The sequence below is a fragment of the Rhodobacter viridis genome, assembly GCF_003217355.1.
GTDB classification, from domain to species: Bacteria; Pseudomonadota; Alphaproteobacteria; order Rhodobacterales; family Rhodobacteraceae; genus Rhodobacter; species Rhodobacter viridis.
In genome coordinates this window covers 1-56,232 of sequence record NZ_QJTK01000007.1, presented here as the reverse complement: position 1 = coordinate 56,232, position 56,232 = coordinate 1, and the positions used below count along the sequence as shown (strand labels likewise).

52 protein-coding genes, 1 tRNA gene and 1 pseudogene (1 of these 54 only partly in view) are annotated in these 56,232 nt (G+C 66.5%); 28 read left to right on the top strand and 26 right to left on the bottom strand.

Annotated elements, in window-relative coordinates; translation table 11 throughout:
* A protein-coding gene (locus tag C8J30_RS10460; protein ID WP_245909762.1) for a TIGR03915 family putative DNA repair protein crosses the window boundary here: on the top strand, positions 1-161 show its 3' end. It extends 661 nt beyond the left edge of the window; the window shows 161 of its 822 coding nt (coding positions 662-822); the start codon falls outside the window, past its left edge; it ends in the stop codon at positions 159-161.
* Positions 162-265: 104 nt separating this feature from the next.
* Here C8J30_RS10460 and amrS read toward each other — a convergent pair whose 3' ends face one another.
* Positions 266-1,342, bottom strand: coding sequence for an AmmeMemoRadiSam system radical SAM enzyme (gene amrS, locus C8J30_RS10455; protein WP_110805801.1), 1,077 nt, complete (start codon positions 1,340-1,342; stop codon positions 266-268).
* Between the two features lie 59 nt (positions 1,343-1,401).
* Here amrS and amrA point away from each other — a divergent pair, with 59 nt between their 5' ends.
* Positions 1,402-2,763 (top strand): AmmeMemoRadiSam system protein A, encoded by a 1,362-nt coding sequence (amrA, locus tag C8J30_RS10450; protein ID WP_110805800.1) that lies wholly within the window; start codon positions 1,402-1,404, stop codon positions 2,761-2,763.
* Positions 2,764-2,770: 7 nt separating this feature from the next.
* Here the strand turns inward: amrA and C8J30_RS10445 are convergent, their stop codons facing one another.
* From C8J30_RS10445 to C8J30_RS10435, 3 genes are read right to left on the bottom strand one after another with little or no spacing between them, the layout of a single operon-like run.
* A complete protein-coding gene (locus C8J30_RS10445) occupies positions 2,771-3,748 on the bottom strand; it encodes an Lnb N-terminal periplasmic domain-containing protein (protein ID WP_110805799.1) in 978 nt (325 codons plus the stop codon).
* A gap of 59 nt (positions 3,749-3,807) precedes the next feature.
* Positions 3,808-4,086, bottom strand: a complete 279-nt coding sequence (locus C8J30_RS10440) for a YiaA/YiaB family inner membrane protein (RefSeq protein WP_110805798.1) — start codon at positions 4,084-4,086, stop codon at positions 3,808-3,810.
* A gap of 42 nt (positions 4,087-4,128) precedes the next feature.
* Entirely contained in the window at positions 4,129-4,806 is a 678-nt protein-coding gene (locus C8J30_RS10435; protein ID WP_110805797.1) for a PspA/IM30 family protein, read from the bottom strand.
* A 107-nt stretch (positions 4,807-4,913) separates the two neighbouring features.
* Here C8J30_RS10435 and C8J30_RS10430 point away from each other — a divergent pair, with 107 nt between their 5' ends.
* Positions 4,914-5,525, top strand: coding sequence for a TetR/AcrR family transcriptional regulator (locus C8J30_RS10430; protein ID WP_110805796.1), 612 nt, complete (start codon positions 4,914-4,916; stop codon positions 5,523-5,525).
* Between the two features lie 37 nt (positions 5,526-5,562).
* Here C8J30_RS10430 and C8J30_RS10425 read toward each other — a convergent pair whose 3' ends face one another.
* The 10 genes from C8J30_RS10425 to thyX all read right to left on the bottom strand — a co-directional run bounded on the left by C8J30_RS10425 (position 5,563) and on the right by thyX (position 14,616).
* Positions 5,563-5,946 (bottom strand): hypothetical protein, encoded by a 384-nt coding sequence (locus tag C8J30_RS10425; RefSeq protein WP_110805795.1) that lies wholly within the window; start codon positions 5,944-5,946, stop codon positions 5,563-5,565.
* A gap of 91 nt (positions 5,947-6,037) precedes the next feature.
* Entirely contained in the window at positions 6,038-6,253 is a 216-nt protein-coding gene (locus tag C8J30_RS10420) for a formate dehydrogenase subunit delta (protein ID WP_110805794.1), read from the bottom strand.
* Positions 6,253-7,038, bottom strand: coding sequence for a formate dehydrogenase accessory sulfurtransferase FdhD (gene fdhD / locus C8J30_RS10415; protein ID WP_110805793.1), 786 nt, complete (start codon positions 7,036-7,038; stop codon positions 6,253-6,255). The genes C8J30_RS10420 and fdhD overlap by 1 nt, the downstream gene beginning before the upstream one ends.
* Positions 7,035-9,911 (bottom strand): formate dehydrogenase subunit alpha, encoded by a 2,877-nt coding sequence (gene fdhF / locus C8J30_RS10410; RefSeq protein ID WP_110805792.1) that lies wholly within the window; start codon positions 9,909-9,911, stop codon positions 7,035-7,037. The genes fdhD and fdhF overlap by 4 nt, the downstream gene beginning before the upstream one ends.
* Complete coding sequence (locus C8J30_RS10405) at positions 9,908-11,410, bottom strand: formate dehydrogenase beta subunit (RefSeq protein WP_110805791.1); 1,503 nt, start codon at positions 11,408-11,410, stop codon at positions 9,908-9,910. The genes fdhF and C8J30_RS10405 overlap by 4 nt, the downstream gene beginning before the upstream one ends.
* On the bottom strand, positions 11,407-11,859 hold the full coding sequence (locus C8J30_RS10400) for a formate dehydrogenase subunit gamma (RefSeq protein ID WP_110805790.1): 453 nt from the start codon (positions 11,857-11,859) through the stop codon (positions 11,407-11,409). The genes C8J30_RS10405 and C8J30_RS10400 overlap by 4 nt, the downstream gene beginning before the upstream one ends.
* Positions 11,860-11,942: 83 nt before the next feature.
* Entirely contained in the window at positions 11,943-12,389 is a 447-nt protein-coding gene (locus C8J30_RS10395; protein WP_110805789.1) for a molybdenum cofactor biosynthesis protein MoaE, read from the bottom strand.
* Between the two features lies 1 nt (position 12,390).
* The gene (gene moaD / locus C8J30_RS10390; RefSeq protein WP_110805788.1) at positions 12,391-12,639 is read right to left on the bottom strand and encodes a molybdopterin converting factor subunit 1; all 249 of its coding nucleotides are present in this window, start codon (positions 12,637-12,639) and stop codon (positions 12,391-12,393) included.
* 181 nt (positions 12,640-12,820) lie between these two features.
* Complete coding sequence (locus C8J30_RS18315; RefSeq protein WP_146227894.1) at positions 12,821-13,705, bottom strand: hypothetical protein; 885 nt, start codon at positions 13,703-13,705, stop codon at positions 12,821-12,823.
* A complete protein-coding gene (gene thyX / locus C8J30_RS10385) occupies positions 13,702-14,616 on the bottom strand; it encodes an FAD-dependent thymidylate synthase (protein WP_110805787.1) in 915 nt (304 codons plus the stop codon). The genes C8J30_RS18315 and thyX overlap by 4 nt, the downstream gene beginning before the upstream one ends.
* A 109-nt stretch (positions 14,617-14,725) precedes the next feature.
* Between thyX and C8J30_RS10380 the strand changes: the two genes are divergently transcribed.
* The 6 genes from C8J30_RS10380 (at position 14,726) to C8J30_RS10355 (ending at position 21,041) form a co-directional block, all read left to right on the top strand.
* Complete coding sequence (locus C8J30_RS10380; RefSeq protein ID WP_146227893.1) at positions 14,726-15,763, top strand: HupA family protein; 1,038 nt, start codon at positions 14,726-14,728, stop codon at positions 15,761-15,763.
* Positions 15,744-17,180 (top strand): hypothetical protein, encoded by a 1,437-nt coding sequence (locus C8J30_RS10375; protein ID WP_220033716.1) that lies wholly within the window; start codon positions 15,744-15,746, stop codon positions 17,178-17,180. The genes C8J30_RS10380 and C8J30_RS10375 overlap by 20 nt, the downstream gene beginning before the upstream one ends.
* A 57-nt stretch (positions 17,181-17,237) precedes the next feature.
* Positions 17,238-17,666 (top strand): VOC family protein, encoded by a 429-nt coding sequence (locus C8J30_RS10370; protein ID WP_110805784.1) that lies wholly within the window; start codon positions 17,238-17,240, stop codon positions 17,664-17,666.
* Between the two features lie 99 nt (positions 17,667-17,765).
* A complete protein-coding gene (locus tag C8J30_RS10365) occupies positions 17,766-19,130 on the top strand; it encodes a hypothetical protein (RefSeq protein WP_110805783.1) in 1,365 nt (454 codons plus the stop codon).
* A 63-nt stretch (positions 19,131-19,193) separates the two neighbouring features.
* Positions 19,194-19,592, top strand: coding sequence for a hypothetical protein (locus C8J30_RS10360; RefSeq protein WP_110805782.1), 399 nt, complete (start codon positions 19,194-19,196; stop codon positions 19,590-19,592).
* Positions 19,593-19,622: 30 nt separating this feature from the next.
* Positions 19,623-21,041: a PepSY-associated TM helix domain-containing protein gene (locus C8J30_RS10355; RefSeq protein WP_110805781.1), complete on the top strand. Its 1,419-nt coding sequence runs from the start codon at positions 19,623-19,625 to the stop codon at positions 21,039-21,041.
* Positions 21,042-21,095: 54 nt separating this feature from the next.
* Here C8J30_RS10355 and ychF read toward each other — a convergent pair whose 3' ends face one another.
* On the bottom strand, positions 21,096-22,193 hold the full coding sequence (ychF, locus tag C8J30_RS10350; protein WP_110805780.1) for a redox-regulated ATPase YchF: 1,098 nt from the start codon (positions 22,191-22,193) through the stop codon (positions 21,096-21,098).
* Between the two features lie 127 nt (positions 22,194-22,320).
* Between ychF and trpA the strand changes: the two genes are divergently transcribed.
* Both trpA and C8J30_RS10340 read left to right on the top strand, forming a co-directional pair.
* Entirely contained in the window at positions 22,321-23,112 is a 792-nt protein-coding gene (gene trpA, locus C8J30_RS10345; RefSeq protein WP_110805779.1) for a tryptophan synthase subunit alpha, read from the top strand.
* A gap of 201 nt (positions 23,113-23,313) precedes the next feature.
* The gene (locus tag C8J30_RS10340; RefSeq protein ID WP_110805778.1) at positions 23,314-24,477 is read left to right on the top strand and encodes an alpha-hydroxy acid oxidase; all 1,164 of its coding nucleotides are present in this window, start codon (positions 23,314-23,316) and stop codon (positions 24,475-24,477) included.
* Between the two features lie 36 nt (positions 24,478-24,513).
* On the opposite strand, the gene C8J30_RS10335 is transcribed toward C8J30_RS10340, so the two are convergent.
* On the bottom strand, positions 24,514-25,665 hold the full coding sequence (locus tag C8J30_RS10335) for an MFS transporter (RefSeq protein ID WP_110805777.1): 1,152 nt from the start codon (positions 25,663-25,665) through the stop codon (positions 24,514-24,516).
* Positions 25,666-25,906: 241 nt separating this feature from the next.
* On the opposite strand from C8J30_RS10335, the gene C8J30_RS10330 reads away from it, so the two are divergent.
* The gene (locus C8J30_RS10330) at positions 25,907-26,506 is read left to right on the top strand and encodes a 50S ribosomal protein L25/general stress protein Ctc (RefSeq protein WP_110805776.1); all 600 of its coding nucleotides are present in this window, start codon (positions 25,907-25,909) and stop codon (positions 26,504-26,506) included.
* A gap of 175 nt (positions 26,507-26,681) precedes the next feature.
* Positions 26,682-27,395, top strand: a complete 714-nt coding sequence (gene pth / locus C8J30_RS10325; protein ID WP_110805775.1) for an aminoacyl-tRNA hydrolase — start codon at positions 26,682-26,684, stop codon at positions 27,393-27,395.
* A gap of 11 nt (positions 27,396-27,406) precedes the next feature.
* On the opposite strand, the gene C8J30_RS10320 is transcribed toward pth, so the two are convergent.
* The 3 genes from C8J30_RS10320 to dnaG form a co-directional block, all read right to left on the bottom strand.
* On the bottom strand, positions 27,407-28,252 hold the full coding sequence (locus tag C8J30_RS10320; RefSeq protein ID WP_110805774.1) for a Hint domain-containing protein: 846 nt from the start codon (positions 28,250-28,252) through the stop codon (positions 27,407-27,409).
* A 177-nt stretch (positions 28,253-28,429) separates the two neighbouring features.
* Complete coding sequence (gene rpoD, locus C8J30_RS10315; protein ID WP_110805773.1) at positions 28,430-30,451, bottom strand: RNA polymerase sigma factor RpoD; 2,022 nt, start codon at positions 30,449-30,451, stop codon at positions 28,430-28,432.
* Positions 30,452-30,575: 124 nt separating this feature from the next.
* Positions 30,576-32,576, bottom strand: a complete 2,001-nt coding sequence (dnaG, locus tag C8J30_RS10310; protein WP_110805772.1) for a DNA primase — start codon at positions 32,574-32,576, stop codon at positions 30,576-30,578.
* A 300-nt stretch (positions 32,577-32,876) separates the two neighbouring features.
* Here dnaG and C8J30_RS10305 point away from each other — a divergent pair, with 300 nt between their 5' ends.
* From C8J30_RS10305 to C8J30_RS10295, 3 genes are read left to right on the top strand one after another with little or no spacing between them, the layout of a single operon-like run.
* Positions 32,877-34,586, top strand: coding sequence for a vWA domain-containing protein (locus C8J30_RS10305; RefSeq protein ID WP_181420845.1), 1,710 nt, complete (start codon positions 32,877-32,879; stop codon positions 34,584-34,586).
* 10 nt (positions 34,587-34,596) lie between these two features.
* On the top strand, positions 34,597-35,133 hold the full coding sequence (locus C8J30_RS10300) for a TadE/TadG family type IV pilus assembly protein (RefSeq protein ID WP_110805770.1): 537 nt from the start codon (positions 34,597-34,599) through the stop codon (positions 35,131-35,133).
* 9 nt (positions 35,134-35,142) lie between these two features.
* Positions 35,143-35,772, top strand: coding sequence for a TadE/TadG family type IV pilus assembly protein (locus tag C8J30_RS10295; protein ID WP_110805769.1), 630 nt, complete (start codon positions 35,143-35,145; stop codon positions 35,770-35,772).
* 2 nt (positions 35,773-35,774) lie between these two features.
* Here the strand turns inward: C8J30_RS10295 and C8J30_RS10290 are convergent, their stop codons facing one another.
* Positions 35,775-36,362, bottom strand: a complete 588-nt coding sequence (locus C8J30_RS10290) for a TetR family transcriptional regulator (RefSeq protein ID WP_110805768.1) — start codon at positions 36,360-36,362, stop codon at positions 35,775-35,777.
* 96 nt (positions 36,363-36,458) lie between these two features.
* On the opposite strand from C8J30_RS10290, the gene C8J30_RS10285 reads away from it, so the two are divergent.
* The 5 genes from C8J30_RS10285 to C8J30_RS10265 all read left to right on the top strand — a co-directional run bounded on the left by C8J30_RS10285 (position 36,459) and on the right by C8J30_RS10265 (position 41,271).
* Positions 36,459-36,656 carry a hypothetical protein gene (locus C8J30_RS10285; protein WP_110805767.1) on the top strand — a complete coding sequence of 66 codons (198 nt, stop codon included), beginning with the start codon at positions 36,459-36,461 and terminating at the stop codon, positions 36,654-36,656.
* 76 nt (positions 36,657-36,732) lie between these two features.
* The gene (locus tag C8J30_RS10280) at positions 36,733-38,031 is read left to right on the top strand and encodes a homoserine dehydrogenase (protein ID WP_110805766.1); all 1,299 of its coding nucleotides are present in this window, start codon (positions 36,733-36,735) and stop codon (positions 38,029-38,031) included.
* A 162-nt stretch (positions 38,032-38,193) separates the two neighbouring features.
* Positions 38,194-39,159: a class II fructose-bisphosphatase gene (gene glpX, locus C8J30_RS10275; protein ID WP_110805765.1), complete on the top strand. Its 966-nt coding sequence runs from the start codon at positions 38,194-38,196 to the stop codon at positions 39,157-39,159.
* A 136-nt stretch (positions 39,160-39,295) separates the two neighbouring features.
* Positions 39,296-41,038, top strand: coding sequence for a single-stranded-DNA-specific exonuclease RecJ (gene recJ / locus C8J30_RS10270; protein WP_110805764.1), 1,743 nt, complete (start codon positions 39,296-39,298; stop codon positions 41,036-41,038).
* A gap of 158 nt (positions 41,039-41,196) precedes the next feature.
* Positions 41,197-41,271: transfer RNA gene (locus C8J30_RS10265), tRNA-Glu, on the top strand.
* A 69-nt stretch (positions 41,272-41,340) separates the two neighbouring features.
* Here the strand turns inward: C8J30_RS10265 and C8J30_RS10260 are convergent.
* Positions 41,341-42,486, bottom strand: a complete 1,146-nt coding sequence (locus C8J30_RS10260) for an HPP family protein (RefSeq protein ID WP_110805763.1) — start codon at positions 42,484-42,486, stop codon at positions 41,341-41,343.
* Between the two features lie 158 nt (positions 42,487-42,644).
* On the opposite strand from C8J30_RS10260, the gene efeU reads away from it, so the two are divergent.
* The 5 genes from efeU to C8J30_RS10235 all read left to right on the top strand — a co-directional run bounded on the left by efeU (position 42,645) and on the right by C8J30_RS10235 (position 48,985).
* Complete coding sequence (efeU, locus tag C8J30_RS10255; protein WP_110805762.1) at positions 42,645-43,475, top strand: iron uptake transporter permease EfeU; 831 nt, start codon at positions 42,645-42,647, stop codon at positions 43,473-43,475.
* A gap of 4 nt (positions 43,476-43,479) precedes the next feature.
* Positions 43,480-44,616 (top strand): cupredoxin domain-containing protein, encoded by a 1,137-nt coding sequence (locus tag C8J30_RS10250; protein ID WP_110805761.1) that lies wholly within the window; start codon positions 43,480-43,482, stop codon positions 44,614-44,616.
* A 1-nt stretch (position 44,617) separates the two neighbouring features.
* Positions 44,618-45,919, top strand: a complete 1,302-nt coding sequence (efeB, locus tag C8J30_RS10245) for an iron uptake transporter deferrochelatase/peroxidase subunit (protein ID WP_110805760.1) — start codon at positions 44,618-44,620, stop codon at positions 45,917-45,919.
* A gap of 15 nt (positions 45,920-45,934) precedes the next feature.
* Positions 45,935-46,738 carry an iron uptake system protein EfeO gene (gene efeO, locus C8J30_RS10240; protein ID WP_110805759.1) on the top strand — a complete coding sequence of 268 codons (804 nt, stop codon included), beginning with the start codon at positions 45,935-45,937 and terminating at the stop codon, positions 46,736-46,738.
* A 144-nt stretch (positions 46,739-46,882) separates the two neighbouring features.
* Positions 46,883-48,985, top strand: coding sequence for a cache domain-containing sensor histidine kinase (locus C8J30_RS10235; protein ID WP_110805758.1), 2,103 nt, complete (start codon positions 46,883-46,885; stop codon positions 48,983-48,985).
* Between the two features lie 108 nt (positions 48,986-49,093).
* Here C8J30_RS10235 and C8J30_RS10230 read toward each other — a convergent pair whose 3' ends face one another.
* Both C8J30_RS10230 and C8J30_RS10225 read right to left on the bottom strand, forming a co-directional pair.
* Positions 49,094-49,612, bottom strand: coding sequence for a DUF2478 domain-containing protein (locus C8J30_RS10230; RefSeq protein WP_110805757.1), 519 nt, complete (start codon positions 49,610-49,612; stop codon positions 49,094-49,096).
* Between the two features lie 82 nt (positions 49,613-49,694).
* Positions 49,695-50,585, bottom strand: a complete 891-nt coding sequence (locus C8J30_RS10225) for a LysR substrate-binding domain-containing protein (RefSeq protein ID WP_110805756.1) — start codon at positions 50,583-50,585, stop codon at positions 49,695-49,697.
* A 91-nt stretch (positions 50,586-50,676) separates the two neighbouring features.
* Here C8J30_RS10225 and C8J30_RS10220 point away from each other — a divergent pair, with 91 nt between their 5' ends.
* Positions 50,677-51,546, top strand: a complete 870-nt coding sequence (locus C8J30_RS10220; RefSeq protein ID WP_110805755.1) for a DMT family transporter — start codon at positions 50,677-50,679, stop codon at positions 51,544-51,546.
* Between the two features lie 263 nt (positions 51,547-51,809).
* Entirely contained in the window at positions 51,810-53,096 is a 1,287-nt protein-coding gene (locus tag C8J30_RS10215) for an RsmB/NOP family class I SAM-dependent RNA methyltransferase (protein WP_245909761.1), read from the top strand.
* A gap of 7 nt (positions 53,097-53,103) precedes the next feature.
* Here C8J30_RS10215 and C8J30_RS10210 read toward each other — a convergent pair whose 3' ends face one another.
* From C8J30_RS10210 to C8J30_RS10200, 3 genes and pseudogenes are all read right to left on the bottom strand, one after another.
* Positions 53,104-55,074 (bottom strand): YgiQ family radical SAM protein, encoded by a 1,971-nt coding sequence (locus tag C8J30_RS10210; RefSeq protein ID WP_245909760.1) that lies wholly within the window; start codon positions 55,072-55,074, stop codon positions 53,104-53,106.
* 618 nt (positions 55,075-55,692) lie between these two features.
* Positions 55,693-55,962: pseudogene (locus C8J30_RS10205) on the bottom strand (integrase core domain-containing protein); the annotation flags it as partial.
* Between the two features lie 156 nt (positions 55,963-56,118).
* The coding region (locus tag C8J30_RS10200; RefSeq protein ID WP_146227878.1) for an integrase core domain-containing protein at positions 56,119-56,232 on the bottom strand (114 nt) is incomplete at its 5' end.

The following is a 56,232-nucleotide window of genomic DNA, read 5'->3' as shown; positions in this document are numbered from 1 at the left end:
AATCGCATATGCCACAGAAATACTGGAAGAACCTGCCCGAGGCGGATCTGATTCCCGATCTGATCCGCTCGGCCGAGACGCGGGTCCGGGCGATGCACGACCCAAGCGCCCCCGCGCCGGAAACGCTGCCCGGGGGGCGGATGCGCAAGAAGCTTCGATAGGGCGTGATTGGCCGAGGCCATTGCCTCGGTCATGCGCGACATCTGCCCCCTGACCGCCGGGGGCCCAAAGGCCCTCGGCCTTTCCTTTTCCGCCCGAACTGCCCTCACACGATCCGCACCGGCTGCCGCTTCGGTCCCCAGTCCCCGGGCGGGCCGTCGATCACCCCGGCGAAAGCCGCACCGCAGCTTTGGCAATGTCCGTCCGCGGTCAGATGCCAGTCCGAAAGCCGATACCAGTCCCGCCCGATCACCAGCGCACCGCAGCCCGCACAATAGCTCGATTGCGCCGGTTTCGCATGGACGTTGCCGACATAGACGTGATGCAGCCCCGCGGCCCTCGCCCTGTCACGCGCCCGAAACAACGTCTCGGGCGGGGTCGGCGGCAGATCGGGCATGCGGAAGGCCGGGTGGAAGGCGGAAAAATGCAGCGGCACGTCGGGGCCGAGCCGGTCGAGCACCCAGTCGGACAGCGACGCGATCTCGGCCTCGGAGTCATTCTGCCCGGGGATCAGCAGCGTCGTCAGCTCCACCCAGCAGCGGGTTTCCTTCACCGCATATTCGATCGTCTCCAGCACCGGGGCCAGATGCGCGCCGGTGAGCTTCCAGTAGAAGTCCTCCGAGAAGGCCTTCAGATCGATATTCGCCGCATCCATCCCGGCAAAGAACTCAGCCCGCGGTTCGGGGCAGATGTAGCCCGCCGTCACCGCGACCGTCTTCACGCCCTTCGCATGGGCGGCCTCGGCCACCTCCAGCGCATATTCGGCAAAGATCACCGGGTCGTTGTAGGTGAAGGCGATCGACGCCGCCCCGGCAGTGCGCGCGGCATTCGCGATGCTCTCGGCCGTCGCCACCTGCGACAGCCGCGCCGTCTCGCGGCTTTTCGAGATGTCGTGGTTTTGGCAAAACTTGCAGGCGAGGTTGCAGCCCGCCGTGCCGAACGACAGGACCGAGGTGCCGGGCAGGAAATGGTTGAGCGGCTTCTTTTCGATCGGATCGAGACAGAAGCCCGACGACCGGTCCCAGGTGTCGAGAACGATCTGGCCGCCCGCGCGCTTGCGCACGAAACACATCCCGCGCTGATCCGGCCCAAGGGCGCAAAAGCGTGGGCACAATTCGCAGATCAGCCGGTCCCGGTCGGGATCGGCGCGCCAATAGCGGGCGGTGGCGGCGGCGCGGCTCATGCCCCATCTGGCCAAATCCGCGCCCGCAAGTCAAACTTCGCGAAAAGGCGGAGGGGAAGATGACGAAGATCAGATCGCTGCGCTTTGCGGGCTCGTTCTTTCCGGCAGACCCTGACGCGCTCGCGGCCGCGGTGGATCAGGGGCTGGCCGCCTGTCCGCCGCTGACCGGGGCCCTGCCGCGCGCGGTGATTTCGGCCCATGCGGGCTATGCCTATTCCGGCCGCTTCACCGGGATGGCGCTTGCGGCGATGCCCGTGCGGCCCGAACTTGTGGTCGTGCTCTCGCCCTCGCACCGGCACGCCTTCGCGGGGGTGGCCTATCCGTCGGATGCGGCTTTCGACACCGGGCTCGGGCTGTTGCCGATCAATCGCGAGCGGCTGGAAAGGCTGGCCGCAGAAGGGCTTGCGCATGAGGACGACGCCGCGCACGACAGTGAACACGGGATCGAGACGCAGCTGCCCTTTCTGGCCCGCCGCTTTCCGGGCGTACCCATCGCGCCGCTGGTGATCGGCGCCGTCGCGACCGAGACTGTGGCGGTGATCCTTGATGCGCTGGCCGGGCCGGGGGTTCTGGTCGTGCTCTCCTCCGATCTCAGCCATTTCCTGACCGATCCCGAGGCGCGTACGAAAGACGCCAGCACCGCCGCGCTGATCGAGCGGGGCGAGGCGGGCGGGCTGACCGGCGCCCATGCCTGCGGGGCGAGAGCCGTCGCGGGCTGGCTGACCGCAGAGGCCGGGCAGGCCAGCCGGGCGCTGCGACTCGGCATGGGCAATTCGGGCGCAGTCAGCGGCGATCTTTCCCGCGTCGTCGGCTACGGCGCCTGGGCCTTTTACGGGCTCGACGACGACATCCTTGCCGCGCCGTACCGCGCGACGCTTCTGCGCAGCGCGCGGCAGGCGCTGGAAATCCGGCTGCGCAGCGGCAAGCCGCCCGCGATTGCGGCGGCCTCTTTCGCGCCCGCGCTGCAGGGGCTGGGCGCATCCTTCGTCACGCTGACGCAGGCGGGGCGGTTGCGCGGCTGCATCGGCTCGCTCCTCGCGCATCGGCCGCTGATGGAGGATGTGATCGAGAATGCGCAAAAGGCCGGGCTGAGTGACCCGCGTTTCGCCCCGGTCACGGCCGCGGACCTGCCCGGGCTGCAGATCAAGATCGCCGTGCTGACCCGCGCCGCGCCGCTGACCTTTGGCAGCGAGGCCGAGGCTTTGGCCGCGATCACCCCCGGCCGTGACGGGCTGATCTTCAGCAGTCGCGGCCAGCGCGGCACCTTTCTGCCGATGGTCTGGGACGCCCTGCCCGATCCGGGCGAGTTCCTGCGCGCGCTCAAGCGCAAGGCGGGCTTTGCCCCGGACTACTGGGCCGAGGATGTGCAGATCAGCCGTTACCGGGCGGAGTCGTTTCGCGAAGAGAAAGGGGCGTTCTGACCGCCCGTCATTTGCCGCGGATCAGATCCGAGAAGGGTTTCGTGCCGTCGTAACGCTGCCCGAGCGGGGTGACCAGCGCGGCGGCATCGCGCTCGGCCGCCGGGGCGGCAGAGATCACGCCCAGATCGGTCAGGTAATCGGGCAGACGGCCCGACAGCACCAGCCGCCGGTCGATCGGCAGATCGGGCTTCAGGCTGCGCGCGAGCTTCCACACCGTCGTCGTGCAATTCGAGGTCAGCGTGTTGTAAAACCGCGGCTCGGCCTCCAGCGACTGCGCCAGCTCGATGTAGGACAGGAACATCACCCGGATCTGCTCGGGCGTCAGATGCACCGGATAAAGCCGCACCTGTTCCTTGCGGTAAGTCGTGCGCAGCTTGACGATGTCGTCTTCGGTCGCGGCGATCAGCACCTGCTCGAACTGCCGGAAGAAGCCGCCGATCTCGTTGAATTCCTCGCCCTTTTCGCGGCGGATCTCGACCGAGAAGACGACATGCTGACCGCTGGAAAAGCCGAAGCTGACCAGCAGATGCGCGATATCGGGGCTCGACCAGATCGAGGTGAACATGTCGAGGCTGTCGAGCTGGCGCAGGTCATACTCTTCGGAAATCCAGCGCGGCGTGGCCTCGGTCTCGGAGGTCCAGGCGAAATCGCGGATGTTCGACAGGCTCACCCGCTCGCCCTCGACCCGCGCCGTCACACCGCGCGAGACGTCGATCGCCCAGTCGCGGTCCTGAAGCGGAACGATCGTGTGATACCAGCCGCCCACCGTCACCGCCGCGAGCGCCGCCAGCGTCATCGCAAGGCCCCGATGGTCGGTGACCCACAGGCCAAGCACGGCGAGCGTCACCACCGTCAGCAGCCCCAGCGCGATCAGACGCACAAGGCCCGAAAGCTGCAGCCAGACCGCCGTCGCCGTCCAGGCCGCGGCGGCAAGGATCAGCACGACCACGGCCAGATGGCCAAGGATGTGAACCACACGGATCATCTGTCCCTCCCTCGGGGTCGGGCGGGGAGGCCCCCGCCCCTCACTTGCACAACCGTCTCTTACACGCTCTTGCCCGAAGCTTCGGCCAGCAGGCGTTCGGTGCGGGCATCTTCCAGCTTGTTGTAGATCCGCTCGGCTTCTTCCTTGTCGCGCAGCGCCTTCGACAGCGCGGCGGTCGTGTAGACGAGCATCAGCGCCGACATCGCATAATATCCCTTGGCGGAAAAGCTCGCTTCCAGCGACCAGATGCCCCCCGCCATCATCACCGCGGCGATGGCGAACATGACATAGGTGAAAAGGTTCCAGGCGTTCGAGACTTTCGGGGCATAGCTGGTCATGATTGTGGTCCTGTGTTGAAATTCGGTGTCAGGGACAAGGGGTCAGAGCGCTTTTTCGCGCAGCCGGGCGAGCACCTGCGCGGCCTCGGGGCGAAGGGCGGCACCGCAGCCCGCGGCGGCCAGCCGGGACAGGGTGGTCTCGGTCGTGGTGCCGATGCAGAGTTCGGTCATCGCGATCTCGACCGCTTCGGCATGGTCTTGCCGCGATTGCAGCCGGGAGAGAGTCGCCTCGGCCTCGGCCAGCGAAGCGGTGACGCCATCGGGCAGCGTGCCGCGCAGCTTCTGGGTGCGCTCGGCCGCGTCGGCGATCTGCTTGCCCCGTTGCAGCGCTTTCAGCCGCTGCTCGGCAAGGCTGACGGTCTCGCGCAGACGGCGGGTCTCGGCGTCGTAATGGCTGATGGCGCGGGCGGTCGCGGCGGCCTCGGCCTCAAGCTCGGCAATCGCCTGCGCCGCCTCGGCCGCCAGATCCTCGCGCCCCTTCCCCAGCGCCGCAAGCGCCCGGGCTTCCAGATCGGCGATCTGCGCGGCGATCCGCGCCGCCGCCCCCTTCTCGCGCTCGCCATAGGCCATGACAACGGCCACGGCGCGTTTCGCCCCTTCAAGCCCGTCGGCCGCATCGCGCAGCTGCTGTCGCAGGATCGTCAGCGCATTCGCATCGCTGAACCCCTCGACCACATCGGCGCTGCGGGCCCGGATCAGGGTGGTGATCATCTTGAACATCTTCCGTCTCCTCGCTATGAACGTTGTTCATGAAGACTGTATGGCAGAGTCGTGAACGGCGTTCAAGATATTTCTGAACAATGTTCATATCAACAATCGGGTGCCGAATGGGAAACAATCGCGACGAGAAGAAAGCCGATCTGAAGGCCCGCCTGATCGCCGCCGCGCGGGCCGAGATCCTTGAGCATGGGCTGGCCGGGCTGAAGGCGCGGGCGGTGACGGCGCGGGCGGGCTGTGCGCTTGGCGCGCTTTACACCGCGGTCGAGGATCTCGACATGCTGGTGGTGCTGGTCAATTCGGCGACGTTGCAAGATCTGGGACGCGCGCTGACCGAGGCCGTGGCCGGGGCGTCCGGCCCGCAGGCTGCACTGCAGGCACTGGCGGCGCGCTACACCGATTTCGCGCTCGAGAACCGGCCGCTCTGGCTCTCGCTTTTCGAGCATCGCCTGCCCGAGGGGCGCGAATTTCCCGACTGGCACAAGCAGGAACACGCGGTCCTGCTCGAGGTGATCGTGCCGCATCTGGCGCAATTGCGCCCCGATCTCGGGAGCGAGGCGCTGTTGCTGCGCGCCCGCACCACCTTTGCCGCGGCGCATGGCGTGGTGCATCTGGCGCTTCAGGGCCGTTTCGTCGGCTTGCCGATGGCAAGCCTGCGCGCCGAGGTGGCGGCGCTGGTCGAAACGATGACCGCAGGCGCGATGCAGCTCGCGCGGGGCTGAGCCGGGGCTCAGACCCGTTGGCCGCAGACAGTCCGCGTCACGACTCAGCGAGCGTTTCGAGCGCCGCATCGGCGCCAGATGCGGCGGGTCCGGCCGCCTCCGCGGGCACGGCGGTGACGGCGGCACAGCACATCGGCCGAGACGTCAGGACCGCCGCCGGGTTGGCAAGCTGCCTGCGTTCGGCGGCGACTTCCCCGCGCAAGGTCGTTTCGAGATCGTTGATATCCGCGCGATCGCGCAGCGTCAGCGCAGCAAAGGCCGCATCGATCGCATCCAGATCCATGCGCCGACCCGCGGCGTCCATGCCTTCGGCCCCATGCGCGCGATAGACCATGATCGCCCCATGCAGGGCCTGGATCTGCACAGACCCCGCAACCGCCCGTGCGGCCACTGCGCCGCTCCAGAATGAAAATTCGGGCATGTCCCCTCCGATCAGAACAACCGGCGGAAGGATACGCTTTATCTTGAAATCCTCAAGGTTGCATTTTGACGCTCACTCTCGCGCCGCAGACTCACATGTTGACCGGCCGGATCTTCGGCGCGGCGTCGATCACCAACGGATCAAGGCCGGGCGTCTGCGCCGCGACATGGGACAACAGTGCCGCCCGCATCGGCGCGGACCAGTTTTCCGAAATATGCGCGGCAACCGGCGTCACGCGGTCGCCCGGCTGCACGGCGAAAAACGCGGCGATCTGGTTCGCCATCCTGATGATCTTGTCTTCGCTCATCACTCCCCCGTCTGCGTGTAAACCGTGGCCCCCTCGGGCCCTCGTGCAATCACCGTGATGCCCGCGGCCTGCGCCTCGGACACCGCCAAAGCCGTCGGCGCCGAGGGCGCGATCAGCACCCGCGCGCCGATCATCGCCGCCTTCTGCACCAGATCGACCGAGAGGCGCGAGGTCATCACCACCGCCCCCGCGCCGACATCAACCGCCGCTGCGGCCAAAGCCCCCGCCAGCTTGTCGAGCGCATTGTGCCGCCCGACATCCTCGCGCAGCGCCCAAAGCCGCGTGCCATCCCAAAACCCCGCCGCATGCGCCGCCCGGACCGCATCCTGCAGAACCTGCCCGGCCCGCAAGGCGTGCAGGGCCGCGTCGGCCAAGGCGGCGGGGGCGCCAAGCGCCAGCTTGGCGCCCCCGCCCCGGGGCGCCCGCGGCAGCGGGCGCAAAACAGCCGCAAGGCTGTCGATGCCGCACAGACCACAGCCGACCGGACCCGCCATCGCCCGACGCCGCGCGGCAAACCTCTGCCCCGCCGGGGCCGCCAGCCATCCCCGCACCTCGATCCCCTGCGGCTGGTGCACCACCTCAGCGCGCAACAGATCCGCGGGCGCGGCAATCATCCCTTCGGTCAGCGCAAAGCCCAGCAGGAAATCCTCGAGGTCCACGGGCGAGGCCATCATGACCGCCTGCGTCACCCCCTCAAAGACCAGCGCCACCGGCACTTCCTCGGCCAGAACCGCCCGGCCCCCGCCGGGCAGGCTGACCGTGACGGCCCCGGCGGGCAAGCTCATTCGGCCGCCTCGATCCGCCGCGCGGCCGCCGCCTGCGCCGCATAATCCTGCTGCCACTCGGACGGCCCGTTCGACGCCGCCACCTGCACCGCCGTCACCTTGTATTCCGGGCAGTTCGTCGCCCAGTCGGAATTGTCGGTGGTGACGACGTTCGCCTGAGTGTCGGGGTGGTGGAAGGTGGTGTAGACGACCCCGGGCGAGACCCGATCCGTCACCGTCGCCCGCAGCGTCGTTTCCCCGGCGCGCGAGGCGAGCCGCACCCAATCACCCTCGCGGATGCCCCGCGTCTCGGCGTCGGTCGGGTGGATTTCCAGCCGATCCTCGTCATGCCAGACCACGTTTTCCGTCCGCCGCGTCTGCGCGCCGACGTTGTATTGGCTCAGAATCCGCCCCGTCGTCAGCAGAAGCGGGAAGCGCGGCCCGGTCTTTTCGTCGGTCGGCAGGTAAGCCGTGCGGATGAACCGGCCGCGCCCTCGCACGAAACCGTCGACATGCATGATCGGCGAGCCTTCGGGCGCCTTGTCGTTGCACGGCCATTGCACCGAGCCCCGGGCGTCGAGCATGTCATAGGTGACAGAGGCAAAGCCCGGCGTCGTCGCGGCGATTTCCGCCATGATTTCCGACGGATGGCTGTAGTGCCAGCCCGCCCCCAGCGCATTCGCCAGAAGCTGCGTCACTTCCCAATCGGCAAAGCCCGCCTTCGGCGCCATCACCTTGCGCACCCGGTTGATGCGGCGTTCGGCGTTGGTGAAGGTGCCGTCCTTTTCAAGGAAGGTCGAGCCCGGCAGGAAGACATGGGCGTAATTCGCGGTCTCGTTCAGAAAAAGATCATGCACGATGACCAGATCCATCGCCGCGAGGCCCGCCGAGACATGCCGCGTATCGGGGTCCGATTGCAGGATGTCCTCGCCCTGAACATAAAGCGCTTTGAACCGGCCCTCGACCGCGGCATCGAGCATGTTCGGGATGCGCAGCCCCGGTTCCGAGGACAGGGTGACGCCCCAGGTCCGTTCGAACAGGCCCCGCGTCGCATCGTCGGACACATGCCGATAGCCCGGGAATTCATGCGGGAAGCTGCCCATGTCGCAGCTGCCCTGCACGTTGTTCTGGCCCCGCAGCGGGTTCACGCCAACGCCCGGACGCCCGATATTGCCGGTCATCATCGCGAGGTTCGCAATCGCGATGACGGTGGTCGAGCCCTGCGAATGTTCGGTCACGCCAAGGCCATAATAGATCGAGGCATTCGGCGCCGCCGCATAGGCCCGGGCCGCCGCGCGCAGGGTTTCGGCCGGAACGCCGGTCAGGCTTTCGACCGCCTCGGGGGCATAATCCGGATTCGCGACGAATTCGGCATAATCCGCCCATTCATCCCAGTCGCAGCGCCCTTCGATGAAGTGGCTGTCGTAAAGCTGCTCGGTCACGATCACATGCGCCATCGCGGTCATCACCGCGACGTTGGTGCCGGGCTTCAGTTGCAGATGCCAGGCCTCGCCGCGATGCGCGGTGTCGAGAAGGTCGATCCGGCGCGGATCGACGACGATCAGCTTCGCCCCGGCCCGGAGCCGCTTGCGCAGCCGCGAGGCGAAAACCGGATGCCCGTCGGTCGGGTTCGCGCCAATGACCAGCGCCAGATCGGTCTGTTCGACCGAGTCGAAATTCTGCGTCCCGGCCGAGGTGCCGAAGGTCTGTTTCAGCCCGTAGCCCGTGGGCGAATGGCAGACCCGCGCGCAGGTGTCGGTGTTGTTGGTGCCGAACACCGCGCGGGCGAGCTTTTGCACGAGGTACGTTTCCTCGTTCGTGCAGCGCGACGAGGTGATGACGCCCAAGGCATCCGCCCCATGCTCGGCCCGCAGCGCCCGCAGCCGGGTGGCGGTGAAATCGAGCGCCTCGGTCCAGTTCACCTCGCGCCACGGATCGCTGATCTTCTCGCGGATCATCGGCTTCAGGATCCGGTCCTTGTGCGTCGCATAGCCGTAAGCAAAGCGGCCCTTGACGCAGCTGTGGCCCCGGTTCGCCTCGCCGCCCTTCCAGGGCACCATGCGGACGAGCTGATCGCCCAGCATATGCGCCTCGAAGCTGCAGCCCACCCCGCAATAGGCGCAGGTGGTGACGACTTTCCGTTCCGGCGTGCCGATCTTTTCGACCGATTTTTCCACCAGCGTCGCGGTCGGGCAGGCCTGCACGCAGGCGCCACAGGAGACGCAATCCGAGGACAGGAAGTCGGGGGCTGCGGGCGAAATCCGGGCATCAAAGCCGCGCCCCATCACCGTCAACGCGAAGGTGCCCTGCACTTCCTCGCAGGCGCGCACACAGCGCATGCAGACGATACATTTCGCCGGATCGTAGCTGAAATAGGGGTTCGAAACGTCTTTCGGACTATAGCGCGGGTTCGGCCCCGTCGCATCACGCCGCGCAAAGTGAGTGTCCTTCGCTTCGTAGCGCACTTCGCGCAGACCCACTGCGCCCGCCATATCCTGCAACTCGCAATCGCCATTCGCCGCGCAGGTCAGGCAGTCGAGCGGGTGGTCCGAGATGTAAAGCTCCATCACGCCGCGGCGCAGTTTCTGTAGTTGCTGCGTCTGCGTATGCACCCGCATGCCGGGCGCAACCGGGGTGGTGCAAGAGGTCGGCGTGCCCTTCATCCCCTCGATTTCCACCATGCAGAGCCGACAGGAGCCGACCGGCTCCACACTGTCAGTGGCGCAGAGCTTGGGAATGGAAATCCCGGCCTCAGCCGCCGCGCGCATCACCGAGGTGCCCGCGGGCACAGTGATTTCAACGCCGTCGATGGTCAGGTGCACCGGCGCGCCGTCGCGTTTCGGCGTACCCATGTCCTTCGTCCAGTCGAGCGGGGGAATGATCAGGTCTTTCATTCGGCGGCCTCGCGCAGCGTGGGGAAGTCGGCAGGGAAATGGCGGATCGCGCTTTGCACCGGATAGGGGGTGAAGCCCCCCAAGGCGCAAAGCGAGCCGAGTTTCATCGTCTGGCACAGGTCATCAAGGAGCGGCATCGCCGAAGCATCGCCCGCGGCAATGCGGTCGATCACCTCGACCCCGCGGACCGCGCCGATGCGGCAGGGCGTGCAGGTGCCGCAGCTCTCAATCGCGCAGAACTCCATGGCAAACCGGGCGAGTTTCAGCATGTCGGCCGTCTCGTCATGCACGACAAGCCCCGCGTGCCCGACCAGCCCGCCCTGCCCCGCGAATTGCTCGTAGCAGAACGGCAGATGGTAGTCGGAAACCGGGTGATAGGCGCCCAAGGGCCCGCCCACCTGCACCGCCTTGACCGGGCGGCCGGTGGCGGTGCCGCCGCAGATGTCTTCGACCAGCTCGCCCAGCGTGATGCCGAAGCCGGTCTCGAACAGCCCGCCGCGTTTCACATTGCCGCCGATCTGCAACGGGATCGTGCCGCGCGAGCGGTCCATGCCGAAGCTTTCATAGGCCTTCGCCCCATGCGCCAGAATCCACGGCACGGCGGCGAGCGACAGCAGGTTGTTGACTACGGTCGGCTTGCCGAACAGCCCCTTCAGCGCCGGCAGCGGCGGTTTCGTGCGCACCGTGCCGCGCTTGCCTTCAAGCGAATTCAGAAGCGAGGTTTCCTCGCCACAGACATAGGCGCCCGCGCCGACGCGGACCTCCATCTCGAACCCGGCTTCCGCAAGGAACGGTTTCGCCATCGCGATGGCTTCGCGCATCACCGCGATCGCGTCGGGGTATTCCGAGCGGATGTAGACATAGCCGCGCGTGGCGCCGACCGCGTGACCGGCAATCGCCATGCCCTCGACCAGACAGAAGGGGTCGCCCTCGATCAGCATCCGGTCGGCAAAGGACCCGCTGTCCCCCTCGTCGACGTTGCAGACGATGTATTTCTGATCGGCCTGCGCCGCGGCGACGGTGCGCCATTTGATGCCGGTCGGAAAGCCCGCGCCACCGCGGCCGCGCAGGCCCGAGGCAAGGACTTCCTCGACCACCTCGGCCGGGGTCATCTTCAGCGCCTTGCGCAGCCCGGCCCAGCCTTCGGTCGCGGCGAATTGCGCCAGCGACAGCGGCTCGATCCGGCCGCAGCGGGCAAAGGTCAGCCGCGTCTGGCGCTTGAAGAACGGGATTTCCTCGACCAGACCCACGGCTTTCGGATGGCTTTCGGGTGCATCGAACAGGCCCGCCACATCGGCGGGCGTCATCGGGCCAAAGCCGATCCGGCCTTCGGGGGTTTCAAGTTCCAGAAGCGGCTCGAGCCAGATCATCCCGCGCGAGCCGTTGCGGGCGATCTCAAGCGTCACCCCACGCTTGTCCGCCTCAAGCTTCAGCACGGCCAGAACCGCTTCGGCGCCACAGGCTTTCGCGGCCGCATCACAGGGCAGCCAGATCTTCATGCGCCCACCTCCGCCACGATCCCGTCTACCGCGGCCGCATCGAGCCGCCCGATCAGCCGATCATTCACCATCGCCGCGGGCGCACAGGCGCAGAGGCCCAGACAATAGACGGCTTCGAGCGTCACCGCCGACGACGAGTCGCCCAGCCGCAGCCCCAGCGCGCTTTCCAACCGCGCCTGCACCGCGTCAGATCCCATCGCCTGACAGGCCTCGGCCCGGCAGAGCTTGATCACATGCCGCCCCGCGGGCGCCTTGCGGAAATCGTGGTAGAAGCCGACGACCCCCGCCACCTCGGCCCGCGTCAGCCCCAGATCGGCGGCAATCGGGGCGTAACTGTCATCGGGAATGAAGCCGAAAGCCTCCTGCACATCATGCAGGATCGGCAAAAGCGCCCCCTCCCGGCCGCGATGGGCCGCAAGAATGGCGCGCAGGCGCGCGGTGTCGGTCATGTCGTCCTCCCGCACCCAGCCTGCGACGAAGGGACACACAAGGCAATGCGGTTTCCGACAGGTGATGGCGGTTTTGCGAAGGATCAGCCCTGCCAGCGGCTCAGCGCGTCTTCGTCGGCGTCCTTGGCGGCGACCCAACTGTCACCGTCACGGCTCACTTCCTTCTTCCAGAATGGCGCGCGGGATTTCAGATAATCCATCAGGAATTCCGCCGCCTCGAAGGCCGCCACCCGGTGCCGCGCGGCGGTGGCGACCATCATGATCTGCGCGCCGACCGCAAGCCGCCCGTGCCGGTGAATGACCAGCGCATCGGCCAGATCCCAGCGCGCCCGCGCCTCCTCGACCATCGCGGCAATCGCGCTTTCGCACATGCCGGGGTAATGCTCGATCTCCAGCGCCTCAAGCGTTCCGGTATCGTCGCGCACAAGGCCCAGAAAGCCCACGACCGCGCCGACGTTTTCGCGGTTTTCGGAAAAGGCCGACATCTCGGCGCCAAAGTCGAAACCGGCGTCCTGCACCCGAACCGGCATCTCAGCCCCCTGTCATCGGCGGAAAGAACGCGACCTCGCGCACGCCTGCCAAGGGCGCATCGAACCCGGCCAGCTGCTGATCGAGCGCCACCCGCAGCGCCGAGGTATCGGCAAAGGCCGCCTCATAGCGCGGCTCGCGGGCGCGCAGTTCGGTCACGAGATCAAGGACGGTGGCGGCCGAGGTCTCGACCCGCTCGCGCGGCAGGCCGATGCGCTCGCGCACCCAGGCGAAATAGACGATGTCGAGCATGTGTCCCCCGGTGGTGGTTCGGGGTGACCCTAGCGAGGCCGGGGGGGAGAGGCAACGGGGGGGGCAGCGCCCGCCCGTGGGGGCGGGTCGGGCGCTGCCCGATGCAAAGCATCTGGCGAAACAAACTGCCCATGTGCGACCGGAGAAAAAATGCAGAAGCACGAGAACCTTCGAAAGGCTCTTATCGAGTAGGGACATAGAACTTATTTCGTGAGGTTGCCCCGGAATACGAGGCAGCATTCAGCGCAATTACCCGCTGCGCCGAAATAATGACCTTCCTTGCCTCAGTTCTTGAAAAACTTTGGGGATCATATCTATTCCTGACAAGTTCGGGCATGTTCTTGATTTGGGCAGCCAGCGCCGACCAATCATAACGAGGATCAGTACAAATAAATTTCTTCGCATCCGAAATCCTGTGCCCGATTTCCTCCCGCAACTGAGTTTCATTCAAATCTGAAACCACGACTGCCGCAGACTTAACACTAAGTTCCGCCGCCACAATAGCAGACTGGACCGCACCTTTTAGGCGAAAGTTTCCAATCGCCGCAGCAACCGCGGCCTCCATATATTGGCAAGACAGGCGAAACAAATCTCCAGCATAACCATCAGGCATGGAGAAATCGTCATAACATCCCAAGCTTGCGCCGATGTCAAAAACGTCGCAGACCTGAAACATGAATTCGTCGTGCTCTTCAGGGAAGCACTTCAACCTGGACCACTGCTCATCATTAATTTCGATACAATCTCGAACATCCAGCCTGCAAGTCCCATATGCTATCGGAAAAATTACAGGAAAGAAGCTGTCGAGATGGCAGGCAACGCCCGTAAATATGGCACCGGCACCTCGATCAGCTTGCCGAAGAATTTTAGAATATAGACTCTCCAAGTGAGATATAAGAGGGTGAGGCTTTTGCCATGGAGATATTACATATTGAACGCCAAAATCTTTACACACTTTAGGAATAACATGAGCGGAGCGTTCCCTCGGAAGAAGTCCAGCTTTGATGGCCGCTCGTTCGTGCTTTTCGAAAGACTTCAAAACCTCCTCGGGAGGGTACTCCGTCACCCCCACTCCTCCACAAACTCCCGCCACTCGCCCTTGCTCATGCCGGAGGTCTCCGCGGTCACCACTTCGCCCGCCAGACGGCGCTTGAGCACCTCTTTCGCCGTCGCGGACACACTCACCGCGCCCAGACGATAATCCTCGAAGGCCGCGTAGGCTTGCGGCACCCAGTCCTTCACGATGTCGCACATGATCTGGGCATAGATGCGGATCTCGTATTGCGCATGCACGTCGGCGCGCAGGCGCAGGAAGTGGAAGAGATTGTGCAGGTCGATCTTCCAGTACCATTGCGTGTAGACGTTCGCGGGCAGGTTCATCCGCGCCAGCTCCCGCGCCAGACCCAGCTTGCCCGCCTCGGCATCGGGCGTCAGCATGTCCTCGTAATGGTCATAGGCGCGCATCGCATCTTCGCGCAGAAGGTCGAGCACCCGGGCCGCCTCGGCGCCTTCCAGAACCTGACCGCGGCCCTGGTTGTTCACCGTCGATTGCGCCGCCAGATGCTCGGGCGCGGGGATGTAGAATTCGCGGTCCATCACCGAATAGCGCGCGGAATATTCGTTCACATTCGCGGTGCGGTGGCGGATCCACTGCCGGGCGACGAAGATCGGCAGCTTGACGTGGAACTTGACCTCGCACATCTCGAAGGGGGTCGAGTGCCAGTGCCGCATCAGATAGCGGATCAGGCCGCGGTCGTCGGAGACCGCCTTGGTGCCGCGGCCGTAGCTGACCCGCGCCGCCTGACAGATCGCGGCATCGTCGCCCATGTAGTCGATGACCCGGATCAGCCCGTGGTCGAGCACCGGATGGGCCTTGTAGAGCCGCGCCTCCATGCCCTCCGAGGTGGACCGCAGCGTGGTCTGGCTGCTGGCCCGCTGGGCGTCGATCTCGGCAAGCTGGTCTGGGGTAAGCGACATGGGGGGCCTCCGGGGCATAGAATCGGCGCGACTATATCTGGCAAAGACAGCCGCCGAAACCGCGAGATACGGTGGGGCGGGCGAAAGCACTGTCGCAGCCGGGGCACGCTTGGCCGAGGCGGGGGCGACGGGGCCGTTGCAAATTGACTTTTTTGCGATTTTTCGTCAACTTTGGGCCAACGAGCAGTCAACGAAAGACAAAATAATGATCAGACGGGTTTGGCCGCTTGCGGCACTCCTTGCGATTGGCGCGTGCAGCGGACCGGCCATCATCTCTTCGGGTGGGAACAACGGCGGCGGCGGCGGCGACACCTCAAGCATTCCGCCGGAGCTCGCCAAAAACCTGAAATCGGTCAGCTTTGACGGCGAAACGATGAAGGTGAACATCGAAGGCGGCGACGGACATCCGGCAGAGGTGACATATGAGCGCGACACCCGGCTCGATGTGCCCGGGTATTCCGCCTACAGGACGCAGGAAACGCCGCTCGATCGGCTTTATGTGGCGCTCGGTGCGATTTCCACGGATGGTTCGGTGCAGGCGGTGACCGTGGGCGATGGCGGGGTTTCGAACGTCTATTACGCGGGCGGCAGCTACGACCGTGCGGGCGGCTTCGATGCGCCGAAGACCAATAGCGCCGACGGAACGGTGCATTACGCGGGCAGCTATGCCGCGGTGACGAACGTGAACGCGCCGCGCGACGGCGGGCCGGATGACGTTGCGCTGCCGGTGTCCGGATCCGTGTCCGGCAGCGTCATCCCCGCGCAGCCAAGCAGGGTGACAGGGGATATCTTCCTCGACACCAACTTTACCGACAACACGGTGCGGGGATCGATCTCGAACCGCGAGCTTGTCGATACGCACACGGCACTGGTCGATGTGATTTTGGTCCCCACCTCGATCGACCCGACTGACGATCCCGATACGAGAGCCGGCACCTTCAGCGGCGCGGCGGAATATGCGGACCAAACCGTGATCGGCACATATGGCGGCATCTTCGGCGGCGAGGGGGCGAATTCGGTGGCGGGCGTCGTGCACCTGACCGAGTTCAACCCGAACTGGGAAAACGAGCAGGAACACGGCGTCTTCGTGCTGACGCAATGCGGCCCGAGCAACACGTTGCCGATCTGTGACAATGTGGCCCCCTGAGGCGCTGCGGCGGCTGGCGGCGGCTTTGGTGCTGGGCCTTGCGGCGGCGGCTCCGGCCCCCGCCGAGACCCCGCGCCGCATTCCGGTGGCCGAAGCAACCGCCGAGCAACTGGGCACGGCGGCGGTGCAGGCGGTGGCCTCGGGACGGGCGCCCGAGGCGGCGGCTCTGGCCGCCGAGCTTTTGCACCGCGATCCGAAGAACCCGCTTGGCCATTACATCTTCGCCCGGCTGTCGCTGGCCGAGGGCAACACCGCCACCGCCCGAAAGGCGGCGCGGCGCAGCTTTTTCACCGCGCAGTCGCCGCGCCAGCATTACGAGGCGGCCCGCGTCGCCGGGCAGGCGGCTCTGGCCGAAAAGCGCTTTGGCGCGGCGGCGTTCTGGGCGCGTCAGACGATCCAATATGCCCCCGACGACCGGGCGCGGGCCGTTGGCGTGCGGGATTTCCGCCGTCTCGGCGCGCTCAATCCGCTCGCCTTCAACCTGAAGCTGGGGGTGCGGCCCTCGAACAACGTCAATGGCGGCGCGGATGACCGCACCAACGTGATCGACGGCTATGACACGGTGGGCTGGCTCAGCGACGATGCGATGGCCTTGGGCGGGGTCGTGGGCACGGCCGATGCCAGTGCCAGCCTGCGGGTTGCGCAAGATGCGACATCGCAGACCCGCGTCGGGCTGAGCGGTTACACGCGGCTTGTCGATTTCTACGGCCGTCCGATGGTGACGCCGATTTATTGGGGCAGCGGCACGCCCCCTGCCCCGGTCGAGATCCGCAACTCCGACTATTCGACCGCCTCGCTGGCTGCCAATCTGCAGCACAGCCGCAACTTCGGCTCCGGGTTCGTCGTCACCGGGCAGCTCGAGGCCGGGCGTCTGTGGCAGGGCGGCCTGCCCGCCTATGACTGGCAGGGGCTGGATCTGGCGGGCAGCAAGACGCTGAGCCCGCAGCTGCAGCTGAATTTCGGCGCCGCCTACGAGCGCCGCGACTGGGTCGACATGGCACGGATCGACCGGCGGCAGGAGCTGGATTTCGGCCTGCGCGGGGCCACCGCCAAAGGCACCTGGGGCGTCGGTCTGTCGGCCAGCACCCTGCTCAGCCCCTCGTCGCAATCGCGCTACTGGTCGGTGGCGGGCAGCGCCAGCTTTCAGCCCAAGGCGCAGCTTGGCCCGCTGGCCTTGAACCTTGCGGCCGGGGTCTCGACCACGGTCTACCCCGATTACATGGTCCTCTTCATGCATCCCGAAGGCGGGCGGCAAGATGACGCGATCTTTGCCGAGCTGGGAATGACGGTGCCGAAACTCGGCATCGCGGCCTTCGCCCCCGAGGTGAAGCTGCAGGCGCTGAAGGTCGACAGCAACGTCTCGCGCTTCAGCCGGTCCGAGGTTGCGGTCGCGGTGGGCTGGCGCTCGACCTTCTGAGGCGCTTGTGCCCGCCGATGATTGCGCTATCGTTCGCGCGAAATACGGAGACCTCCCATGCAGATACGCTATCTTCACACCATGCTGCGCGTGCTCGATTTGCAGTGCACGATGGATTTCTTTGCGCTTCTGGGCCTGCGCGAAACCCGTCGGATCGAGAATGAACAGGGCCGCTTCACGCTCGTCTTCATGGCCGCGCCGGGGCAGGAAGACACCCCGGTCGAGCTGACCTTCAACTGGGATGGCGATGCCGCCCTGCCGTCGGACAGCCGCCATTTCGGCCATCTCGCCTATGGGGTCGAGAATATCTACGACCTCTGCGCGCATCTGCAGGCGAACGGCGTGACGATCAACCGCCCGCCGCGCGATGGCCGCATGGCCTTCGTGCGCAGCCCCGACAATGCCTCGGTGGAACTCCTGCAGATCGGAGAGGCCCTGCCGCCCGCCGAGCCGTGGATTTCTATGCCCAACATCGGGCATTGGTAAACCTGCGCGATTATCACCCAGCCGCGGGGCGTTTCGCTCTGCGGCAACTTCGGCTAGATCGGGACGGCGGGGCCAGACCCGCGCAAGACCGAGGATGCCATGCCCGCCGAAGACCCTGTCACCGCCGATCTGATCCGCCGTCTGGGCGCGACCGACGCCCCCCTGCCGCTGGTGCAGGCGCTCGCGCAGGAGTTTGCCACCGGGCGGTTTCCCGACCCGGAACTGGCGCTGAACGGGCTGCGCGCGGCGCTGGCGGCGGCTGCCGAAACCGCCGCGCTGGCGGGTGAAAACGAAACCCTGCGTCAGGTTGCGGCGCTGAACGCCGCCGGAGACCGTGCCGCGGCCGCCGCCCTTCTGGACGGCGCGACGGAGGAGCCGCTTTTGGCCGCCGCAGCGCGACAGGACCGGATCTGCAACGCCCCCGAACAGGCCGCCGCACGGCAGATCGAGCGGCTCAAGGCCGCCGCCCCCGCGGGCGGGGTGTTCCGGGCGACCGTCGATCTGCTTTATGAAAAGCTGGCAGCCGGGGAGAAGGCGGGCGATCCCTTCGACATGCTCTTGGCGCTGGAACTCGCCAAGGCGCTTTACAAGCGCGCCAAGGGCGGCGAACTCGGTCAGGCGCAGACGAGCCTTGGCAATTGCCATCAGATCATCGGCCAGTTCCGCCCCGGGCGCAAACACCTCGACCTTGCGGCCGAGCTCTTCACCGCCGCCGCCAAGGCCGTCGCGCGGACGAAACAGCCGGAAAACTGGGCCTTTTCGCAGCACAATCTGGGCGGCATCCACGAGCTGATCGGCCTGCGCCACCGCGATGCCGCGATGCTGAAAAAGGCGATCAAGGCCTATTCGGCGGTGCTTGAGGTGTTCAATTCCCAGGGCTCGCCGCTCGAATGGGCAAACAGCACCGCGGCACGGGCGAATGTGCGCGCGGCTTTGGGCCGGATGACGGGCGATGCCGCGCTGATCGAAACCGCAATCGCGGATCTGGACGCCGTTCTTGAAGCGCTGAAGCAGGAAGACCACCCGGCCGACTGGGCCTCGGCGGTGGCGACGCTGGCGCTCGCCCGGCGGCATCTGGCCGAGGTGACCGGCGATGCGACGCCGCTGAGGACCGCGATCGAGGAGTTCGAGGCCGCGGATGCGGTTCTGGCCGGGCTTGAGACCCCGGCCGAGCGGGCGCGGTTGCAGCACAATCTCGGCCTGACGGCGCTGGCGCTGGCCCGGGCGCTGCCCGCAAGCGACGGCGCCGCGCGGGCGCAACAGGCCTTCGAGACCGCGCTGGCCTGTGGTCGTCGCGATCACGCCGATTACCGCTGGGCGGAAAGCCTGACCGGCCTTGCGCGGGTGGCGCTGATCCGCGGCGATCAGGCCGAAGCGGACCGGCTTTTGGCCGAAGCCCGGGCAGTGCTGGCGCTTGATCCCGCCAGCGCGGCGCTGAAAGACTGCGAAGACCTGCGCGCCTGATCTGCGCCCCACCCCGCATTTCGCTTTATTGACGCAGCGGAAATTCACCTTTACTGCGGCGGCATGAAGACGATGGCAAGGATAGGGCTGCGCGGGCTCGCCTCTTGGGCGATGCTGGTGGTTTTGATCCTTGCCGCGGGTCTTCCGGCCTCGGTGATGCCGACGCGCGGGCTCAGCGGCGCGGCGGAACTGGTGCTGTGCTCGGGGCACGGGCCAGTCGTCATCGTGCTTGATGCCGCATCGGGCAAGCCTGTCGTGCCACTGCCCGAGGACCGCGATCCGCGCTGCAAATGGGGCGCGCTGCATGCCTTTGCCACCGATGCGGGCCGCCCCGAAGTCGCCCCCGCGCCAGTTGGCTCTCTGCTCGCTCCGAGCTTCGCCCCCCCGCCCACCGCCCTGCGCGATGGTCAGGTGACGGGCCTTCCGCCCGCAACCGGCCCCCCTGCGATTGCCGTGATCTGACCCGATCTCACGTCAATCAAAGGAAAAATCATGACCGTTTTCACGCCGGGGGCCACGCCCTCCGAGGCGCCGTCGCGCCTGAACAGCTTTTACTTCACCGCATGGCGCTGGCATTTCTATGCCGGGCTTTACGTCGTGCCCTTCCTGCTGATGCTTGCCGTCACCGGCGCGCTGATGGTGTGGTTCACCGCCATCGACTCGGAATATGGCGACCGGATCGCCGTCACCCCCACGGCACAGGCGCAAAGCGTCAGCGCGCAGATCGCCGCCGCCGAGGCGGCGCATCCGGGCAGCCATGCCGACAAATACATTGCGCCGCGCGATGCCGAGACCCCGGCGATCGTGCGGGTGCAGGAGGGCGAGACGGCGCGGATGCTGGCCGTCGATCCCTATTCCGCGGCCGTTCTGGCGGACCGGACCGAGACCGGCACCTGGAACGAATGGCTGACCAACCTGCATGGCGAATTGCTCTGGGGTGGCAATGGCGGCCCGGGCGATACGCTGGTGGAAATCGCCGCAAGCCTTGGGGTGATGATGCTGACGAGCGGGCTTTACCTCGCCTGGCCGCGGGGCGGCAAAAGCTGGCGCGCGGTGCTGGTGCCGGATCTGGCCGCAAAAGGCCGCAGCTTCTGGAAATCGCTGCACCTGAGTTCGGGCGTCTGGGCCGCGCTCTTCCTCGGCTTCTTCCTGCTCACCGGCATGAGCTGGACCGGCGTCTGGGGCGGCAAGATCGTGCAACCCTGGTCGAGCTTTCCGGCCGCGAAATGGGATGCGGTGCCGCTGTCCGATGCAACCCATGCCGCGATGAACCACACCGCGCAGGAAGAGGTGCCGTGGGTGCTGGAACTGACGCCGCTGCCCGCGTCGGGTTCGCAGGCGGGGGTGCAACTTCTGCCGATGGGCACGCCGGTCACCTTCGAGACGGTGATGGCGGGCGCCCGGGCGCTTGGCTTTGACGCGCGGGTGCAGGTCTCGGCGCCCGCCGACAAGACCGGGGTCTGGACGCTGTCGCGCGATTCCCAAAGCTATGACAGCCCGAACCCGACCACGGACCGCACCGTGCATATCGACCAATACACCGGCAGGATTCTGGCCGATGTGCGCTATGACGATTACCCGCTGATGGGCAAGATGATGGCGGTGGGGATCGCGCTGCACGAGGGGCAGCTGGGGTTGTGGAGCGTCGCGCTCAATCTGGCGATCTGCGCGACCTTGGCGCTGAGCACGATTGCGGGCGTGGTGCTGTGGTGGAAACGCCGCCCCACCGGCGCCGGTCGTCTGGCCGCCCCGCCGCGCGTGCCAGAGGCGCCGCTGTGGAAAGGCGGCCTTGTCGTCGCGGCCCTCGTGGCGCTCGCCTTCCCGCTGGGAGGGGCTGTCATCGTGGCGGTTCTGCTGCTCGACGCGCTGGTGCTGCGCCATGTCCCGGCGCTGAAACGGGTGCTCTCGTAACGAAAACGCCGCCCCGGATCACCGGGGCGGCGTTTTTCAAGTGTTTAACTGTGTTTACGCGTTGAACAGGAAGTGCAGCACGTCGCCGTCTTGCACTTCGTAGGTCTTGCCCTCGACGCGGAACTTGCCCGCCTCTTTCGCGCCGCTCTCGCCGCGATATTGGACGTAATCGTCGTAAGCCACGGTTTCCGAACGGATGAAGCCGCGCTCGAAATCGCCGTGGATCACGCCCGCGGCGGCGGGGGCCAGCGTGCCCTTGCGGATCGTCCAGGCGCGGGCCTCTTTCGGGCCGACGGTGAAATAGGTCTGCAGGCCGAGAAGGTCGTGACCGGCGCGGATCAGACGGTCCAGCCCCGCCTCGTGCAGGCCGAGTTCCTCGAGGAACATCGTCGCCTCGTCGGGGGCGAGCTGGGAAATCTCTTCCTCGATCTTCGCCGAAATCACCACCGCGGCAGCGCCGCTGGCCCGCGCCATCTCGGCGACGCGCTCGGATTGCGCATTGCCCTTGGCGGCGTTCTCTTCCTCGACGTTGCAGACGTAAAGCACGGGTTTTGCCGTCAGCAGTTGCAGCATCCCCCAGGCCTTGCGGTCATCGTCCGCGACCTTGACCGTGCGCGCCGGGCGGCCCGCCTCGAGCGCCTCTTTCGCGGCCAGCATCAGCCGCGCATCTTCCTTGGCCTGCTTGTCGCCCGCATTGATCTTGCGCGCGATGTTGTTCAGCCGCTTTTCCAGGCTTTCGAGATCGGCAATCATCAGCTCGGTCTCGATCGTCTCGGCATCGGCCAAGGGATCGACGCGGCCCTCGACATGGGTCACGTCGCCGTCTTCGAAACAGCGCAGCACATGGGCGATGGCGTCGGTCTCGCGGATGTTGGCCAGAAACTGGTTGCCGAGCCCCTCGCCCTTCGAGGCGCCCTTCACGAGGCCCGCGATATCGACAAAGGTCATCCGCGTCGGGATGATCTGTTTCGACCCGGCAATCTCGGCCAGCTTGTCAAGGCGCGGATCGGGCACGGCCACCTCGCCGACATTCGGCTCGATGGTGCAGAAGGGGAAGTTCGCCGCCTGCGCCGCGGCGGTTTTCGTCAGCGCGTTGAACAGCGTCGATTTGCCGACGTTCGGCAAGCCCACGATCCCCATGCGAAAGCCCATGTCACTCTCCTTGATGATTGCGCGCCTCTTACGCGGGGATGGGGCGCAAAGCAAGCCGCGGCCCTTTCGCCATTGATTTTCTGCGCTGCTTCCCGCAAACCCGCACGGACATTCGAAGGGGACCACCATGACTCGCATCGACGCCAAATTCGCCGCCCTGAAGGCCGAGGGCAAGAAAGCCTTCGTCGCCTATATCATGGCGGGGGACCCGGATCTGGCGACCTCGGCCGAGATCCTGAAAGGCATGCCCGCGGCGGGCGTCGACATCATCGAGCTGGGCCTGCCCTTCACCGATCCGATGGCCGATGGCACGACGATCCAGCTGGCGGGGCAACGCGCCCTCGATGGCGGGCAGACGCTGCAGAAGACCCTCGACATGGTGGCCGAGTTCCGCAAGACCGACGACACCACGCCGATCGTGATGATGGGCTACTACAACCCGATCTACAATCGCGGCGTCGCCCGGTTTCTGGCCGATGCGAAGGCCGCGGGCATCGACGGGCTGATCGTCGTCGATCTGCCGCCCGAGGAAGACGCCGAGCTGTGCCTTCCGGCGGCAGAGGCGGGGATCAACTTCATTCGCCTCGCGACGCCGACGACCGATGACAAGCGCCTGCCGAAGGTGCTGCAGAACACCTCTGGCTTCGTCTATTACGTCTCGGTGACCGGCATCACCGGCTCGCAGGCCGCGCAGGTGGCCGATGTCGCGCCGGAAGTGGCGCGGATCAAGGCGGCAACCGATCTGCCGCTGATCGTCGGGTTCGGCATCTCGACCCCCGAGGCGGCGCAGTCGATTGCCGCCGTCGCCGATGGCTGCGTCGTCGGCTCGGCCATCGTCAAGGAGATCGGCGCGGGAAAGAGCCCGGCCGAGGTTCTGGCCACCGTCGCGGCGCTGGCCGCGGGCGCGCATTCGGCCTGAGCGCCCATCCTGCCCGTGCGCCCATCCTGCCCGTGCGCCCATCCTGCCCGTGCGGAGGGGGGCGCTGCCCCCCGTCCTTCGGACTCCCCCCGAGATATTTGGGACAAGATGAAACAGGCGGCCTTTGGCGCGACCTGACCAGTTGCTTGCAATCCTCGCAAGAATTGGTAAGTTCACTTGACCAGTTGGGAGGAGGGACCCGTGACCGTCATCACCTGCATCGACGATCTGAAGGCGTTGCACCGGAAACGCACGCCGAAGATGTTCTACGATTACTGCGAAAGCGGCTCTTATACCGAGCAGACCTTCCGCGAGAACACCACGGATTTCGCGCAGATCCGGTTGCGGCAGAAGGTGGCGGTGGACATGTCCGGCCGTTCGACCGCGAGCACGATGGCGGGCCAGCCGGTCGCGATGCCGGTGGCTTTGGCGCCGGTCGGGCTTTTGGGCATGCAGCGGGCGGATGGCGAGATCAAGGCGGCGCGGGCAGCGGCGAAATTCGGCGTGCCCTTCACGCTGTCGACAATGTCGATCTGTTCGATCGAGGATGTGGCGGCCCAGTCCCCCGATCCGTTCTGGTTCCAGCTTTACGTGATGCGCGATGAAGACTTCGTCGATGCGATCATCGAGCGGGCGAAGAAGGCGCGCTGCTCGGCGCTGGTGCTGACGCTCGATCTGCAAATTCTGGGCCAGCGACACAAGGATCTGAAGAACGGCCTGACCGCGCCGCCGAAGCTGACGCCGGCGAACCTGATCGACATGGCGACGAAGCTGACCTGGGGCCGCGAGATGCTGGCCACGCCGCGCCGCTTCTTTGGCAATATCGTCGGCCATGCCAAGGGCGTCGGCGATGCGGCCTCGCTGATGAGCTGGACCTCGGAGCAGTTCGACCCCTGTCTCGACTGGACAAAGATTGCCCGGATCCGCGATCAATGGGGCGGCAAGTTCATCCTGAAAGGCATTCTGGATGCCGAGGACGCCCGCGCCGCCGCCGATTTCGGCGCCGATGCGATCATCGTGTCAAACCACGGCGGGCGGCAGCTGGATGGCGCGCTCAGTTCCATCCGCATGCTGCCCGAGATCGTGCAGGCGGTTGGGGACAAGACCGAGGTCTGGCTCGACAGCGGCATCCGCTCGGGTCAGGACATCCTGAAGGCGCTGGCGCTGGGGGCAACGGGCACGATGATCGGCCGCGCCTATGTGCATGGCCTCGGCGCGATGGGCGAGGCGGGGGTGACCAAGGCGCTTGAGGTGATGCGCAAGGAGCTGGACATCTCGATGGCGCTGTGTGGCGAGAAGCGGGTGCAGGATCTCGGCCGCGACAACCTGCTGGTGCCCGAGGGCTTCTTCACCACTTACCGCTGAGCAGGCGGGCCCGGGACACCCCGGGCCGTCATCCCCTCAGGCGCGCCTGATCCGCTTCAGCGCCCAGAGGCCGGGCAGGATCGAGGCCATCACCAGCGCCACCGCGACAAAGGCCGCGCGCAGACCAAAGGCCTGCGCCAAGGCGCCCATCACCACCGGGCCGATGAAAAAGCCGGTGAAGCCGATCATCCACGAGCGCGAGATCGCGAGCGCCCGCTCGGCCGGGGCCACCCGCTGCCCCAGAAGCGAATTGGCCGAGGGCACGACGACCGCGACGCCCATGCCGATCATGCCGATGCCCAGAACGGCGAGCGCCTGCACCGGGGCAACCGCGGTCACCAGCGCGCCAAGGCAGCCCAGCACGGCGGAAAGCGCCACAAGACGCGCCTCGCCCAGACGGGCGGCGAGCAGTTGCCCGCCAAACCGTCCCGCCGCCATCGTCAGACCCAGCATCGCCGGGCCGAAGGCGCCCTCGCCCGGAGCCCCGCCCAAATTGCGCTCGATATGCAGCGCCGACCAGGTCTCGGTCGCATTCTCGGCGACGAAAGCCGCGAACAGGATCGCCGCCGCCGCCAGCGCCGCCGCCCAGGGCGTGCGGGCGGCCGCTTTCGCCTCGGCCTCCTCGGCGGAGGCATGCGCCCGCCGCGCCTCGATCATCGCGGCGGCCATTGCGACCAGAACCAGCCCCAGCACCGGCTGCACCGCCTCGGGCGCAAAGCCCGCCCGCCGCGCCATTCCGGCAAGCAGGGCCGAGACCGCAAACCCCGCCGAGAAGAGCGCATGGTTCCAGTTCATCAGCGGCAGGCCGGTGTCATGTTCGAGTTCGGAGATCCGCACATTCGCGGCCAGATCGAGGCTCGACATCGCGACGCCCATGACGACGAGCGCCAGCGCCAGCGCCGGACCCGAATGGATCAGCAGCGGCATCAGCGCGGCAAAGGCCAGAAACGCCCCGGTCAGCGGCAGGATGCGCAGGCCAAGCCAGCGCCCGACCTGCGGCGCCAGCGCCATCGCGGCCATGCCCCCCACGGCGGAGCCGAGCAGCAGCACGCCGAACAGCCCGTCCTCGACCCCGGCCCGCGCCTTGAATTCCGGCATCTGCGCCGCGAAAGCGCCCCAGAATACCCCGAGGGCACAAAGCCCCAACCCCGTCGCGCGGCTCACCCGCGCCACTTGCAGCAATGCCATGCCTGCCCCCTTCAAAGCGCTTTGGAGACGCGTAACACAGCCTGCGACCCGCGCCCACTCCCCGGGGCGCGGACATCGGCACGGTTTCGCCGGGGCTGTTACCAAAGCGTGATGAAACCCTGCAAAACAAGGCGCGAATCTGGGCGCGAATCTGCTGGACAAGCGGGGGCTTCCCCTCTATCTCCCCCCCTTCATGGGCCCCACCCTTGGAGGGGGCCTCAATTTGCATTGGAGATACCAAATGGCGAAAGAGATCGAAACTCTCGTAGCCGAGGTGCGCACGGGGACGGGCAAGGGGGCCGCTCGCGCAGCACGTCGTGAGGGCAAGGTTCCCGGGATCGTTTATGGCGACGGCAAAGAGCCGCTGGCCATCAACCTCGACTACAACAAGCTGCTGACCCGCCTGCGCAAGGGCCGGTTCATGTCGACGCTGTTCAACCTGCACATCGACGGGCAGGACGACGTCCGCGTGATCTGCCGCGGCGTGCAGAAGGACGTGGTGAAGGATCTGCCGACCCACATCGACTTCTTGCGCACCCACCGCGCCTCGCGCATCAACCTGTTCATCCACGTGAACTTCGACAACGCCGAAGCCAGCCCTGGCCTGAAGCGTGGCGGCACCCTGACCATCGTGCGTCCGGAAGTCGAACTCGAAGTGCTCGCCGGGGACATTCCGGACCACATCACCGTCGACCTGACCGGCCGCAACATCGGTGACGTGATCCACATCAACGACATCCCGCTGCCGGAAGGCTGCAAGCCCACGATCGACCGCAACTTCGTCGTTGCCAACATCGCGGCGCCCTCGGGTCTCGTCTCGGCCGATCACGCCGAAGAGTAATCCTTTCCGCAAGGAAACGGGAAACGCCGGGCATCTGCCCGGCGTTTCACTTTAAGCCTCCGGCGGAGGTACTTATGGCAAGATGAAACACCCATTCATCTTGCCATAAATACCTCGGGGGTGCGGGGGCTGGCCCCCGCCCGCTCGGGCCGGGACGCGCCACAGGAGAGTCGCGATGCAGCTTTGGGTCGGCCTTGGCAATCCGGGGGCGAAATATGCCGCGAACCGGCACAACATCGGCTTCATGGCGGTCGATCGCATCGCCGCCGATCATGGCTTCGCGCCGTGGAAGAAGGCGTTTCAGGGCTTTGTTGCCGAGGGTCGGTTCGGCTCGACCCGGGTGATCCTCCTCAAACCCGAGACCTTCATGAACCTTTCGGGGCAATCGGTGCGGGCGGCGGCGGATTTCTACAAGGTCCCGGTCGAGGCGATCACCGTCTTTCACGATGAGCTGGACCTTGCCCCCGGCAAACTGCGGCTGAAGCAGGGCGGCGGTCATGCGGGCCACAACGGGCTGCGCTCGATCCATCAGCACATGGGCGAGGCCTATGCGCGGGTGCGCCTCGGCATCGGGCATCCGGGCGACAAGGACCGGGTGGCGGGCTATGTGCTGTCGGATTTCGCCAAGGCCGAGGCGGTCTGGCTGGACGATCTGATGCGCGGGATTTCCGACGGGGCGGCAGCGCTCGCGGCGGGCGACGGGGCGAAGTTCCTCAATGCCGTTGCGCTGCGCACGGCGCCGCCGCGGTCCTCGACCGGAACCAGACCGGCGGAAGCCCCGGCCCCAGCTTCGGCCCCAGCCCCGGCTCCCAGCGCGAAGACCACGCCCGAGCCCAAGGAAGACACCCGGTCCGCGCTGGAAAAGTTGGCGGACCGGTTCAAGCGCTGATCACGGCAGGCTCAGGCCGGGACTTTCGTCGTCAAGCATTTGCGCTTGTCCTTGAGCACGGGCACCGCATCGGCCGTCGTGCCGAGGTGGCAGGTGGTCGGGCACGGCCGGTTCGCCATCTCCAACTCCTGCGCGCAGCTCGCCTTGCGGATCGCCTCCATGCGGGCGAGATGCTTGGCAAAATGCGCCTCCAACCCGCCATCGAACTCGATTTCCCGGCGGATCAGATCCACCGCCACATCGAAGGGCAGCGTCGCGACATCGGGCATATGCGCCAGCGTGTCATTCGGATCGAGGTCGGCCCAATCGTCGAACATCGAGCCGATATCGCACAGCATCACCGCACCACGATCGGTCACCACAAGCTCGGGACGCTCGAAGCGGAAGCGATAGAGCACCGCCTTCGGGCCGGGGTTCACCGTGATCACCTGCGGCATCAGGCCCAGCACCTTGGCCGGCACCAGAAGCAGGCCCTTGCCCAGTTCCTTGGCCGCCAGATCGCTTTGCAGAAGCACGCATTGCTCGGGCGCGATGAAGCGGTTGCGGGTGTTGCCGAACAGACCTGCAGGCAGGCTGAGCGGCCAGAACCGATGCGGCATCGGATGGCGCAGCCGCGAGACCGGGAAGCGCTCGATCGTCATCACCGTGGCCAGGCCGCCGGCGAAGGTCCGCATCGCCTCGCCTTCGAGGATGCTCGACACACGACGCAACCCGCGCGAGGTCTGCAAGACGGTCTCGCCGTAGAACCCCTGCGCCAGATCGAGAAACTCGTCCGTGCGCCGCAGGTGTTGGCCCGTCGTGGCCATGCGATCGTCGAAATGGAACACGTCGGCGAACGTATCACGGAACATGGTCATCTTGCGCCCTCCATCTCTTCCCACCGACTAAAGTCTTGCACCGAGAGTCTTAAGGGGCAGTTGACAGGTCCTGAAAAAAGCAGAGTGAAATGCACATTTTCAACTTTTACTTGAATGACGCTGCGTCAAAAAAATGCGCCCCGCGGGGCGCATTTTGGAGATCGTCCATGGGCTCGCTTACTGGTCGAGGAAGCTGCGCAGCTTGCGCGAGCGGCTCGGATGTTTGAGCTTGCGCAAGGCCTTGGCCTCGATCTGACGGATCCGTTCGCGGGTCACGCTGAACTGCTGCCCCACCTCTTCGAGCGTGTGGTCGGTGTTCATGCCGATGCCGAAACGCATCCGCAGCACACGTTCCTCGCGCGGGGTGAGCGAGGCCAGAACCCGCGTCGTCGTTTCCTTGAGGTTTTCCTGAATCGCGCTGTCCAAGGGCAGGATCGCGTTCTTGTCCTCGATGAAATCGCCAAGCTGGCTGTCTTCCTCGTCGCCGATCGGCGTTTCGAGCGAGATCGGTTCCTTGGCGATCTTCATCACCTTGCGGACCTTCTCGAGCGGCATCTGCAGCTTTTCGGCCAGTTCTTCCGGGGTCGGTTCGCGGCCGATCTCGTGCAGCATCTGACGGCCGGTCCGCACCAGCTTGTTGATCGTCTCGATCATGTGCACCGGAATACGGATGGTGCGCGCCTGATCGGCGATCGAGCGGGTGATCGCCTGCCGGATCCACCAGGTCGCATAGGTCGAGAACTTGTAGCCGCGGCGGTATTCGAACTTGTCGACCGCCTTCATCAGGCCGATGTTGCCTTCCTGAATGAGGTCGAGGAATTGCAGCCCGCGGTTGGTGTATTTCTTGGCGATCGAGATCACGAGACGCAGGTTCGCCTCGACCATTTCCTTCTTCGCCTGCCGCGCCTCTTTCTCGCCCTTCTGCACCTGGTTCACGATGCGGCGGAATTCCGAGATGTCGACGCCGACATACTGCCCGACCTGCGCCATTTCCTGCCGCAGGTCTTCGAGCTTGTCGCGGCTCTTTTCAAACAGCGTCGACCAGGCCCGGGCGGGTTTCGACGCCATCCGGTCCATCCAGGTCGGATCGAGTTCGTAGCCGCGGTATTCGTCGATGAATTCGCGCCGGTTGATCCGGGCGGCATCGGCGAGCTTCACCATGCCAGAGTCGATCGACATGATCTTGCGGTTGATCCCGTAAAGCTGGTCGATCAGCGCTTCGATCCGGTTGTTGTGCAGATGCAGCTCGTTGACCAGCAGCACGATTTCCGAGCGCAGCTTCTGGTACGCGGCTTCCTCGGCCACCGTGAAGGTGCCGTCCTCGTTCAGCGTCGCCGACATCCGCAGATCCTGCATCTCGGCAAGTTTCGCATAGTCGCGCGCGATCAGGTCGAGCGTCTCGAGCACCTTGGGCTTGAGCGCGGCTTCCATCGCGGCGAGGCTCATGTTCGAGCTGTCGTCGTCCTCGTCTTCCTCGTCCATGCGCGAGATCGGGTTGCCGTCCGCGTCATATTCGGGCTCGTCCGAGGCCGGACGGCGCTGCGCCGGGGCGGCGCCTTCGGCGCCTTCCAGATCCAGCCCCTCGACCGGACCTTCGATCCCGTCCATGCCCTCGATGCCCTCGTCGCCATCGAGCGAGCGGCCGAAGGTCGCTTCAAGGTCGATCACGTCGCGCAGCAGGATCTCTTCGGACAGAAGTTCGTCGCGCCAGATCGTGATCGCCTGAAAGGTCAGCGGGCTTTCGCAAAGCCCCGCGATCATCGTGTTGCGGCCGGCTTCGATGCGCTTGGCGATGGCGATCTCGCCCTCGCGCGACAGCAGCTCGACCGAGCCCATCTCGCGCAGATACATCCGCACCGGGTCGTCGGTGCGATCAAGCGTCTCGCCCGCCGCGCCCGCCACCGCGATCTCGCGCGAGCCGGAGCCGGTCTCGACAACCTCGCCGCCTTCACTTTCCTCGACTTCCTCGCCCTCGACGACGTTGATGCCCATTTCGGAGAGCATCGACATCACGTCTTCGATCTGCTCGCCCGAGACCGTTTCAGGCGGCATCACCGCGTTGAGCTGATCGATGGTGATATAGCCGCGTTCCTTCGCCTCGGCGATCATCCGCTTGACGGCGGCCTGGCTCATGTCGAAGGAAGCGTCCTCGTCGGCGGCGGTGTCGGGCTTGGTGTCGTCGATGTCCTTGGCGGCCATGGGCGCTCCTCGTCGGGCTGCATCGGGGCTGCGCACGGGCTGGCGCACAGCGAGTCGAATCGGTTCTGGCCGTTTTATCGAATCACGGCAACGAATCACAGGGGCGAATCAGCTGAGAAAATTCTCATCCGCCGCCGTGCTTGTCGAGCAAAGACTGCAGGAAATCCGACATGGCGGCCCGGTCCTCGCCCAGGTCGCCCGTGTCTTCGAGTTTTGACTTTCCGGCACGATGAAAGGCTTTCGTCGCTTGGCTGATCCGCCATGTCACGCCCTCGTCGGCCAGGCCTTCGAGCGCTTCCACGGCTTCTTCGGTTTCTGCCCGCACCGCCCGCGCCGCCTGCAACTTGGCCAGTTCCTCTGCCAGACACATGCGGGCAAAGTCACCGTCGTCGCGGCGCAGCACCGGAGGGGCCGAGCGCACATGGGGATGCGACATCAGCGTTTCAAGCACCTCCGGGTTTTCCCGCGCCAAAGCTTCCGCGAGAGCCTCGGGAGGCTGGTGTGCCTGCATCAGCATCGTGTCGCGCAGCGTCGAGAAACCCGGCCCGGACAGGCGCAACCGCTCGATCTGGGTTTCGAATTCGGCCACCAGCGCGGGATGGGCGCACAGGATCGCCATGATCATCGTCTCGCGCAGCTGTTCAGCCACCGCCTCGCTGCCCGCCGAGGCCAGAAGCGAGGCCCTTGTGGCGGAAAGCGGCAGCGCGGGCGGCTTTGCGCCGCGCGGACCCGTGCCCGGGCTGCGGGGCCTGAAACTGTTCGGCCCCTCACTGCGCGGCCCCTCACTGCGCGGCCCATCACTGCGCGGCATCGTCCAGCGCGGCGCCTGCCCGCCACGCGACAGGCCGAACAGATCGTCACGCAGGCGCTTGATGTCTTCGCCGTAATGGGCGCGGATCGAGGGATCGGCGATCTTCTTCAGCGCCTCGCGCAGGGTCTTGTCGAGCGCGGCCTTGCGTTCGGGGCTGTCGAAGACCTTGCCCTCGGTCTCGCGGCTCCAAAGCAGATCGACCATCGGCTTGGCGCCCGCCAGAACCCGCTCCATCGCGTCGCGGCCCTCGGCCTTGATCAGCTCGTCCGGGTCCTGCCCGCCGGGCAGGATGGCAAAGCGCAGCGCCTTGCCCGCTTCCAGCAGCGGCAGGGCCAGATCGACGAGCCGCAGCCCGGCCCGCAGCCCGGCCGCGTCGCCATCGAGTGCGATGATCGGCTCGTCCGCGATGCGCCACATCAGTTTCAGCTGGTCTTCGGTGATCGCCGTGCCAAGGGGGGCGACGGCGCCGGTGAAGCCCGCCTCGACCAGCGCGATCACGTCGACATAGCCCTCGGCGACGATCAGCGGCTTGCCCTTGCCGCAAGCCTCGCGCGCGGGGCCAAGGTTGTAGAGATTGCGGCCCTTGTCGAAAAGCTCGGTCTCCGGGCCGTTGAGGTATTTCGCCCGGGCATTCGGGTCCATCGCCCGCCCGCCCAAGCTGATCGCCCGGCCGCGCGCGTCGCGAATGGGAAAGATGATCCGGCCGCGGAAGCGGTCATAGGGGGTGCCGCCATCCTCGGGCCGGATACACAGCCCCGCATCGACGATCAGATCGGGGGCAATGCCCCTGCCCGTCAGCGCCTGAAACAGCGCCTGTCGACTGTCGGGGGCGAAGCCGATCTCGAAGCGTTCAAGCGCCGCCGGGGCCAGCCGTCGCCGTGCCAGATAATCGCGCGCGCCCGCCCCCGCCTGCGTGCTCAGTTGCAGGCGGAACCATTTCACCGCCTCTTCCATCACCCGCACGAGTTCGGTGCGCCGGTCCGCCTTTTGCGCCGCCTGCGGATCGCGGGCGGGCATCACCATGCCCGCTTCGCGCGCCAGGATCTCGACCGCCTCCATGAAGCCGACGTTTTCCGTTTCCTTCACGAAGCCGACGGCATCGCCCTTGGCGTGACAGCCGAAGCAGTAATAGAAGCCCTTGCGGTCATCGACGTGAAACGAGGCCGACTTTTCGTGATGGAACGGACAGGGCGCCCAGAAGTCGCCCTTGGCGCGGTTCGACTTGCGCTGATCCCAGATCACCTTGCGCCCGACCACCTGCGACAGCGGCAGGCGGTTGCGCAACTCGTCAAGGAATCCGGGCGGAAGGGACATGGCACCTATATCGGGATTCGGAGCGTCAGTGTCGAGAGGCCCAAAGGCGAATCGATACGGCGTAAAGATTAACATCCCTCTAATCGTCGCCGAAAAACGAGAATTCATGTCACGCATTGTCTGGATCGCGGAAACCGCAGCGACAACCCCCGCCAAACCGTTGCCAATCCCTGCATAATCAACGGCCTGCGCCTTGCATGCGCCACATTTCCGCCCCGATCCGGCGAGATAAGGGGGATGGAACACTGTCTACCGGCGCGCGAGTCAGGGGTGGGTCGCACGCGGGATCGGAGAAGCGTGATGAAATTGAGCAGTCGAGACGGGAAGGATCGGAACAGCGGGTTGCTGCGCCGTTTGGTTCGCAACGAGGATGGCGCACTGATCATCCTGTCGTTGCAAATCTTCATCCTGATGCTCGTCTGCACCGGCGTCGCCATCGACCTCGTCCGGGTCGAGGAACGCCGCGCCGTGATCCAGAACACGCTCGACCGGGCCGCGCTGGCCGCGGCCTCGCTCTCGCAAGATCTCGACCCCACCTTCGTCGTGGACGATTACCTGAAGAAAGCCGGGCTCGATTATCTCGACATCGATCCCGTCGTCGAGGAAGGCAACTTCCACGAGTGGCGCCGGGTGACGATCGTCGCCAAGGACAAGATGCCGACGATCTTCAAGCCCTTCACCGGGATCGACTACCTGACGGCGAACGGCAACAGCCAGGCGCTCGAGGCGATCGGCAACGTCGAAATCTCGCTTGTGCTCGACGTCTCGGGCTCGATGAACGACACGGTCAGCTCCTCCACCCGGATCGCGTTGCTGAAGACGGCGGCGAAGAACTTCGTCACCAGCATGTTCGAGAAGGTCCAGCCCGCCAGCGCTCCCGCCGGCCGCCTCTCGATCTCGGTCGTACCCTACAACCAGCAAGTCATCCTGGGGGACAAGACCTCCCGGGCCTTCACGCTCAGCACCGACCACACCCAGAACACCTGCGCCGACCTGACCACGCTGCCGACCAACAGCCTTGCCGTCTCGCCGTCGACGACGCTGACGCGCACGATGTATGGCGACAGCTTCGACTACTGGGGCCAGAATGCGCTGGGTCAGGGGACGTGGAACCTGAACACCAACGTGACGAACCTCAACTGCGAGGAAAGGGCCGCCACCTCGGTTCTGGCCTTCGCCACGGACAAGACGACGATCATGAACAAGATCGAAGGTCTGACCGCCAAGGGGGACACGGCCATCGACATGGGCGCCCGCTGGGGTCTGGCGCTGCTCGATCCGGCCGCGCGTCCGGCGCTGAACACGCTGATCACCAATGGCGATGCCAGCAATGTCATCCGGGGCCGCCCGCTCGACTATGACGACGGCACCAAGGACATCGACGAGACCGCGCTGAAAGTGCTCGTGCTGATGACCGACGGTCAGAACACCCGGAGCTATTCGACCAAGGCCGACTACCGCACCGGCAACTCCGGCTTCATCTCGATGAAAAACGCCACCGCCTTTTCGACCGACTCGAACGGCTATCTGACCGGCGACTGGGACCAGCTTTACTACTACCTGCCCGCGAAGGGCTCGGCGCCCTACTTCCGGATGCGCGACAGCACCTGGCTGTCCAGCCTGCCCGCGGGAACGAAGTATCAAATCACCTGGCCGACGATCTGGAGCAAGAACCTGACGCTGCAATATGTGATCAAGGTGTTCCTGACGCCGCCGCTGAAAAGCTACAACGCCGCCAACACCAAGGAAGCGCTCTATGCGCAGATGGCGATCCAGTCCGAGTTCGCGCAGAAGGACAGCGATCTGTCGGCCCTGTGCACAACCGCCAAGAACAGCAGCCGCGGCGTCATCATCTTCACCGTTGCGGTCGATGCGCCGACGAACGGGGTCAACATCCTGCGCAACTGTGCGACCGCAGATACCTATGCCTATGACGTGGCCGGGGCGAACGTCTCCGACGCCTTCGCCTCGATCGCCGAGGCCATCAACGCCCTGCGTCTGACGAACTGAGGGGATCGGCATGCTCTCGCGCCTGCGCAGACGGCTGTGGCGACGCGCCCGCTCGGAAGAGGGGGCGGTCACCATCCCCGCGGTGATGTGGCTGCCGCTCTTCATCATGATCATGGTGGCCTCGGTCGACATGAGCGTGCTGATCATCAAGCAGACCTTGTTCGACCGCGGCGTCGACCTTTCGACCCGGATCCTGCGGCTCGGCATCGAACCCCTGCCCAGCCACGACGTGCTCAAGCGGTCGATCTGCAAGAACATCGCCTTCATCAGCAATTGCATGGACCGGCTGGCGGTCGAGGTATTCCCGATCGACACCACGACCTGGACCTCCACCAACAGCTCGGGTCTGGTGTGCACCGATTCCTCGAGTGCCGTGGCCCTGTCGCCGCAGATCCTGCGCGGCGGCACCAACCAGCTGATGATGCTGCGCGCCTGCCTGAAGATCGACACGATGATGCGGGCCGACCCCTTCGCGATGGCGCTGCGACGCGATGCTGGCGGACAGGTCGCGCTGGTCTCGATCACCGCCTTCGTCAACGAACCATAGTGTGCAGCGATGAAGATGCTCCGCAAATTCTGGCGCAATGAAACCGGCTCGATCCCGATCGAGGGGATCTATGCCTCGCTGCTGCTGCTGGGCTGGCTCGCCGTCGCCTTCCAGATCTCCGACGCCTTCCGCACGCGTCTGCTGGCGTCGCAGGCCAGCTATGCGGTGGGCGATCTGATCTCGCGAGAGCAGAACGCCATCGGCCCGACCTATGTCACCGGCCTGAAGAAGGTGTTCGACTTCATCACCCACGTGCCGAACAGCAATTACACCTGGATGCGGGTGACATTGGTCTCCTGCTCGGCGGTCTCGAACACCGACAATTGCGACGGCACGACCAAGATCTTCTCGCTGGTCAGCTCCTATTCGACGGCGGAATCGAACGGCATTCACAAGCACACCCAGGCCACGATCAACCTTGATGCCGACCGCATTCCGGTGATGGCGGCGGGCGACATGGCGGTGATCGTCGAGACCTCGATGCGCTATTACCCGATCTTCGGCATCGGCGACCGCGCCTTCCGCACCGGCGGCAGCACCGCCTTCACCACGATGGGGCTGAGCGAGAGGCTGCGCTTTTCGAACTTCGTCGTCACCCGTCCGCGCGGGCCGCGCACGGTCTGGGATGACGCGAAATAGGCTCAGGCGCCGACCGCCTTGCGCACCATGTCCCAATAGATCGTCTCGACGGTCTCGCGGCTCAGCCGCCCGCCTTCGCGGAACCAGGTGTTCACCCCGGTCAGCATCGCGATGATCGCCATCGTCGCCAGTTTCGTATCCGGCAGGGCAAAGACCCCCTCGGCCTGACCCGCCCGCAGGATCGTTTCCAGCTCGGTCTCATAGGCTTTGCGCAGCGCCTCGATCACCGCGAAGTTCTCGGGCGAGAGGTTGCGCAGTTCCATGTAGCTCAGGAACACCGCCTCGGCGCGGGGCAGGTTGTGGCGGATGTGAAAGCGCACGAAAGTTTCGAGCGTGGCAAGCGCCCCCGCCCCGCGCGGCTCTTCGGCCCAGGCGGCGAGCAGCTCGTCCATATGCGCCTTCAGCAGATCGAAGAGCAGCGCCTCCTTGTCGGGGGTGTACAGATAAAGCGCCCCCGCCTGCACACCCACCGCCGCCGCGATCTGCCGCATCGAGACGGCGGCAAAGCCGTGCCGCGCAAACAGACGGCTGGCCTCGGCGCGGATGCGCGGGCCGGTGATTTCGGAATGGGACCCTGTCTTGCGTGCCATCCGCGCAAGATATCTGAACGCGCGTTCAATATCAAACCGGCTCTGGCGGCGGGCGACGGGGCCCTTTATGCTGCGGCCAAGCCACCCGGAGCCCCCATGCTGCGCCCTGCCCTGCTATTGCCGCTTGCCCTTGCCGCCTGTTCGGCCGCCTCCGGCGCGGATTTCCCGAAGCTGATGCCGACCGACACCCTTCTGGTCGAGGAACCGCTCTCGCCCTCGCCCGCGCCGGGGCTTGAAGCGCGCGCCGATGCGCTGCGCGCCCGCGCCGCGGCGCTGCGATCCGCCACCCCGTAACGACACGCCGCGCGTTGCTTTGCGGCGCGCGAAAGGCTAACAGGGCGCATCTGATCGCCAACAGCATGAGGTTCCCATGACCGCCGCCGCCGCCCAACCGCTCCGTCTCGGCATTGCGGGGCTTGGCACCGTCGGCATTGGCGTGGTGAAAATCGTGCAGCGGCACGCCGATCTTCTGGCCGCCCGCACCGGGCGCCCGGTGGTGATCACCGCCGTCTCGGCGCGTGACCGCACGAAGAACCGCGATGCGGACCTGTCGAATTATGCCTGGGAGACCGACCCGGTGGCGCTGGCGCTGCGCGACGATGTCGACGTGCTCGTCGAGGTGATGGGCGGCCACGAAGGCCCGGCCAAGGACGCGACTGAAGCCGCGCTGAAGGCGGGCAAAGATGTCGTCACCGCGAACAAGGCGCTGCTGGCGCATCACGGTCAGGCCTTGGCGGAACTCGCCGAGGGGCTCGGCCGGGTGATCCGTTTCGAAGCCGCCGTGGCCGGAGGCATCCCGGTGATCAAGGCCCTGACCGAAGGGCTCGCGGGCAACCAGATCCGCCGCGTCATGGGCGTGATGAACGGCACCTGCAACTACATCCTGACCCGGATGGAAACCGCGGGCCTGCCCTATGACACGGTGTTCGAGGAAGCCCGGCAACTGGGCTATCTGGAGGCCGACCCGCAGCTTGACGTGGGCGGCATCGACGCGGGCCACAAGCTCTCGATCCTTGCCGCCATCGCCTTTGGCACCAAGGTCAGCTTCGCCAATGTCGTGCTGGAAGGGATCGGCTGCATCTCGATTGACGATATCCGTCGCGCCGGTGACATGGGCTACAAGATCAAGCTTCTGGGCGTGGCGCAGATGACCGGCCGCGGGCTCGAGCAACGCATGATGCCCTGCCTCGTGCCCTCGTCCTCGCCGCTTGGCCAATTGCAGGGCGGCACCAACATGGTGGTGATCGAGGGCGACTCGGTCGGCCAGATCGTGCTGCGCGGCGCGGGCGCGGGCGAAGGCCCGACGGCTTCGGCGGTGATGGGTGATGTGCTCGACATCGCGCGCGGGCTGCGCCTGCCGACCTTCGGGCAACCGGCCGCGAGCCTTGCCGATCCGATCCCCGCCGTCGTTTCGGCCCCCGCGCCCTATTACCTGCGCCTGCACCTGCTCGACAAACCCGGCGCGCTGGCCAAGGTCGCCGCCGTGCTGGGCGAGGCGGGCGTCTCGATCTCGCGCATGCGCCAATACGGCCACGAGGACACCTCGGCCCCGGTGCTGATCGTCACCCACAAGACCACCCGCGACGCGATCGACGTGGCCATCGCGGGTCTTCCCGCCACCGGCGTCGTGACGGGCGCCCCGGTGGCGCTCCGGATTGAGGAAGTCTGACCCAAGCCGCCCAAGTCCGGTGCATCTGCGCACCAACCCGGGCGGTGATCCGCTGCGGCTCTCGACAGATTGAACGCAGTTTCAGATCGTTAGCGCTGTCAGACTTGTCAAAACGGCGCGCCTCTGGCCTAGCTGGCGCAATCCAAACGCACAGGACATGCCATGACCACCCCCACCGATTTCAACGATCGCCTGCTGTCGCTCGGCCTTGCGCGCGTCTCGGAAGCCGCCGCCCATGCTTCGGCCCGGCTGATCGGGCACGGCGATGAAAAGGCCGCTGACCAGGCCGCCGTGAACGCGATGCGCGAGCAGCTCAACATCCTCGACATCCGCGGCGTCGTGGTGATCGGCGAGGGCGAGCGGGACGAGGCCCCGATGCTTTACATCGGCGAAGAAGTCGGCACCGGCGAAGGCCCGGCGGTGGATATCGCGCTTGATCCGCTTGAAGGCACGACGCTGACGGCGAAGGACATGCCGAACGCGCTGACCGTGATCGCGATGGCGCCGCGCGGCACGCTCCTGCACGCGCCCGACGTCTACATGGAAAAACTCGCCATCGGGCCGGGGTTCGAAAAGGACGTGGTCAGCCTCGACATGACGCCGTCGGAGCGCATCCATGCGCTGGCCAAGGCGAAGGGCTGCGAGGCCCATGACATCACCTGCTGCATCCTTGAGCGTCCGCGCCACGAGGACCTGATCGCCGAGGTCCGCGCGACCGGTGCCTCGATCCGGCTGATCACCGATGGCGACGTCGCGGGCATCATCCACTGTGCCGAACCCGACGTGACCGGCATCGACATCTACATGGGCTCGGGTGGCGCGCCGGAGGGCGTTCTGGCGGCCTCGGCGCTCAAATGCATGGGTGGTCAGATGTGGGGCAAGCTCTTGTTCCGCAACGATGACGAGCGCGGCCGGGCGAAAAAGGCCGGGATCACCGATCTCGACAAGATCTATGCGCGCGACGACATGGTCCGCGCCGACGTGATCTTTGCCGCGACCGGCGTGACGAACGGCTCGATCCTGCACGGGGTGAAGCGCAACCCGAAATTCATCGAGACCGAAACGATCCTGATGCGGTCGAAAACCGGTTCGGTGCGCCGGGTGATCTATCGCAACCCGATCCGCTGAGGCAAATCAACGGGGGGCTGCCGCCCCCCGCACCCCCTGCGCGTATTTTGCCAAGGAAAAGCAGGCGCGGTTCCCCGGAACGGCGCAGCACCGCCCGCCACTGGCGGGCGTTTCGTTTTTTCGCTAGACCCGAACCATGAACAGCTTTCTCGATGTCGATACGTCGCTGACCGGGCGGCGCTGGGTCGGCCCCAGCCTCGAGGCCGATCGTCTGGCCGAGGCGATGGCACAAGCGACCCGCCTGCCCTTGCCTTTGGCCCGCGTTCTGGTGGCGCGCGGCGTGACACCCGAGGAGGCGGCGGGGTTTCTGGAACCGACCCTGCGCGATCTGCTGCCCGATCCGCATCGGCTGAAGGACATGGAAAAGGCCGCCGTGCGGTTTTTGCGGGCGGTGAAGAGCCGCGAAAAGATCGCGATCTTTGCCGATTATGACGTCGATGGCGGCTCTTCGGCGGCGCTGCTGATCTGCTGGCTGCGCGCCTTCAACCATGTGCCCACGCTCTACATTCCCGACCGCATCGACGAGGGCTATGGTCCGAACGTCCCCGCGATGCAGGCGCTCGGGCGCGAGCACGGGCTGATCGTCTGCGTCGATTGCGGCACGCTCAGCCACGAGCCCGTCGCGGCCGCCGCGCCTGCCGATGTGGTCATTCTCGACCACCATCTGGGCGGCGAGACCCTGCCCCCCGCCACGGCCTGCGTGAACCCGAACCGGCAGGACGAGCCGGGCGATCTGGGTCATCTTTGTGCCGCCTCGGTGGTGTTCCTGATGCTCGTGGAGGCGAACCGGCAGCTGCGGGCCGAGGGCGTCAAGGGCCCCGATCTGATGGCCATGCTCGATCTCGTCGCGCTGGCCACCGTGGCCGATGTGGCGCCGCTCCTGGGCGTCAACCGGGCGCTGGTGCGGCAGGGCCTGAAGGTCATGGCCCGGCGCGAGCGGCCGGGGCTGATGGCGCTGTCCGACGTGGCGCGGCTCGACAAGGCGCCGACCGCCTATCATCTGGGCTTTCTGCTCGGGCCGCGGGTCAATGCGGGGGGCCGGATCGGCGCCGCCGATCTGGGGGCGCGGCTCTTGTCCACCGACAACCCGACCGAGGCCGCGGCTCTGGCCGAGCGGCTCGACCGGCTGAACACCGAGCGCCGCGAGATCGAGAACCGGGTCCGCGACGCCGCGCTGGCGCAGGCCGAGGCCCGGGGGCTTGATGGCCCGCTCGTCTGGGCCGCGGGCGAGGGCTGGCATCCGGGCGTCGTCGGCATCGTTGCCGCGCGGCTCAAGGAGGCGACGAACCGCCCCGCCGTGGTGATCGGGCTCGAGGGCGGCATCGGCAAGGGCTCGGCCCGCTCGGTCGCGGGCGTCGATCTGGGCGCGGCGGTGCAACGGGTCGCGGCCGAGGGATTGCTGATCAAGGGCGGCGGGCACCGGATGGCGGCAGGTCTGACCGTGGCCGAGGATCAGCTTGACGCTGCGATGGCCCGGCTCGCCGAGTTGCTCGCCCGGCAGGGCGCAGGCGCGGGCGGCCCGGCCGATCTGCGGCTCGACGGCCTTCTGATGCCCGGCGCGGCGACGCCCGCACTGATGGAGGATCTCGACCGCGCCGGTCCTTATGGTCAGGCGGCCCCCTCGCCGCGCTTTGCCTTTGCCGCGATGGCGATTCTGAACAGCCGCCGGATCGGTGAAAACCACCTGCGTCTGAGCTTCGGCGACGGGCTTGGCGCAAAGCTCGACGCGATTGCCTTTGGCGCCTTCGACGGCCCGCTTGGACCCGCGCTTTCGGCGGGCGGAGCGGGGCGGTTCCATCTGGCAGGCAAGCTCGAACTCGACAGCTGGGGCGGCCGATCCAAGGTGCAATTGCGCCTTGATGATGCCGCGCGCGCCTGACCCGCCCGCCCCAAGGCCCTGTTTTCCTGTTATTTTTAAGGTTTTCTCAGGGATCGCGAAGAAAGTTTGGAAAAACTGCAAAAACCCTCTTGCGAGTCACCTGCGCCTGGCCTAAACACCCCTCACGCCGCGCAGCACAGCTGACAAAGCGAAAAGGTGGTCCGTTCGTCTATCGGTTAGGACACCAGGTTTTCAACCTGGGAAGAGGGGTTCGACTCCCCTACGGACTGCCAAAATTCTCCACAAGATGTGACGAGACAGCCGCTTCAAGCGGCTTTTGGCTTTTGTGACGCTGCCCCCCCTTAACTGTCACGCACGGCCCGTCGGGCCAGAGCCGCGATCAGATCGGTGCGGGTGACGATGCCGGTGATCTCCTGCCCCTGCAGCACCGGAACCGCATCGATCCGGCCATCAGCCATCATCGGCAAGAGCGCCGCGATCGGCGTTTGCGGCGTCACGCGCGGGATCGCCACCGCCATGATATCCGCGGCAGAAACCTTGGGCGCCCCCTTCGGATCAAAAAGCCGCCGGGCCGCCGCTGCAAAGCCGCGATCAAGGCGCAGCGCATCCTCGCGCGCGCGCAAGATCAGATGGATCTGGAAGATCACCCCCAGAAACCGCCCCTCGGCCCCCACGACCGGCAGCGAGGTGAAACGATGACGCTGAAACAGCGCCGCCACCTCGGTCAGCGGCGTTTCGGGGCGCACGGTGATCAGATCGCGCGACATGATCTCGGCCGCGGTCATCGGCCCGGTGCGATGCGTCGCCGCCTGCAATTCCGCCGCGCCAACGAGCCGGGCCAGATCCTCGACCCCGAGGTTGAGCGATTGCCGGGTCCGGGTCAGGATCTCGGTCAGCTCGTCCTCGGTCAGGCCCAGCCGCTCAGGGGGCGCGGCATCGGCGGTGCGATGCGGGTTCGGGGCCTCGAACTGCCGGAACGGATAGTGCCGCCCGGTCAACCGCGCATAGCCCGCAGCGAGCGCCACCAGCGCCAGTGTGCCAAGCCCGACCGGCATCAGCACGAACCAGAAATCAAGCTGCGCCACCGCATCGGGACGCAGCGCCGTCATCATCGCCACCGCCCCCGCGGGTGGATGCACGGCGCGGGCCAGAATCATCACGACCACCGCCAGCCCCACCGCCCCCGCGACGCGCAGGCCGGGATCGATCGGCACATGCGTGGCGGCAACGCCGATCAGCGCCGCCAGCATGTTGCCGACCAGCGCCGACCAGGGCTGCGCCAGCGGACTGGAGGGAACCGCCAAAAGCAGCAGCGCCGTCGCCCCGAAGGGCGGCACCAGCAGATAGCCAAGCCGCAGCCCCTGCGGCGGAAGCAGCGGGAACAGGCTGAGCACCGCCAGCGCGGCAAAGACACCGAATCCGGCCCGCAGGGCCTCGCGCAGACCGGCGCACGGCACCGCTGGCCCAAGGGATCGCAGGATGCGCATCGGTTCCTCCCGTTTTCGGCAGCATTCCCTGTCCGCGTGCAGGGATCAAGCCCCGGGGCCGCCGTCGCGGGGTCAAACCGGCAAAGCTCGACAAGATATATCTTGACTATTTTAATCGGCATGAATATCCGACAAAATGAATAAGGATAGGACATGCCATGCTTGCCCCGCTTCTGATCATGTTGCGCGAAGGGCTCGAAGCCGCCCTTGTCGTCGTCATCATCGCCGCTTACCTGCGCCGGACCGGCCGGGGCGCCTGGATTGGCGCGATCTGGGTCGGTGTCCTGTTTGCCGTTGCGCTGTCGCTATTTGTCGGCGCGGGGTTGCAATTCCTGCACGCGGGCTTTCCGCAAAAGACCCAGGAGGGGTTCGAGGCTGCCGTCGCCCTGATCGCGGTCGGTGTCCTCGTCTGGATGGTGTTCTGGATGCGCGCCGCCGCGCGCTCGATCCGGGCGACGCTCGAACGGGGCATCGACGCCGCCTTCGACACCGCGCCCGGACAGGGCACGATCTGGGCGCTGATCGCGATGTCCTTCTTTGCCGTCGCCCGCGAGGGGCTCGAATCGGTCTTCTTCCTGCTCGCGATCTTCGAACAAAGCCCCGGCCCGGCCGCCCCCCTTGCGGCGCTGGCGGGCATCGCGATTTCGGTCGTGCTCGGCTTCGGGATCTATTCGGGCGGGATGCGGCTCGACCTGCGCCGGTTCTTCCGCGTCTCGGGGCTCTTCATCCTGTTCGTCGCCGCCGGGCTGCTCTCGGGCGCGCTGCGCAGCCTGCATGAGGCCGGGCTCTGGAACGCGCTGCAAATCCCCGCCTGGGATCTGAGCCATGTGCTGCCCAACGCCTCGATCCTTGGCACCGTGCTCTCGGCGCTCTTTGGCTATCACGACAGCCCGACGGTGGGCGAAGTGGGCCTCTGGGCCGCTTTCCTTGCCGTGACGCTGCCCTTGTTCCTGCGTCCCGCCCCTGCCCTTCTTCCGCAAAAGGCCTGATCCGATGAGCACCCCTGCGCAAGCGCCGTCCGGGCGCCTCATTCCGCTGCTTCTGGGCACGGGCGGCCTCTTGGTTCTGGGCGGCGTCGCGCTGTTCTGGCTGGCCTCGGCGCAAAACAAGCCCGAAACCGCGGGGGCGATCCCGGTGACCGTCACCGCCACCGCCTGCGAGCCGATGGCGCTCGAAGTGCCGGCGGGCCCCGCAAGTTTCCTGATCCGCAATGCCTCGGATCGGCCGGTGGAATGGGAAATCCTGAATGGCGTGATGGTGGTGGCCGAGCGCGAAAACATCGCGCCCGGGTTTTCCTCGGTGCTGAGCGAGCGGCTGAAACCGGGCGTCTATGACATCACCTGCGGGCTTCTGTCCAATCCGCGTGGCAAGCTGACAGTGCTGGCCACGGCCGAAAGCGCCGCCGAGACCGCCGCGCCGCCGCTGCGCGAGCTGATCGGGCCGCTGTCCGAGCGCAAGGTGCAGCTGATGAAGGCGGCGGGGAAATTCGCCCGCGCGGCGCAGGCGCTGCAACAGGCGATCGACGCGGGCGATCTGGCGGCGGCGAAGACCGCCTGGACGCAAGCGGCGGCGGATTGGGCAAGCCTTGGTACGGTGGCGCCGCAGGCGGCCGATCTGCAAAACCGCATCGCGCCGCAAGCGGCCTGGCTTGCCAAACGCGAGGCGGACCCGAGGTTCACCGGCCTGCACCGGCTTGAATACGGGCTCTTCGCCCAATCCTCGCTGGACGGCCTCGCCCCGGTCGCGGCGGCCCTGAGCAAGGATGCGGTGGAGTTTCAGGCCCGCGTCAAGGCCTTCGACGGCACGCCCGAGGGCATCGCCGCCGATGCCGCCCGCTATGCCCGCAGCCTCGCCGATGCGACCGCGGCCAACAGCCTGACCCCCTATGCGGGCGACGATCATCTGCTGCTGGCGGCCGGGCTCGAGACGCTCGAGCGTGCCCGCGCCGTGCTCGACCCGCTGCTGAGTGCCGCCGATCCGGCGCAGGCGGCCAAGGTCACGGTCAGCATTGAAACCGTTCATGCCGCGGTGACCGCGGTTCCGCTCGACCACAAGGCCACCGCCGCGGCGCTGACTGCCGCCGCCGATGCCCTGGCCGGGATCAATGCCACGCTTGGACTGGAGCCCTGAGATGAGCCATTCCCCCTCTCGCCGTGCCGTTCTGGGCGGGCTTGGCCTCGGCCTTGCCGCCTGCCCCTTCAGCCTTGGGCGCGCCCGGGCGGAAACCGCGCCGCAAGCCTCGGCGCTGACCGCCGCGCCGCAGGCGGGCACGACCTCGGCCGCCGACCGCATCGCGCCCTTCGGCCGGTTTCAGGCGGGCATCGTCACGCCGCGCCCGGCCTGGGGTCTGGTCGCGGCCTTCGACGTGATCGTCGACACCCCCGCCGATCTGGAGCGACTGTTTCGCCGCCTGACCGAGCGGATCGCCTTCCTCACGAGCGGCGGCAAGGTGCCCGAGCTTGACCCCGCCCTGCCGCCCGCCGACAGCGGCATCCTTGGCCCCGAGCTGCGCCCCGATGCGCTGACGGTGACACTGGCGCTTGGCGCCTCGCTGTTTGAGGCGCATCCGTGGCTTTCGGCGCTGCGCCCGGTGCAGCTGACCCGGATGACCGGCTTTCCGAACGACGCGCTGAACCCCGATCTGTGCCACGGCGACATCGCGATCCAGATCTGTGCGAACACGCAGGAAACCATCATCCATGCGCTGCGCGATCTGATCAAGAACCTGCCCGATCAGCTGGTGCTGCGCTGGAAGCAGGAGGGCAACGTGCCCGTGATTCCGCCGCAACCCGCGGGCGTCGTCGAAAGTGCGCGCAATTTCCTCGGCTTCCGCGATGGCTCGGCGAACCCCGACAGTGCCGACGGGGCGCTGCTGGACCGCGTGCTTTGGGTGCATGACGCCGCCGAGCCAACTTGGGCAAAGGACGGCAGCTATATGGCGGTGCGGCTCATCCGCAATTTCGTCGAACGCTGGGACCGCACACCGCTTGCGGAACAGGAACGCATCTTCGGCCGCACCCGCATCACCGGCGCCCCCCTCGACAAGCGCCACGGCACCGAGGCCGACGTGCCCGATTACGCCGCCGACGCCGAGGGCACGGCGACGCCGCTCGACAGCCATATCCGCCTCGCCAACCCGCGCGATGCGGAGGGCATCAAGCATCTGATGCTGCGCCGCCCGTTCAACTATTCGAACGGGGTGACGAAATCAGGCCAGCTTGATCAGGGGCTTCTGTTCATCGCCTGGCAGGCCAGCCTGACCGATGGCTTCATCGCCGCGCAGACGCGGCTGAATGGTGAACCCCTTGAAGAATATATCAAACCCGTGGGCGGAGGCTATTTCTTCGCCCTCCCGGGCTTTGGGCCCGGACCCGATGATTACCTCGGCCGTCAGCTGATCGACGCCATCGGCCACGCTCCGCAAAAGACCTGAGAAAGGACGACCCCGATGAAGATGCTGTCTCTTGCCGCCACGCTGGCCGCTCTCGCCACCCCCCTTGCCGCGGGCGAAGCGACGCTCGACCTTGTGGCGCCGATTGCCGATTACAAGCTTTACGTCTCGGAAAACACCGAACAGCTGGTGGCCGACACCTCGGCTTTCGTCGCCGCGGTGAAGGCGGGCGAGATCGACAAGGCGAAGGCGCTGTTTGCGCCCACCCGGCTTTCGTATGAAAAGATCGAACCGGTAGCCGAGCTTTTCGCCGATCTCGACGCGCCGATCGACGCCCGCGCCGATGATTACGAAAAGGCCGAAGCGGACCCGGCCTTCACCGGCTTTCACCGGCTCGAATATGCGCTCTGGGTCGAGGGCAAGACCGATCACGTCACCGCCGTCGCCGACAAGCTCGAAGCCGATGTGACCGAGCTTGCCAAGCGCATCGACAGCCTGACCTTCCCGCCCGCGGTGGTGGTGGGCGGCGCCTCGGTGCTGATGGACGAGGTCGCGGCGACGAAGATCTCGGGCGAGGAAGACCGCTATTCCCGCACCGACCTGTGGGATTTTCAGGGCAATTTCGACGGTGCCAAGAAGATTGTCGATCTCTTCGGCCCGATGGTCGAGGATCGCGATTTCGTCGCCTCGGTCGAGGGGAATTTCGGCAAGGTCTATGACACGCTTGGCAAATATCGCGAGGGCGACGGCTTCGCGAGCTACGAGAAACTGACCGACGAAGACCGCAAGCGGCTCTCGGCGCTGGTCAACACGCTGGCCGAAGACCTGTCCACCCTGCGCGCCCGGCTTGGCCTGAGCTGACGCGGCCCAACGAAAACGCCCCCCGATCCGGTCGGGGGGCGCCAGCTTGCGACGGCTTCATTCCGACGCAGGGCAAGCCTGTTCAGGGATTTGGAAACAGATCGGACTATAACGGGGCGACTCGACCCAACCGGGACGCCCCTGATGGCCAAAACAGCAACGGAACAGGTGGGCAGGAAAAGCCCCGGCACGAACCCCGTGCCGCTCAAGGCATGGCTCTGGCGGTCCTACGTCAAGGCGGCGCTGATCCCGCTTTTGCTGATCGAATTCGGCTTCGTCGCGATCTACTGGGGCACGAGCCAGGTGGTCTACGATCGCTCCGCCGCCGCCATCACCCGGATTTCGACCGATACCGTCCGCGACGCCGCCTCGCGCGAGGCGAATATCATCGCGCATCGGCTCGACGCGATCACGGCGATGACGCGCATCTATGCCGGAGAGGCCGGCCGCGCCCTGCAGACCCCGGCCCTCGTCTCCGAGGCCGAACAGGAAAATCACGCGCTCAGCCCCGACGGCGCCTTTCACACCCTGCGCGATACGGGCGGCTCGGCCGTCTTCTATTCCGGCATCGTGCCGGTGGGGGAGGCGGAAATGGACAAGGTCTGGCGCACGGTGCGGCTCGATCCGCTGATGCGCTCGATCAAGGACAGCGATCCGCTGATCGCGCAGCTCTATCTGAACACCTGGGACAGCCTGAACCGCATCTATCCCTGGTTCGACGTGCTCGAAATCTATCCGCCGAAGATGGATATCCCGAGCTACAATTTCTACTACGAGGCCGATGCCGCCCATGACCCCGAACGCAATCCGGTCTGGACCGACGCCTATGTCGATCCGGCGGGGGGCGGCTGGATGGTCTCCTCGATCGCGCCCGTCTACAGCCCGGCCCGCCTTGAAGGCGTGGTGGGCATCGATGTCACCATCGGCACCATCGTGCAGCGCGTGCTCGACATCCGCATTCCGGGCGACGGCTATGCCGTGCTCGTCGGTCGCGACGGCACCATTCTGGCGCTGCCCCCGAAGGGCGAGACCGATCTGGGCCTGAGCGAGTTGCTGGATCACAGCTACGAAGAGGCGATCCTCAAGGACACGTTCAAGCCCGCGGAATTCAACATCTTTCGCAAACCGATGCTGAGCGAGCTGGCCCGCGCGATGAAGATGCAGACCCATGGCGTGCGGCGTATCGATCTCGGTCGGCCGATGATCGCCTCCTGGGCGAAGGTGGCGGGACCGAACTGGTCGCTTGTCGTTCTGGCCAGCGAAGACAGCGTTCTGGCCGCCTCAAGCGATCTGCGCAGCCAGCTTGCCTTCGTTTCGAAAGGGATGCTCGGCATCCTGCTGGTCTTCTACGCAGGGTTCTTTGCCTTCCTGTGGCGCCGCTCCGCCACGATGAGCGACCGGGTGGCGCAGCCCCTGGGCGATCTCGAACATCGGATGGCGGTGATTTCGGATGGCGGCACCCTGCCCCCCGCCCCGCCCTATGCGATCGAGGAATTGCAGAAGGTGGGCGAGCATCTGGTGCGGATGGGCGACAAGATCGACGCGGCGAACCGGACGAAGGCGAATTTCCTCTCGGCGATGAGCCATGAGCTGCGCACCCCCCTGAACGCGATCATCGGTTACGCCGATCTGCTTGAGGGATCGGAGGGAATGCGGCTTGATGGCGAACGTCTGGCGCAGGTGCGCGGGATTTCGACGGCGGGCTGGGATCTGGTGCGGCTGGTCGATGTCGTGCTCGATCTGAGCCGGATCGAGCAGCAGGATCTGCGGCTGGCGGCCGAGCCGCTGGACCTTCCGGCCCTGCTCGCCGAGACGCTGGAGGCGCATCGCCCGGAAGCCGCCAAACGCGCCGTGACGCTTGATCTGCCGCCGCCCGCGCAGCCGCTGCCGGAGCTGCGGGGCGATGCCAAGATCCTGCGGCGGATCCTGGATGAGCTGGTCTCGAACGCGGTGAAATACAACCTGCCCGGCGGCACGGTGACGGTGCAGATCGACCCCGAGGATGACGGCCGCGTGCCGGTGCGGATCATCGATACCGGCGTCGGCATCGGCGCCGAGCACCGCGACGGCGTGTTCAAGGCCTTCCACCGGCTCGGTCACGAGAACAGCACGATCAGCGGCGCGGGCATCGGGCTTGCGATCGCGAAGCGCTTTGCAGATGTCGCGGACTGCGGCCTCGACTTCGACAGCGTCGAGGGTCAGGGCTGCACCTTCACCCTGCGCATCCCCTGCCGGCCCTGCGCCTGAAACGGCCCGGCGGTCAGCAGGGGCCAGGCCACGCGCAAGATGGGACACGCGTCATCCGCGGCGCGGCCGATCCCCTCGCCCCCAAGGCAAGCCGTCGCGGCCAAGCCGTCACGAAGCGGCTTGCCTCTCTTCCATGCCCGCCGCGAGCCAGCGCAGCAGCGCCTCGGGCGCGGCGTCGAGCCGCTGCGCAAGCCCGGAGCCGAAATCCGCGAAAGCGGCCGCATTCAACCCATTCAGCCCCACCAGCACCGGCACACCCTGCGCCAGCGCCTCGCCGATCAGCGCGCGAAAGCCGCGCCCCTCGGCCTCGTGCTTGCCGAACTTGTTCACGACCATCAGATCGGCCCCCGCCGCCAGCGCCGTCTCGGTGCGCGCCACGGCCTCTTCAAGCGCGGCGGGATCAAGACGGCAGCCGCGCGACCCCGTTCCCGGATCTTGCGAAATCCGCAGCACCGGACCGCCCGGCAAGACCGTCACATCCATGTCGCACCGCCCGGTGCGCGGATTGTCGGTATTCACCTGCACCGTGCCGATCACCCTCAGGCCGCGCCGCGTTGCGGTTTCGACAAACTCCGCCAGCAGCCGGTTCGTTTCGCCGCCCTCGGCCTGCAGATATGCCAGTCGCATCCTGTCTCTCCCCGTTCGCGGCCTCACGATACCCGGCGCGCGCGGCCGTATCGAGGGGTTTTCGTGCCAGCTGCCGCGAGGATCACGCCGCCGGCTCATCGCTCCGCATCGGTGTCGAGACCGGCCCGCGCAATTCCGCGGTCAGAAAGTCATGCAGCTGCCCGGTCAGATGGCCCTCGGCGCCGGGGCTGGCCAGCAGGCTCAGATCGAACATCGGCAGGCTTGGCATGCCATCGGCCTCGCTCAGCGCCACAAGGCCGGGGGGAATGCTGGCCTCGACCATCCCCACCACCGCGAGCCCGGCCTGCGCGACGGCGATCAGCCCGTGCAGGCTCTTGCTTGAACAGACGACGCGGTGGCGCCGATCCACCGCCTGCAACGCCTCGAGCGCATAGCGCCGCGCAATGTCGCCCGCCTCGAAAAGCGCCACCGGCAGGGGATCGCGCAGCCAGGCGGCCTGATCGGGCGCCGCGGCCCAGACGAACCGTTCCTGCCGCAAGATCGCAAAGGGCTGATGCGGATACCGGGTGACCAGCGCCAGATCGATCCGTCCGGTCTCCAGATGCCGCAAAAGCGCCGCGGAGGGCTCGCAAATCAGCTCGATCTCGACGAGCGGGTGATGCTGGGCAAACCGCGCCAGCACCGGCAACAGCAGATAGGCGGCGTAATCCTCGGGCACGCCGAGCCGCACCAGACCCGCCTCCTGCGGGCGGCGCAGGCTGGCGAGCGCCTCGTCCGACAGACGCAGCAGCCGACGCGCATGCAGCAGCAGCTCCTCGCCCGCCGGGTTCGGGCGCAGGGTCCGGCCGTCGCGGCGAAACAGCGGTCGCCCCACCTCGTCTTCAAGCCGCTGGATCTGCATGCTGACCGCCGACTGGCTGCGACCGACCCGCGCCGCGGCGGCCAGAACGCTGCCGCCATCGATCACGGCGACGAAGCTGCGCAGAAGGGCAAGATCGAGCGGTTCCGGCATATCAGATTTCCTGAGGATAGGTCTCAATACTATTCGTTTGATTGAATGTGGGCGCAAGCCCTAGATGAGGCGAAACGGAAAGAGGCCGCAGATGCGTTACGGAACAGGCATGGCACTGGTGATTGCGGCGGGCCTGCTGTGGTCGTTTCAGGCGCTGATCATTCGTCAGATCGACGCCCCGGGCCCCTGGCCGATCCTGTTCTGGCGCTCGGCGACGATGGTGGCGGTGGTGATCCTGTTCCTGCGGGCGCGCGGCACGGCGCTGATCCCCGCGCTGCGCCGGGGCGGCATGGCCGGGGTGATTGGCGGGCTTGGCCTTGTCGTGGCGATGGGCGGCGCGATTCTGGCGTTTCAATCGACCAGCATCGCGAATGCGGCTTTCCTGTTTGCCGCCTCGCCTTTCCTGACCGCGGTTCTGGGGCGGCTCGTCCTCCGGGAGGCGGTGGCGACCCGCACCTGGTCGGCGATCGGCGTCGCGCTGGTCGGCATCTTCATCATGGTGCAGGACGGGCTGGCCTCGGGGGCGATGATCGGCAACATCGCGGCGCTGCTGTCGGCTTTCGGCTTCGCGACCTTCACCGTCGCGCTGCGCTGGCGCCGGATCGAGGACAGCTTTCCCGCGACGGTGCTGGGCGGGATCTTTGCCAGCCTTGTCGCGGCGATGATGGCGGGCTTCACCGGACAGGAGTTGCTGCTGCCCGCGCCCGATCTGCTGTGGTGCGCGCTGATGGGCATGGGCACGCTCGCGGGCGGGATGATCCTTTACACGCTTGGCAGCCGGGTCGTGCCCTCGGCCGAACTCACACTTCTGTCGAATGTCGAGGTGATGCTGGCCCCGGTTTGGGTCTGGCTGGTGATGGGCGAGACGGCGCGCGCAGGCACCTTGCTTGGCGGGGCGATCTTGCTGACGGCGATCGTGCTGAATGCGGCGGCGGGGGTGCGTCAGCTCGCCCGGGCGTAAGCGCGACTGGCCTCCTGCCCCGACGGGGGCGGGACACGAGGCGCCGGGGGCGGGACACCGTCCGCCCCGATCACCAAGGTCACGAATGCAGGTTTCCAAACGCCGATCGACCCGGTAAGTTGCCGATCCGGCTGCAAGGCCGCTGGTGGCTGGCCAACAGGTGCGAACAGTGACCGGGCATCGCTCTCGCACCTGCCATCGCTTCTCATCCAGATCGTCTGACCGTGACCCCTGCTGCCCGTCTGCAAGCCATCCTTGAGCTCATGTCCGAAGTCGACAGCGTCGCGCGTCCTGCCGATGCCGTCGTGTCCGCCTGGTTTCGTGCCCGCCGCCAGATCGGCGAGGAAGACCGGGGCGAGATCATCGCCGCGCTGCATGCGCTCTTGCGCCATCAGGCCCGGCTGGGCTGGTGGCTTGATCGGCACGGGCGCAAGGACACCCACCGCAACCGGCTGCTGGCCTTTCTGACGCTGGTCGAGCGGCGCACGCCGGAGCAGATGAAGCGGCTGTTCAGCGGTGCGAAATATGCGCCCACGATCCTGACCGAGGCGGAACACACGCTGGTGGTCAAGCTGCATGGCGGCACGGTCGACAGCCCCGCCATGCCCGAGGATGTGCGGCTGGAATGCCCGGATTGGGCGGCCGAGGCGCTGCGGCGCCGCTTCGGCGCGGAATTCGCGACCGAGATGGCGGCGATGCTGACGGTGCCGCCGCTCGATCTGCGGGTGAACACGCTCAAATCCACGCGCGAGACGGCGCTGCGGGCGCTGCGCGAGATCGGTCTTCCGGCCGAGCCTTCGGCGGTGGCGCCCTCGGGCATTCGGGTCACCGCGCGGCTGTCGCTGGGACGGCTGCCGGGGCTGAAGGACGGCGCGATCGAGATTCAGGACGAGGGCTCGCAGCTTGTCGCGCTGCTGGTGGCGGCGCGGCCCGGCGATCGTGTCGTCGATTTCTGCGCCGGCGCAGGCGGCAAGACGCTGGCGATCGCGGCGCAGATGCAGAACAAGGGCCGGATCATCGCCTGCGACGTGAACGAGGGGCGGCTGAAACGCTGCGCCGAGCGCGCGCGCCGGGCCGGGCTGCAGAATGCCGAGACCCGGCTTCTGGCCAGCGAGACCGACCGCTGGGTGAAGCGTCACAAGGCCAGTTTCGACCGCGTGCTGGTCGATGCGCCGTGCAGCGGCACCGGCACCTGGCGGCGGAACCCCGATGCGCGCTGGCGCTCGCCGCAGGAGCAGGGCGTGGACAATCTTGCAGCGCTGCAGGGCCGGATTCTGGCCAGCGCGGCGCGGCTGGTGAAGCCCGGCGGGCGGCTCGTCTATGCGACCTGCTCGCTGCTTGCCGAGGAAAACGAGGATCGGGTGGCGGCCTTCCTTGCGGCGCATCCCGATTTTTCCGTCGTGCCGCTCGCCGAGGTGGCGCCGCAGCTGACCGGCTCGGCGCATCCCGACTATCTGTCGCTGACGCCTGCGCGCCACGACACGGACGGCTTCTTTGCCGCCGTGCTGCAACGCGCCGCAACCCCGGCCCCGTCCGGGGACGCGGCCTGATCCCGGCTCATTTCTTCGGCGTTTTCGGAAACGGCACGCCCTTGGTGGTGAAGGTCTTCGCCCCCGGCCCCGGCCGCGAGGAGCTGCGCTTCGGCGCCGCTTTGCCCGCCACGGTCTTGCCGGTTCCGGGCGGCTGATGCCCGGGCACCAGATGGTTCACCCCGGTGCCGATCAGATCGGCCCGACCCATGTCCTTCAGCGCCTCGCGCAGAACCGGCCAGTTGTCCGGGTCGTGATAGCGCAGGAAGGCCTTGTGCAGCCGCCGCTGCCGTGCGCCCCGCACCGTGCCCACGGGCTCCGAGGCGCCGCGCCGCACGCCTTTCAGCGGGTTGATGCCGGTGTGATACATCGCCGTCGAGGTCGCCATCGGCGAGGGCAGGAAGGTCTGCACCTGATCGGCCCGATAGCGGTTCTTCTTCAGCCACAGCGCGAGGTTCAGCATGTCCTCGTCGGTGGTGCCGGGATGGGCGGCGATGAAATAGGGGATCAGGAAATACTTCTTGCCCGCCTGTTTCGCCGCGGCGTCGAACATTTCCTTGAACCGGTCATAGGTGCCGATGCCGGGCTTCATCATCACGTCAAGCGGCCCGCGCTCGGTATGCTCCGGCGCGATCTTGAGGTAACCGCCGACGTGATGGGTCACCAGTTCCTTGATGTATTCCGGGCTTTTCACCGCCAGATCGTAGCGCACGCCTGACGCCACCATCACCTTCTTGATCCCCTTCACCTCGCGGACCTTGCGATAAAGCCGGATCAGATCGTCATGCGAGGTGTCGAGGTTCGGGCAGATGTCCGGGAAGACGCAAGACGGCAGGCGGCAGGCCGCCTGAATCTTCGGGTCCTTGCAGGCCATCCGGTACATGTTCGCGGTCGGCCCGCCGATGTCGGAAATCACGCCCGCAAACCCCGGGGTCTTGTCGCGGATATGCTCGATTTCCCGCAGGATCGAGGCTTCCGAGCGGCTCTGGATCACCCGGCCTTCATGCTCGGTGATCGAGCAGAAGGTGCAACCGCCAAAGCAGCCGCGCATCACCGTGACCGAGGTCTTGATCATGTCCCAGGCCGGGATCTTCGCCTCGCCATAGGACGGGTGCGGCGCGCGGGCATAGGGCAGGTCATAGACCGCGTCCATCTCCTCGGAGGAGAGCGGAATCGGCGGCGCATTGAGCCACAGATCGCGGTCGCCGTGCCGTTGCACCAGCGGGCGGGCATTGCCCGGATTGGCCTCGCGGTGCAGCACGCGCGAGGCGCGCGCGTAGGCCTCTCGGTCGGTTTCGACCTGCTCGAAGGACGGCAGGCGGATCACCGTATTGCCCGCCGTGCGGCTTGCCCCCTCGTCGGCGCTGTCGAGATCGTCGGCGGGCAGTTCGGTGTAGCCTTCGGGCACCGGGCGGAACAGCGCGACACCCCGGATGTCGGCCAGATCGCGCGGGCTTTCCCCCGCGGCCAGCCGGTTCGCCACCTCGACCACGGCGCGCTCGGCATTGCCGTAAAGCAGCAGATCGGCCTTGGCATCGGCGAGGATCGAGCGGCGGACCTTGTCCGACCAGTAGTCGTAATGGGCGATGCGGCGCAGCGAGGCCTCGATCCCGCCCAGGATCAGCGGCACGTCCTTGTAGGCTTCGCGGCAGCGTTGCGCATAGACGATGGTGGAGCGGTCGGGCCGCTTGCCGCCCTCGCCGCCGGCGGTATAGGCGTCGTCGTGGCGCAGCTTGTGATCCGAGGTGTAGCGGTTCACCATCGAATCCATGTTGCCGCCGGTCACGCCGAAGAAGAGCCGCGGCTTGCCCAGCGCCCTGAACGGCTCGGCCGATTGCCAGTCGGGCTGCGACAGGATCCCGACACGGAAGCCCTGCGATTCAAGCAGGCGGCCGATGATCGCCATGCCGAAGCTCGGGTGATCGACATAGGCGTCGCCGGTGACCAGAATGATATCGCAGGCGTCCCAACCCAGAGCCGACATTTCGGCCCGGCTCATCGGCAGGAACGGCGCTGCGCCTGCGCCCGAAGAGCCTCGGCCCGGGCGCGGTGTGATGGAAGTATGAGAGATGGACATTGTGCAAGGTATAGGGCGCGATCGGGATCATTTCAACTCGGCTCGCTGCCGAGGGTGAACGCTTGCAGATGCGCAATAAGCCCGACACCGGCGGGCTTGCGATGCCAAGCGGCCTGCCGCGTCCAGCACCAGCTCGCTCTCGAGGTGGCCGAGAAAATCGCGAAACCGCGCCCCGGCGCGATCGGGGCCCAGATCGACCCATTTCTCGGCCCGATCGCCATTCGTCAGCACGGTGACCGAGCCCGGGCTTTCGGCGGTGTCGTGGTTTTCGGCGAAGGTCACCGCCTGCTCTGGCACCTCGGCCAGAAAGCTGGCGTCGAAGATCTGCCGCAGGTCGAAGTCATCGCCCGCCCGTGAAGCCTCGTGAAACTTCATGTGCAGCCCGACGTCAAACAGCGCCAGTTGCGTGTCGACCTTGTCGAGATAGTCCCGCAGCGCGCCCACATCGGGTTTCCAGTCCTCGGCGACCACGAAAAGCTCGGGGCTCACCGTCTCGCGCAGATGCCCGACCCCGTCACGAAAGAACCAGACGGGGATATTGTTCAGTCCCGGCATCTGGTGGATCGGGTTCAAGATGAATCTGTCAGGCTCTGATGTCCAGATCTTGCAGATGTATTCGTAAGGCGTGAGACCGCCGAGGGTCTTGAGCCTTCGTGCGAAGTTGTAGGCCGCCATGAAGTCCGCGAGGTGCGTTCGCAGCTGGTCATGGCTGTCGTAATGGAAGCGCTTGACGGTGGCCTCCTTGATCGTGCGGTTCATTCGTTCGACCTGACCATTGGTCCACGGGTGGTTGGGCTTGGTCAGCCTGTGCCGATCCCGTTTGCCTCGCAGAGTTGGAGGGGACCGTGGCCCCTGTGGGGCCACGCAAGCCCCGGAAACGGCGAAGCGCATCGGCCGGGAGTAGATGGTGTGAGGTGGTCCCCGTTTTCCGGACAGATTTGCGGCGTTGCTAAGCTTGCCCGTTGATCAAGCCGCCGCCTTCAGGTCTTGGCCCTGATGGGCCTCAACCGGTGTCCTTCCGCCAAGCGCCGAATGGGGGCGCTGCGTGTTGTAGAAGTCGATCCATTTGCCGATGCCTGC

Excerpts from the sequence above, each read along its gene's own strand:
- amrS (WP_110805801.1), bottom strand. The coding sequence starts at position 1,342 with ATGAGCCGCGCCGCCGCCACCGCCCGCTATTGGCGCGCCGATCCCGAC.
- C8J30_RS10405 (WP_110805791.1), bottom strand. The coding sequence starts at position 11,410 with ATGAAGATCTGGCTGCCCTGTGATGCGGCCGCGAAAGCCTGTGGCGCC.
- glpX (WP_110805765.1), top strand. The coding sequence starts at position 38,194 with ATGACCACCCCCACCGATTTCAACGATCGCCTGCTGTCGCTCGGCCTT.
- C8J30_RS10430 (WP_110805796.1), top strand. The coding sequence starts at position 4,914 with ATGGGAAACAATCGCGACGAGAAGAAAGCCGATCTGAAGGCCCGCCTG.
- trpA (WP_110805779.1), top strand. The coding sequence starts at position 22,321 with ATGACTCGCATCGACGCCAAATTCGCCGCCCTGAAGGCCGAGGGCAAG.
- pth (WP_110805775.1), top strand. The coding sequence starts at position 26,682 with ATGCAGCTTTGGGTCGGCCTTGGCAATCCGGGGGCGAAATATGCCGCG.
- efeU (WP_110805762.1), top strand. The coding sequence starts at position 42,645 with ATGCTTGCCCCGCTTCTGATCATGTTGCGCGAAGGGCTCGAAGCCGCC.
- C8J30_RS10280 (WP_110805766.1), top strand. The coding sequence starts at position 36,733 with ATGACCGCCGCCGCCGCCCAACCGCTCCGTCTCGGCATTGCGGGGCTT.
- C8J30_RS10355 (WP_110805781.1), top strand. The coding sequence starts at position 19,623 with ATGACCGTTTTCACGCCGGGGGCCACGCCCTCCGAGGCGCCGTCGCGC.
- C8J30_RS10305 (WP_181420845.1), top strand. The coding sequence starts at position 32,877 with ATGAAATTGAGCAGTCGAGACGGGAAGGATCGGAACAGCGGGTTGCTG.
- C8J30_RS10285 (WP_110805767.1), top strand. The coding sequence starts at position 36,459 with ATGCTGCGCCCTGCCCTGCTATTGCCGCTTGCCCTTGCCGCCTGTTCG.
- C8J30_RS10440 (WP_110805798.1), bottom strand. The coding sequence starts at position 4,086 with ATGACCAGCTATGCCCCGAAAGTCTCGAACGCCTGGAACCTTTTCACC.
- C8J30_RS10365 (WP_110805783.1), top strand. The coding sequence starts at position 17,766 with ATGCCCGCCGAAGACCCTGTCACCGCCGATCTGATCCGCCGTCTGGGC.
- C8J30_RS10330 (WP_110805776.1), top strand. The coding sequence starts at position 25,907 with ATGGCGAAAGAGATCGAAACTCTCGTAGCCGAGGTGCGCACGGGGACG.
- C8J30_RS10395 (WP_110805789.1), bottom strand. The coding sequence starts at position 12,389 with ATGCCGGTTCGGGTGCAGGACGCCGGTTTCGACTTTGGCGCCGAGATG.
- C8J30_RS10360 (WP_110805782.1), top strand. The coding sequence starts at position 19,194 with ATGAAGACGATGGCAAGGATAGGGCTGCGCGGGCTCGCCTCTTGGGCG.
- C8J30_RS10250 (WP_110805761.1), top strand. The coding sequence starts at position 43,480 with ATGAGCACCCCTGCGCAAGCGCCGTCCGGGCGCCTCATTCCGCTGCTT.
- dnaG (WP_110805772.1), bottom strand. The coding sequence starts at position 32,576 with ATGTCCCTTCCGCCCGGATTCCTTGACGAGTTGCGCAACCGCCTGCCG.
- C8J30_RS10425 (WP_110805795.1), bottom strand. The coding sequence starts at position 5,946 with ATGCCCGAATTTTCATTCTGGAGCGGCGCAGTGGCCGCACGGGCGGTT.
- C8J30_RS10230 (WP_110805757.1), bottom strand. The coding sequence starts at position 49,612 with ATGCGACTGGCATATCTGCAGGCCGAGGGCGGCGAAACGAACCGGCTG.
- recJ (WP_110805764.1), top strand. The coding sequence starts at position 39,296 with ATGAACAGCTTTCTCGATGTCGATACGTCGCTGACCGGGCGGCGCTGG.
- C8J30_RS10445 (WP_110805799.1), bottom strand. The coding sequence starts at position 3,748 with ATGATCCGTGTGGTTCACATCCTTGGCCATCTGGCCGTGGTCGTGCTG.
- C8J30_RS10235 (WP_110805758.1), top strand. The coding sequence starts at position 46,883 with ATGGCCAAAACAGCAACGGAACAGGTGGGCAGGAAAAGCCCCGGCACG.
- moaD (WP_110805788.1), bottom strand. The coding sequence starts at position 12,639 with ATGCTCGACATCGTCTATTTCGCCTGGGTGCGCGAGCGCATCGGCCTG.
- amrA (WP_110805800.1), top strand. The coding sequence starts at position 1,402 with ATGACGAAGATCAGATCGCTGCGCTTTGCGGGCTCGTTCTTTCCGGCA.
- C8J30_RS10370 (WP_110805784.1), top strand. The coding sequence starts at position 17,238 with ATGCAGATACGCTATCTTCACACCATGCTGCGCGTGCTCGATTTGCAG.
- thyX (WP_110805787.1), bottom strand. The coding sequence starts at position 14,616 with ATGTCGCTTACCCCAGACCAGCTTGCCGAGATCGACGCCCAGCGGGCC.
- C8J30_RS10335 (WP_110805777.1), bottom strand. The coding sequence starts at position 25,665 with ATGGCATTGCTGCAAGTGGCGCGGGTGAGCCGCGCGACGGGGTTGGGG.
- C8J30_RS10320 (WP_110805774.1), bottom strand. The coding sequence starts at position 28,252 with ATGACCATGTTCCGTGATACGTTCGCCGACGTGTTCCATTTCGACGAT.
- ychF (WP_110805780.1), bottom strand. The coding sequence starts at position 22,193 with ATGGGCTTTCGCATGGGGATCGTGGGCTTGCCGAACGTCGGCAAATCG.
- C8J30_RS10300 (WP_110805770.1), top strand. The coding sequence starts at position 34,597 with ATGCTCTCGCGCCTGCGCAGACGGCTGTGGCGACGCGCCCGCTCGGAA.
- fdhF (WP_110805792.1), bottom strand. The coding sequence starts at position 9,911 with ATGAAAGACCTGATCATTCCCCCGCTCGACTGGACGAAGGACATGGGT.
- fdhD (WP_110805793.1), bottom strand. The coding sequence starts at position 7,038 with ATGAGCTTGCCCGCCGGGGCCGTCACGGTCAGCCTGCCCGGCGGGGGC.
- C8J30_RS10400 (WP_110805790.1), bottom strand. The coding sequence starts at position 11,859 with ATGACCGACACCGCGCGCCTGCGCGCCATTCTTGCGGCCCATCGCGGC.
- efeB (WP_110805760.1), top strand. The coding sequence starts at position 44,618 with ATGAGCCATTCCCCCTCTCGCCGTGCCGTTCTGGGCGGGCTTGGCCTC.
- C8J30_RS10420 (WP_110805794.1), bottom strand. The coding sequence starts at position 6,253 with ATGAGCGAAGACAAGATCATCAGGATGGCGAACCAGATCGCCGCGTTT.
- C8J30_RS10295 (WP_110805769.1), top strand. The coding sequence starts at position 35,143 with ATGAAGATGCTCCGCAAATTCTGGCGCAATGAAACCGGCTCGATCCCG.
- C8J30_RS10290 (WP_110805768.1), bottom strand. The coding sequence starts at position 36,362 with ATGGCACGCAAGACAGGGTCCCATTCCGAAATCACCGGCCCGCGCATC.
- C8J30_RS10210 (WP_245909760.1), bottom strand. The coding sequence starts at position 55,074 with ATGAGCCGGGCCGAAATGTCGGCTCTGGGTTGGGACGCCTGCGATATC.
- C8J30_RS10225 (WP_110805756.1), bottom strand. The coding sequence starts at position 50,585 with ATGCCGGAACCGCTCGATCTTGCCCTTCTGCGCAGCTTCGTCGCCGTG.
- rpoD (WP_110805773.1), bottom strand. The coding sequence starts at position 30,451 with ATGGCCGCCAAGGACATCGACGACACCAAGCCCGACACCGCCGCCGAC.
- efeO (WP_110805759.1), top strand. The coding sequence starts at position 45,935 with ATGAAGATGCTGTCTCTTGCCGCCACGCTGGCCGCTCTCGCCACCCCC.
- C8J30_RS10220 (WP_110805755.1), top strand. The coding sequence starts at position 50,677 with ATGCGTTACGGAACAGGCATGGCACTGGTGATTGCGGCGGGCCTGCTG.
- C8J30_RS10435 (WP_110805797.1), bottom strand. The coding sequence starts at position 4,806 with ATGTTCAAGATGATCACCACCCTGATCCGGGCCCGCAGCGCCGATGTG.
- C8J30_RS10215 (WP_245909761.1), top strand. The coding sequence starts at position 51,810 with ATGTCCGAAGTCGACAGCGTCGCGCGTCCTGCCGATGCCGTCGTGTCC.
- C8J30_RS10260 (WP_110805763.1), bottom strand. The coding sequence starts at position 42,486 with ATGCGCATCCTGCGATCCCTTGGGCCAGCGGTGCCGTGCGCCGGTCTG.